The 57,671-nt window shown below is 39.8% G+C and carries 53 protein-coding genes, 1 pseudogene and 1 other annotated feature (1 of these 55 running past the window's edge); of the genes and pseudogenes, 16 read left to right on the forward strand and 38 right to left on the reverse strand.

Annotated features, from left to right (window positions below):
- Nucleotides 1–399 precede the first annotated feature (399 nt).
- Complete coding sequence (locus ACXAF2_RS17100; protein WP_475140444.1) at nt 400–1,281, reverse strand: TetR/AcrR family transcriptional regulator; 882 nt, start codon at nt 1,279–1,281, stop codon at nt 400–402.
- Between the two features lie 212 nt (nt 1,282–1,493).
- On the opposite strand from ACXAF2_RS17100, the gene ACXAF2_RS17105 reads away from it, so the two are divergent.
- From ACXAF2_RS17105 to ACXAF2_RS17115, 3 genes are all read left to right on the forward strand, one after another.
- Nucleotides 1,494–4,553, forward strand: a complete 3,060-nt coding sequence (locus ACXAF2_RS17105; protein ID WP_475140446.1) for an efflux RND transporter permease subunit — start codon at nt 1,494–1,496, stop codon at nt 4,551–4,553.
- A 130-nt stretch (nt 4,554–4,683) separates the two neighbouring features.
- Nucleotides 4,684–6,135: an MDR family MFS transporter gene (locus ACXAF2_RS17110; RefSeq protein ID WP_475140448.1), complete on the forward strand. Its 1,452-nt coding sequence runs from the start codon at nt 4,684–4,686 to the stop codon at nt 6,133–6,135.
- A 128-nt stretch (nt 6,136–6,263) separates the two neighbouring features.
- Nucleotides 6,264–6,758 carry a DinB family protein gene (locus ACXAF2_RS17115; RefSeq protein ID WP_475140449.1) on the forward strand — a complete coding sequence of 165 codons (495 nt, stop codon included), beginning with the start codon at nt 6,264–6,266 and terminating at the stop codon, nt 6,756–6,758.
- Between the two features lie 81 nt (nt 6,759–6,839).
- Here ACXAF2_RS17115 and ACXAF2_RS17120 read toward each other — a convergent pair whose 3' ends face one another.
- The 6 genes and pseudogenes from ACXAF2_RS17120 to ACXAF2_RS17145 form a co-directional block, all read right to left on the reverse strand.
- A complete protein-coding gene (locus tag ACXAF2_RS17120; RefSeq protein WP_475140451.1) occupies nt 6,840–7,634 on the reverse strand; it encodes an ABC transporter permease subunit in 795 nt (264 codons plus the stop codon).
- 15 nt (nt 7,635–7,649) lie between these two features.
- Entirely contained in the window at nt 7,650–8,441 is a 792-nt protein-coding gene (locus tag ACXAF2_RS17125) for an ABC transporter permease subunit (RefSeq protein ID WP_475140453.1), read from the reverse strand.
- A 6-nt stretch (nt 8,442–8,447) separates the two neighbouring features.
- Nucleotides 8,448–9,332: pseudogene (locus ACXAF2_RS17130) on the reverse strand (ABC transporter ATP-binding protein).
- A 27-nt stretch (nt 9,333–9,359) separates the two neighbouring features.
- Entirely contained in the window at nt 9,360–9,980 is a 621-nt protein-coding gene (locus ACXAF2_RS17135) for a TetR/AcrR family transcriptional regulator (RefSeq protein ID WP_475140455.1), read from the reverse strand.
- A 305-nt stretch (nt 9,981–10,285) separates the two neighbouring features.
- The gene (locus ACXAF2_RS17140; RefSeq protein ID WP_475140457.1) at nt 10,286–13,498 is read right to left on the reverse strand and encodes an SNF2 helicase associated domain-containing protein; all 3,213 of its coding nucleotides are present in this window, start codon (nt 13,496–13,498) and stop codon (nt 10,286–10,288) included.
- A 191-nt stretch (nt 13,499–13,689) separates the two neighbouring features.
- The gene (locus ACXAF2_RS17145; protein ID WP_475140459.1) at nt 13,690–13,779 is read right to left on the reverse strand and encodes a putative holin-like toxin; all 90 of its coding nucleotides are present in this window, start codon (nt 13,777–13,779) and stop codon (nt 13,690–13,692) included.
- 427 nt (nt 13,780–14,206) lie between these two features.
- Between ACXAF2_RS17145 and ACXAF2_RS17150 the strand changes: the two genes are divergently transcribed.
- On the forward strand, nt 14,207–14,824 hold the full coding sequence (locus ACXAF2_RS17150) for an acetate uptake transporter (RefSeq protein WP_475140461.1): 618 nt from the start codon (nt 14,207–14,209) through the stop codon (nt 14,822–14,824).
- A 184-nt stretch (nt 14,825–15,008) separates the two neighbouring features.
- Here ACXAF2_RS17150 and ACXAF2_RS17155 read toward each other — a convergent pair whose 3' ends face one another.
- From ACXAF2_RS17155 to ACXAF2_RS17175, 5 genes are all read right to left on the reverse strand, one after another.
- Nucleotides 15,009–15,971 carry a GNAT family N-acetyltransferase gene (locus ACXAF2_RS17155; protein ID WP_475140463.1) on the reverse strand — a complete coding sequence of 321 codons (963 nt, stop codon included), beginning with the start codon at nt 15,969–15,971 and terminating at the stop codon, nt 15,009–15,011.
- Nucleotides 15,972–16,460: 489 nt separating this feature from the next.
- Nucleotides 16,461–17,321 (reverse strand): permease, encoded by an 861-nt coding sequence (locus tag ACXAF2_RS17160; protein WP_475140465.1) that lies wholly within the window; start codon nt 17,319–17,321, stop codon nt 16,461–16,463.
- Nucleotides 17,322–17,433: 112 nt separating this feature from the next.
- Nucleotides 17,434–17,754, reverse strand: coding sequence for an ArsR/SmtB family transcription factor (locus tag ACXAF2_RS17165; protein WP_475140467.1), 321 nt, complete (start codon nt 17,752–17,754; stop codon nt 17,434–17,436).
- A gap of 151 nt (nt 17,755–17,905) precedes the next feature.
- The gene (gene tyrS / locus ACXAF2_RS17170) at nt 17,906–19,153 is read right to left on the reverse strand and encodes a tyrosine--tRNA ligase (RefSeq protein WP_475140469.1); all 1,248 of its coding nucleotides are present in this window, start codon (nt 19,151–19,153) and stop codon (nt 17,906–17,908) included.
- A 230-nt stretch (nt 19,154–19,383) separates the two neighbouring features.
- Nucleotides 19,384–19,595: a binding site (T-box leader), on the reverse strand.
- A gap of 57 nt (nt 19,596–19,652) precedes the next feature.
- Nucleotides 19,653–20,312, reverse strand: a complete 660-nt coding sequence (locus tag ACXAF2_RS17175; protein ID WP_475140471.1) for an O-methyltransferase — start codon at nt 20,310–20,312, stop codon at nt 19,653–19,655.
- A gap of 231 nt (nt 20,313–20,543) precedes the next feature.
- On the opposite strand from ACXAF2_RS17175, the gene ACXAF2_RS17180 reads away from it, so the two are divergent.
- Complete coding sequence (locus tag ACXAF2_RS17180; protein WP_475141269.1) at nt 20,544–22,151, forward strand: ribonuclease J; 1,608 nt, start codon at nt 20,544–20,546, stop codon at nt 22,149–22,151.
- 84 nt (nt 22,152–22,235) lie between these two features.
- On the opposite strand, the gene ACXAF2_RS17185 is transcribed toward ACXAF2_RS17180, so the two are convergent.
- From ACXAF2_RS17185 to ACXAF2_RS17255, 15 genes are all read right to left on the reverse strand, one after another.
- Nucleotides 22,236–22,532 carry a putative quinol monooxygenase gene (locus ACXAF2_RS17185; protein ID WP_475140472.1) on the reverse strand — a complete coding sequence of 99 codons (297 nt, stop codon included), beginning with the start codon at nt 22,530–22,532 and terminating at the stop codon, nt 22,236–22,238.
- Nucleotides 22,533–22,556: 24 nt separating this feature from the next.
- Nucleotides 22,557–23,192: a nitroreductase family protein gene (locus tag ACXAF2_RS17190; RefSeq protein ID WP_475140474.1), complete on the reverse strand. Its 636-nt coding sequence runs from the start codon at nt 23,190–23,192 to the stop codon at nt 22,557–22,559.
- A 26-nt stretch (nt 23,193–23,218) separates the two neighbouring features.
- Nucleotides 23,219–23,653 carry a MarR family winged helix-turn-helix transcriptional regulator gene (locus ACXAF2_RS17195; RefSeq protein WP_475140476.1) on the reverse strand — a complete coding sequence of 145 codons (435 nt, stop codon included), beginning with the start codon at nt 23,651–23,653 and terminating at the stop codon, nt 23,219–23,221.
- A 303-nt stretch (nt 23,654–23,956) separates the two neighbouring features.
- A complete protein-coding gene (locus tag ACXAF2_RS17200; RefSeq protein ID WP_475140478.1) occupies nt 23,957–24,148 on the reverse strand; it encodes a hypothetical protein in 192 nt (63 codons plus the stop codon).
- A gap of 63 nt (nt 24,149–24,211) precedes the next feature.
- Complete coding sequence (locus ACXAF2_RS17205) at nt 24,212–24,946, reverse strand: hypothetical protein (RefSeq protein ID WP_475140480.1); 735 nt, start codon at nt 24,944–24,946, stop codon at nt 24,212–24,214.
- A 159-nt stretch (nt 24,947–25,105) separates the two neighbouring features.
- Nucleotides 25,106–25,567: a DinB family protein gene (locus tag ACXAF2_RS17210; protein WP_475140482.1), complete on the reverse strand. Its 462-nt coding sequence runs from the start codon at nt 25,565–25,567 to the stop codon at nt 25,106–25,108.
- A 49-nt stretch (nt 25,568–25,616) separates the two neighbouring features.
- On the reverse strand, nt 25,617–25,901 hold the full coding sequence (locus tag ACXAF2_RS17215) for a hypothetical protein (protein ID WP_475140484.1): 285 nt from the start codon (nt 25,899–25,901) through the stop codon (nt 25,617–25,619).
- A gap of 21 nt (nt 25,902–25,922) precedes the next feature.
- A complete protein-coding gene (locus ACXAF2_RS17220; RefSeq protein ID WP_475140486.1) occupies nt 25,923–26,357 on the reverse strand; it encodes a hypothetical protein in 435 nt (144 codons plus the stop codon).
- 514 nt (nt 26,358–26,871) lie between these two features.
- Entirely contained in the window at nt 26,872–28,221 is a 1,350-nt protein-coding gene (locus ACXAF2_RS17225) for an NAD(FAD)-utilizing dehydrogenase (RefSeq protein ID WP_475140487.1), read from the reverse strand.
- Nucleotides 28,222–28,237: 16 nt separating this feature from the next.
- Nucleotides 28,238–29,086 carry a DUF2785 domain-containing protein gene (locus ACXAF2_RS17230; protein WP_475140489.1) on the reverse strand — a complete coding sequence of 283 codons (849 nt, stop codon included), beginning with the start codon at nt 29,084–29,086 and terminating at the stop codon, nt 28,238–28,240.
- Nucleotides 29,087–29,160: 74 nt separating this feature from the next.
- Nucleotides 29,161–30,366: an MFS transporter gene (locus ACXAF2_RS17235; protein WP_475140491.1), complete on the reverse strand. Its 1,206-nt coding sequence runs from the start codon at nt 30,364–30,366 to the stop codon at nt 29,161–29,163.
- A 29-nt stretch (nt 30,367–30,395) separates the two neighbouring features.
- Nucleotides 30,396–31,442: an ArsR/SmtB family transcription factor gene (locus ACXAF2_RS17240; RefSeq protein ID WP_475140493.1), complete on the reverse strand. Its 1,047-nt coding sequence runs from the start codon at nt 31,440–31,442 to the stop codon at nt 30,396–30,398.
- Nucleotides 31,443–31,608: 166 nt separating this feature from the next.
- Nucleotides 31,609–32,679, reverse strand: coding sequence for a dual-specificity RNA methyltransferase RlmN (gene rlmN / locus ACXAF2_RS17245; protein ID WP_475140495.1), 1,071 nt, complete (start codon nt 32,677–32,679; stop codon nt 31,609–31,611).
- Nucleotides 32,680–32,840: 161 nt separating this feature from the next.
- Nucleotides 32,841–33,479, reverse strand: coding sequence for a FusB/FusC family EF-G-binding protein (locus ACXAF2_RS17250; protein ID WP_475140497.1), 639 nt, complete (start codon nt 33,477–33,479; stop codon nt 32,841–32,843).
- 181 nt (nt 33,480–33,660) lie between these two features.
- Nucleotides 33,661–33,927: a CD3324 family protein gene (locus ACXAF2_RS17255; RefSeq protein WP_475140500.1), complete on the reverse strand. Its 267-nt coding sequence runs from the start codon at nt 33,925–33,927 to the stop codon at nt 33,661–33,663.
- A 325-nt stretch (nt 33,928–34,252) separates the two neighbouring features.
- On the opposite strand from ACXAF2_RS17255, the gene ACXAF2_RS17260 reads away from it, so the two are divergent.
- A complete protein-coding gene (locus ACXAF2_RS17260) occupies nt 34,253–34,792 on the forward strand; it encodes a GNAT family N-acetyltransferase (protein ID WP_475140502.1) in 540 nt (179 codons plus the stop codon).
- A 127-nt stretch (nt 34,793–34,919) separates the two neighbouring features.
- Here the strand turns inward: ACXAF2_RS17260 and ACXAF2_RS17265 are convergent, their stop codons facing one another.
- Nucleotides 34,920–36,170, reverse strand: a complete 1,251-nt coding sequence (locus ACXAF2_RS17265; protein WP_475140503.1) for a helix-turn-helix domain-containing protein — start codon at nt 36,168–36,170, stop codon at nt 34,920–34,922.
- A gap of 214 nt (nt 36,171–36,384) precedes the next feature.
- Here ACXAF2_RS17265 and ACXAF2_RS17270 point away from each other — a divergent pair, with 214 nt between their 5' ends.
- Together ACXAF2_RS17270 and ACXAF2_RS17275 are read left to right on the forward strand one after the other, a co-directional pair.
- Nucleotides 36,385–36,753, forward strand: coding sequence for a hypothetical protein (locus ACXAF2_RS17270; RefSeq protein ID WP_475140505.1), 369 nt, complete (start codon nt 36,385–36,387; stop codon nt 36,751–36,753).
- On the forward strand, nt 36,750–38,318 hold the full coding sequence (locus tag ACXAF2_RS17275; RefSeq protein ID WP_475140508.1) for a sodium/solute symporter: 1,569 nt from the start codon (nt 36,750–36,752) through the stop codon (nt 38,316–38,318). The genes ACXAF2_RS17270 and ACXAF2_RS17275 overlap by 4 nt, the downstream gene beginning before the upstream one ends.
- Nucleotides 38,319–38,390: 72 nt before the next feature.
- Here the strand turns inward: ACXAF2_RS17275 and ACXAF2_RS17280 are convergent, their stop codons facing one another.
- A complete protein-coding gene (locus ACXAF2_RS17280; RefSeq protein WP_475140510.1) occupies nt 38,391–38,948 on the reverse strand; it encodes a GNAT family N-acetyltransferase in 558 nt (185 codons plus the stop codon).
- A gap of 444 nt (nt 38,949–39,392) precedes the next feature.
- Here ACXAF2_RS17280 and ACXAF2_RS17285 point away from each other — a divergent pair, with 444 nt between their 5' ends.
- From ACXAF2_RS17285 to ACXAF2_RS17295, 3 genes are all read left to right on the forward strand, one after another.
- Nucleotides 39,393–40,208, forward strand: coding sequence for an STAS domain-containing protein (locus tag ACXAF2_RS17285; protein ID WP_475140512.1), 816 nt, complete (start codon nt 39,393–39,395; stop codon nt 40,206–40,208).
- 528 nt (nt 40,209–40,736) lie between these two features.
- The gene (locus ACXAF2_RS17290) at nt 40,737–41,951 is read left to right on the forward strand and encodes a S8 family peptidase (protein WP_475140514.1); all 1,215 of its coding nucleotides are present in this window, start codon (nt 40,737–40,739) and stop codon (nt 41,949–41,951) included.
- A 360-nt stretch (nt 41,952–42,311) separates the two neighbouring features.
- Nucleotides 42,312–43,889 carry a M4 family metallopeptidase gene (locus ACXAF2_RS17295; RefSeq protein WP_475141270.1) on the forward strand — a complete coding sequence of 526 codons (1,578 nt, stop codon included), beginning with the start codon at nt 42,312–42,314 and terminating at the stop codon, nt 43,887–43,889.
- 130 nt (nt 43,890–44,019) lie between these two features.
- Here ACXAF2_RS17295 and ACXAF2_RS17300 read toward each other — a convergent pair whose 3' ends face one another.
- The 8 genes from ACXAF2_RS17300 to ACXAF2_RS17335 form a co-directional block, all read right to left on the reverse strand.
- Nucleotides 44,020–44,295, reverse strand: coding sequence for an adhesin (locus ACXAF2_RS17300; RefSeq protein ID WP_475140516.1), 276 nt, complete (start codon nt 44,293–44,295; stop codon nt 44,020–44,022).
- Nucleotides 44,296–44,331: 36 nt separating this feature from the next.
- On the reverse strand, nt 44,332–44,748 hold the full coding sequence (locus tag ACXAF2_RS17305; protein WP_475140518.1) for a protein-tyrosine phosphatase family protein: 417 nt from the start codon (nt 44,746–44,748) through the stop codon (nt 44,332–44,334).
- A gap of 12 nt (nt 44,749–44,760) precedes the next feature.
- Entirely contained in the window at nt 44,761–46,533 is a 1,773-nt protein-coding gene (arsA, locus tag ACXAF2_RS17310) for an arsenical pump-driving ATPase (protein WP_475140520.1), read from the reverse strand.
- 15 nt (nt 46,534–46,548) lie between these two features.
- Entirely contained in the window at nt 46,549–46,911 is a 363-nt protein-coding gene (gene arsD / locus ACXAF2_RS17315; protein WP_475140522.1) for an arsenite efflux transporter metallochaperone ArsD, read from the reverse strand.
- 130 nt (nt 46,912–47,041) lie between these two features.
- Nucleotides 47,042–47,461, reverse strand: coding sequence for an arsenate reductase (thioredoxin) (gene arsC / locus ACXAF2_RS17320; protein ID WP_475140524.1), 420 nt, complete (start codon nt 47,459–47,461; stop codon nt 47,042–47,044).
- A 28-nt stretch (nt 47,462–47,489) separates the two neighbouring features.
- Nucleotides 47,490–48,788 carry an arsenic transporter gene (locus ACXAF2_RS17325; protein ID WP_475140526.1) on the reverse strand — a complete coding sequence of 433 codons (1,299 nt, stop codon included), beginning with the start codon at nt 48,786–48,788 and terminating at the stop codon, nt 47,490–47,492.
- Nucleotides 48,789–48,802: 14 nt separating this feature from the next.
- Nucleotides 48,803–49,147 (reverse strand): ArsR/SmtB family transcription factor, encoded by a 345-nt coding sequence (locus tag ACXAF2_RS17330; RefSeq protein WP_475140527.1) that lies wholly within the window; start codon nt 49,145–49,147, stop codon nt 48,803–48,805.
- Between the two features lie 233 nt (nt 49,148–49,380).
- Complete coding sequence (locus ACXAF2_RS17335) at nt 49,381–50,862, reverse strand: SulP family inorganic anion transporter (RefSeq protein WP_475140529.1); 1,482 nt, start codon at nt 50,860–50,862, stop codon at nt 49,381–49,383.
- A 270-nt stretch (nt 50,863–51,132) separates the two neighbouring features.
- Here ACXAF2_RS17335 and ACXAF2_RS17340 point away from each other — a divergent pair, with 270 nt between their 5' ends.
- The gene (locus ACXAF2_RS17340; RefSeq protein WP_475140531.1) at nt 51,133–51,549 is read left to right on the forward strand and encodes a universal stress protein; all 417 of its coding nucleotides are present in this window, start codon (nt 51,133–51,135) and stop codon (nt 51,547–51,549) included.
- Between the two features lie 100 nt (nt 51,550–51,649).
- The gene (locus ACXAF2_RS17345; protein ID WP_475140533.1) at nt 51,650–52,330 is read left to right on the forward strand and encodes an SGNH/GDSL hydrolase family protein; all 681 of its coding nucleotides are present in this window, start codon (nt 51,650–51,652) and stop codon (nt 52,328–52,330) included.
- Between the two features lie 105 nt (nt 52,331–52,435).
- On the opposite strand, the gene ACXAF2_RS17350 is transcribed toward ACXAF2_RS17345, so the two are convergent.
- Nucleotides 52,436–53,917, reverse strand: a complete 1,482-nt coding sequence (locus ACXAF2_RS17350) for an esterase/lipase family protein (RefSeq protein ID WP_475140535.1) — start codon at nt 53,915–53,917, stop codon at nt 52,436–52,438.
- 307 nt (nt 53,918–54,224) lie between these two features.
- Between ACXAF2_RS17350 and ACXAF2_RS17355 the strand changes: the two genes are divergently transcribed.
- From ACXAF2_RS17355 to ACXAF2_RS17365, 3 genes are all read left to right on the forward strand, one after another.
- On the forward strand, nt 54,225–56,003 hold the full coding sequence (locus ACXAF2_RS17355; RefSeq protein ID WP_475140538.1) for a dihydroorotate dehydrogenase: 1,779 nt from the start codon (nt 54,225–54,227) through the stop codon (nt 56,001–56,003).
- 200 nt (nt 56,004–56,203) lie between these two features.
- A complete protein-coding gene (locus ACXAF2_RS17360; RefSeq protein ID WP_475140541.1) occupies nt 56,204–56,512 on the forward strand; it encodes a PadR family transcriptional regulator in 309 nt (102 codons plus the stop codon).
- Nucleotides 56,484–57,671 carry the 5' portion of a chromate transporter gene (locus ACXAF2_RS17365; protein WP_475140543.1) on the forward strand. The gene runs 45 nt beyond the window's last position, so 1,188 of the gene's 1,233 nt are visible here — the first part of the coding sequence; its start codon is at nt 56,484–56,486; the stop codon falls past the right edge of the window. Before ACXAF2_RS17360 ends, ACXAF2_RS17365 begins: the two co-directional genes overlap by 29 nt.

The following is a 57,671-nucleotide window of genomic DNA, read 5'->3' on the forward strand; positions in this document are numbered from 1 at the left end:
TCTCACTCTTCACCTTCCCATCTTTCGTATCTGCTAATAGAATTTATAGCCACACCCGATCTTCTCTTTTACAGTTTTTCAATAATTGTGCAATTTCAGCCTCAATTTTTGGAACGCTATAAACGTTTATAAATAGTACCTTCTCCCCGATTACTATTTCAAGGGTGAATTTTTTCGCATACTTGCTTGTGATATATAGCTATATCTTATCATGAGCTTTTTCAAGTAACCTCGCGGCATCATCTTCCAAATATTCTGTTAAAAAAACACTACATAACAAAAATAGCAGACCAAAAGTTTCACCATTTGGTCTGCTATTTTTTGTGATAGTTGATGTGTTAATAAGCATTCTATTTTAGTTGTGAATTGTATCTTTCTCCTTATCAACCGAACGGGTCACTATTTATCAGGAAGGAGCTGCAACTCTAACTCTTCAGCTTCTATTTTCAATTTCTTTTCATCCATCAACAATCGAAATAACCCTTTGATGATCAACTCGTCCGGCTCCGCTTGGCGGCATTCCTCTGAAATCCGATTGGCGATATTCATGTAATACTTGACATGTTCTCCACTCAACCCGTTTATTTTCTCATACAAACCCTTCCAGGCATTCTCCCTTTTTTCAAATGAAATGAAGGCACCTTCCCGATCCATGCTTACAGAAAATGATTTCATCATCTCATCATTTAACAATGGCTTGCTCTTACCTTCGAAAAAGTCTTCAGCAAGAAGGAAAATCTGTCGAACTAAATGTTTTCCGAGAACAGAAGGATCCAAGGCATCCTCGGTAGAGATCAAAAGCATCATATACGATGAATAGATGGATTGGGTCATCCACATGAGGTCCCATTTGTAAGGCTTGATCTTATCACCAAATACTTCTAATAGATTATGCTCGAGCCAGCTAAATAACCTTCCTCTCATGCGGTGTTCCATTGCAGCCAGTTTCTCACTGTTCTTCGCTGACTCTCCCCGCATGTGCATCTTCATATACGACTTATATTCAAGTATCCCTTCAAATTGGACTTGAAACTGTTTTGCGAACCGTTCAAGAGGTCGTAAGTTCCCTTCAAGTCCGACGACAAAAGCCCGTTCGAAGACAAGTTGCTGATAATGTTCATAAATCGATATGATTAAATCTTCTTTTGATTGAAAAAATGAATATAGGGAGCCCTTTGAAATGCCGACACTTTCGGCGATTTGCTGCATGGACGTTTGATTATATCCGTGTTCTGCAAAGAGCTCTACGGCTGATTCGAGAATTGATTTACGTTTATCCAATTTCTACACCTCTAAATCCAGAAAAAATTCACTCTATCATTTTAACCGTACTCTCCCAAAAATAGAAGAGCATTATTTCTTGACTACAGAAAAATTACATGTAAAATGACTAGTGAGTCAACCGATTAATGACTGATATATAAGTAAATATTAAAGTTTTCGCAAAACTTATGACCCACGAGTCAAAACATTATCAAAGGAGGATAACATTCATGTTGAAAGCTATTTTAAACCGTTCCAAAATCACACTGATTTTTGTATTGTTGTTTGTGATTATCGGTATTTTTACTTTTTTACAATTACCACAGCGAGAAATACCAGAAACAAGTGTGAACATTGGAACGGTCAGCACCGTTTATCCAGGTGCAACCGTTGACTCTGTCGAGAGGACGGTAACCAATCCCATCGAATCGTCTCTACAGTCGATTGATGGAATTAAGGAAATCAGCTCCTCCTCTTCAGCCGGATTCTCTACTATTATTGTAGAGGTTGAAGATGGAGAAAACAAAAAAGAAGTGTTTGGAGATGTGCGGCAAGCGGTTTCCGATGCAACCACCTCTTTTCCTGATGACGTATTCGATCCGGAAATTAACGAATCCACGGTGAAAATGCCGATTGTTTCCTACCACATCACAAGTGATAACAAGGAATCCCTACTCACTCTTCGTGAAGAAATGAACCGTTGGCAGGAAGAAGTCGAGGAAATTTCGGGTGTCTCCAGTGTAACGGTAAAAGGATTACCCGAAGAAGAAATTGTCATCGAATTAGAACAGGATAAATTAAAAGCGTCAGGACTCAATCCTTCCAATGTTATGAATGCGATTAATGATGAATACTATCCGACACCTCTAGGAAAGCAGGAAGTTGATAACGAAGTCGTTCAATTAACGGTTGATCATTACTCAACTATTGATGAGATGAATGAGCTTTTTGTTGGCAAGAACCCTCAAGGAGAAACGATCTTGTTACAAGATATAGCAAACGTTGAAATTGCTCCTAAAGAGGTTAAAGATATTGTTACATTTGAAGGGAAGCCTTCCCTCTCCTTTACAGCATTTGTTCAGGCAGGGGAAGATATCCCCTCTGTGGATGAGAATGTAAGCAACAAAGTGGATGAACTGGCAAAATCTCTCCCTTCAGATGTGAACCTTAAAGCTTATTACTCTCAGGCTTCGATTGTAACAGACATCTTTGATGGATTATTTACGTCCCTTGCGATTTCCGTTGTAGCGGTTATTTTAACAACGGCATTGGGACTAACCGTTTCTGGAGCATTCGTAGTAGCATTAGCGGTTCCGATTTCCGTCTTAATGGGGTTGATTCCACTGCCATTTTCCGGTGTGGATCTTAATCAGATCTCCGTCATCGGTGCCATTATCGCTCTCGGTATCCTTGTGGATGACTCGATTGTTGTGAATGACAATATTCAACGTCGCTACAAGCTTGGTGATCGTGCGCTTATGGGGGCCGTAAATGGTGTCAAAGAGATCTGGGTTTCGATTGTGACCTCCTCTCTTGCCATTGTATTCACGTTCCTTCCTCTTATATTTTTATCAGGCGGAAACGGAGCGTTCATAAGAGCATTGCCGACTGTGCTGATAACGACGATCATCGCATCGACACTTGTTGCACTGATCTTTGTTCCAATCATGAGATACATGCTTTATAGTAGAACAACGAAAAAAGTACCAGATGCACCCGGTTTACTAGGAAAACCATTGAATAAGCTGGCTGACTTTTATGCTGATACTATTTTAAAGAAGTTTTCAAAACGACCTGTCCTGGTATCTGCTATCGGTCTCATCTTCACAACCGCCATCTTCGGACTGATTGCTCTTACACCATTTGAATTCTTCCCGTCAGCTGACCGTGAAGAAGTAACGATTGATGTAACGTTACCAATCGGTACCACGATTGATGAAACTGCGAGCACTTTAGCAGACATGGAACAACTATTAAAATCTGATGAGGGTGTCTATGAAACCTCTGCTTTTGCTGGTTCAGGACTACCTAACTTATTTAACAGCTCTCTTTCAAATTCCGGTCAGAATACAGGTCAATTGGTCGCGAGAGTCGATCGTGAGAACCAAACGGCTCAAGGACTGATTGACAAATGGACTGACAAACTGAGAGAAGAATATCCCGATGCTTTGATCTTCATGGAAACGATCCAGCAAGGTCCTCCGGCAGGGGCTCCTGTCACAGTAACGGTTTCTGGTCCTGAAATGGAGCGATTAATTGAACTTCGAGATACGATCTCTACTGAAATTGAGAAACTGGATACTGATCTAGTCGTTGATAATGTTGGGGAAATGGAGCCCACGATTGAATATGTTCCAAACCGCGAGCTTCTCGAGGAAAATGGTATTACAATCAATCAGATCAGCCAACAACTTCGATTGGCTACAGAAGGCATTCCGATGAAAGCCTTTGATAATGGTGTCACGAAACGTGATATGACACTGGTATTTGAAGGAAATGATGATGAAGTGAATCTGTCTTCTCTAGAGGTTCCCGCTCAAACAGCTAATCCTGCGGGACCACCGAAGCTGATTCCCCTTGGTGAGCTGGTGACTCCTGAAAAGAAAGATGAACTTCAACTCATCCCTCATAAAGACGGTGAGCGTGCAATCACGATTCGTGCTTTTCCTGAGAATGAGGAAAACTATAAAGAAAATGTCCAGGATATCGTGAAAGATGTACGAGAAAACCTAGACGACAACAATTATTCCATTACATTAGGCGGGGAAAATGAAGCTCAGAATGACTTCTTCGCGGAGATCACAGTGCTATTTACTATTGTCATTTTCCTAGTGTATTTAGTCATTGCTCTTCAATTCAATTCTTTATCACTTCCGTTCTTAGTTCTTGTCGCTGTTTATCTTGCCATTGCAGGTGCAATTCTGGGGTTATTCGTTACTCAAACCCCGATCAGCTTCCTGGCTGTCATGGGGATGGTGTCATTAACCGGTATCGTTGTGAGGAACTCTGTCGTGTTAATTGAGTTTATTGAACAGGGATTGAAGAATGGTATGGGCGCAAAAGAAGCAGTTGTGGAATCAGGGCGTACCCGTATTCGTCCAATTCTACTGACAGCGCTAACGTCGATTGTGGCACTTATTCCTGTTGCAGTCAGCGGAGATGCCCTTTTCACACCACTTGCTGTTACCATTATTTCAGGTATCCTGTTCTCGGCTGTATTAACTCTTATCATAGTTCCGATGATGTATCTTGTCTTCCACCGCTTTAGAAGAAGAAAGCGCGAAGCATAAGAATGATTTAGAGGGGTGTCCATGTGACACTCCTCTTTTCCTTGGTAAACGGAACAATTCTCTTGAGAAATCATTCAAAATCAAGCATTATAGAAAAGTATTTTATTTTAATCTTTAATGGAGGAACAACATGTCATCAAAAATCAATACAAAAGCGATCCTCATAACTTTTATGATCGGTGCTTTTTTTGCCATATTAAATGAAACGTTGTTAAATATCGCCCTAACTGAATTAATGGAAGTATTTAACGTTGATGCTCCCACAGTTCAATGGTTAGCAACAGGATTCATGCTCGTCATGGGTGTGCTGATGCCTATCTCCGCCCTGCTTATCCAATGGTTCACGACTCGTCAAATGTTTATCGGTGTGATGAGTGTGTTTCTACTTGGCACTGTGATTGCTGCATGTGCCATGAATTTCCCGATGTTGCTTGCTGGTCGGATGATTCAGGCGGTTGGGACCGGTTTGCTTATTCCAGTCATCATGAATGCCTTGTTATTGATTTACCGACCGGAAGTACGTGGTAAAATCATGGGTACGTTCGGACTGGTCATTATGTTTGCACCTGCGATCGGACCTACTCTATCTGGTGTGATTGTTGACTTATTAGGGTGGAGATGGTTATTCATTACAGTCATTCCCTTCGCCGTGTTCTCAATTCTATTCGCTTTAAAATATTTACAAAATGTCGGCGAAATCACTCGTCCCAGTGTGGATATCTTGTCCATTATCCTTTCTTCAGTTGGTATTGGAGGAATTGTTTACGGATTTAGTTCGGCGGGGGAAGAATCTGCAGGGTTTACGTCTCTGAAAATTATCGTAATTATTTCAATTGCGGTTATAAGCTTGATATTATTCGTCTTACGTCAGCTAAAGCTTGATGAACCACTTCTCGATGTTCGTGTTTTCCGATATAAAAGCTATACGAGAGGAGTATCGATCTTCGTCATTGTCATCATGGCTATGTTTGCATCTGAAATCGTCATGCCTATGTATTTACAAGGACCACTCGGATATTCTGCAAAAGCAGCCGGATTATTATTACTTCCTGGGGCTCTCTTAAATGGTCTGATGTCTCCGACAATGGGATCGTTATTTGATAAATACGGTCCAAGAAAACTGATCATTCCAGGAACCTTAACCTTAGTAGGGGTAATGATTTTCTTTAGCACAATTAATCCATCTACTCCCATCTGGTTATTCGTTCTTTTCTATATGGTTCTGATGCTATCCATTTCAGCCATCATGATGCCTGCACAAACGAATGGTTTGAATGAACTACCAAAGCATCTATATCCACATGGAACCGCCATTGCAAACACACTGCAGCCAGTCGCAGGAGCTCTTGGGGTTTCAATCTTTGTCAGCATCATGACTCAAAGTCAGGCTGGGTATATTGAAGAGCGATCGGGTGAGTTAACAGAAGGACTCTTAAACAATGCCATGACCTATGGTGTACACCACGCTTATTGGTTCGCTCTTGCCTTGGCTTCTGTCGCTTTCCTTATTTCGTTATTCATCCGGAAAGCTGTTGCTCCTGATTTTGATGGAGAAGGAGAACAGGCTGGAAGTGAAAGTTAAAAATATAAATATTCCCTATTATCTGAAAAGCTCAGATTCCTGAGCTTTTTTCAAAAGTGCTATTACTGTACGTCCATCTTCCTCAAGAGTAAAATGGATCTTGAAACCACCCATGAGGAGGAACTTATATGGACAAAGAGATCAAACTAATTGAGAACATCCGTTCTAACCTATTGAATAGCGTGAGCGATTTAACCAATGATGATTTAAACAGAAGAGTTGAAAAAGGCCGATGGACAATCATGCAAGTGCTGGACCATCTGTACCTTATGGAGAGGTCGTTGACGAAAGCGATTCAAACAACGTTAGCTAAAGGTGAAGAACAGAAAGTGCCATCTAAGCCGATCCACTATACGGTAGACCGAACGACGAAAGTAGATGCACCTCCATTTGTCGTTCCTACTGAAGAAAGCCTTACCTTTCAAGAAATGAAGAACAAACTTAATGCTTCCCGTAAAGATCTTCTCACCTTTCTTCATACAACAAGCAAAGAAGAATTACAGGAAAAAGCGTATCCTCATCCTATATTCGGACTTATCCGATTAGATGAATGGGTACCGTTTATTGGGTATCATGAGAAGAGACATTTAGAGCAGATTGAAGAACTAAAAGCAAAATTATAAACCCATCAATAAAGGAGCTTCCCTTAGTGGAGAAGCTCCTTTGATTTTTGTACCTAATATTTATCACTAGATTATTTACTTCTATATATTTAAATCCCGCTTTTCATAAAGAACAAAGGTAGCTACCGCCAGAACCCCTATCAAAACAACTGAAATCCCAACAAATATCAATTCCAAACCAACATCCATCACATTCTTTGCTTCAAAGTATTTGAATGGGGTGAGGTATTTCAAGCCTTCGATTTTTTCGCTCAGGTCTATGGCAAAGGAAAGGATGTAGGTGGCTAATACTACACCTGTTGCAAATGTAGCTGCTTTTCCAGGCTTTTTGGTCAAACCTGCAATCGCTGTTCCAAACACTAAAAAGAGAACTTGTAGCATAAACATTCCTACCATAGTGATTCCTATATCACTGAAGATGGACTCTCCATCACTATACCTTCCTACTATGAAGAAAGAAGCTGCCCATGTGATGATCAACAGAATCCCAACTTGCGTGAGAGCTGCCAACAATTTTATCCCTATGATTCTCTTTCTGTGCATGGGTTTTACGAACAGAAACTCAACGGTTTTATCCCTTTCTTCCTTTGAGATGATTGTTGCACCAATCATTGCCGCATGAATCGTAGAGAGCAACACTATATACAGAAAGAGCACTCCATAATATCCACTGGCCGTCGACATATCGAGACTGCCTACCCCTAGAAATACTTGGAGTGATTTAGGCATTTCAGCCATTAGCTCATTCATGGATTGACCTGAAGAAGAGAATCCTGCAAACTTTCCCATCCCCGAACCGATCAAGGCAATCATCCCTATACACCAAATGATGAGGGATTTGCGGTGAGCTTTCATTTCTTTTAAATATACATTCATCTTGTTCCCCTCCCCTTATACCGTATGAATATCTTTTTTGTTGTAAATAACAAAACTTCCGATTAGTGAAAGGACAATCAGGAACAGCCCTAAGATCAGGAATGATAATTCATATCCCTCATGGTTCATAATATAGCTATAGTCAAAGTACTTAAATGGAGAAAAATAGCGAGTGGCCTCCTCAGAAGCTGCTACCATACCAATTAGAAAAAAGGAAAACACGACGCCGAGTGATAAGGTGATTACCGATTTCACCTTCGGAAATACAACGGCAATGATGATTCCAATGGCAAACATAATCAATTGGGTGAATAAGAGTGTTAGAGAAATCAGTAAGAAAACATACAGACTAAATTCCTCCACTTTTACCACGTTTGCCACAATAATTGCTGCACTCAAATAAACGATATTCGTAAAAAGGAGCGATGTTAAAGCTGCGAGTATTTTAGAAGAAAGGATCTTCGTTCGGGTTACTGGTTTAGTCAATAGAAAATCAGCTGTTTTTTCACGAATTTCCTTCGAGCTAATGGAGATACCAAGATTCATGGCTTGAATCGAACCGCATAAAGTGATGTACAAGAATACATACGAATAATAACCATTTAGAGAGCCGATACTGTCCACCTGAATACCTAACGCTCTTCTCACTCCCTCTGGGAATCCTTCCAGGAGCTTCTTGAATTCGTCAATTTCTTTCGATATAGAAGGAAACATCGACATGAACAGGATCACTAACACAACGAGTGCACCTGTCCAGATAAACGTTGACTTTCGATAAGCCTTTAATTCATATAATAAGATATTCATAGAGGATCAAGCCTCCTTTTCGTAATAGTGCATGAAGATTTCCTCTAAATCCGGCTCCTCGATCCAAAGATTCGCAATTTGGATATCGGCAACCTTTTTCATGACCGAGTTGATATCCCCTCTGAACAAGAAGCTGACATGATTTTGATTCACTTCAAGATTGCTCACACCTTCCATCTCGAAGTATGATTGATCTACATCACTTTTCAATTCAAGTTTGAATTTTTTATGATTGTTTTCTTTTAACGTACTGATTTTTTCAACTTGAACGATTCTTCCTTCTTTAATGATCCCTACTCGATCACAAAGTCTCTGAACTTCACTTAATATATGAGAAGAAAATAGAATGGTCGCTCCCTTCTTATTTTCAGCTTGAAGCAGTTAAAAGAATTTTTGCTGCATTAGAGGATCCAAGCCTGATGTTGGTTCATCCAGGATAATGAGCTTTGGTTCATGAAGCAGCCCTTGAATGATCCCCACTTTCTTTTTGTTTCCAAGTGAGAGAACGTCAATCTTCTTCGATAAATCCAAGTTTAGCACTTCAGCTAATTCTTTCATCCTCTTCGTGCAGTCCTTCTTGTAGAAGCTTGCTGAATACTTAAGAAGATCCATGACCTTCATATTGTCGTAATAGAACACTTCAGATGGTAGATACCCTACTACCTTCGCAATCTCTGGAGCGGACTCAATACAATCCTTACCGAATATTCTAGCCCTCCCGCTTGTCGGATGAATCAGCGAAAGAAGGGTTCTGATCGTCGTTGATTTCCCAGCCCCATTAGGCCCGATAAAGCCAAAGATTTCCCCTTCTTTCACTTGGAAACTGATGTCGATTATCCCTCTCGACTTTCCGTACGTTTTCGTTAATTCATTAATTTCAATTACATTCATGGATTTCATCCTCCCTTTTCCTATATCTTATTTATAGAATGATACCTTCAATAATTCGATGTAGGAATCGATTTCAGTCAGCACTTCTTCTTGATCAATTTCGTCTACAGAAAGTTTCTTAACTTTTTGTTGTTGTTGATTGGCTATTCCTTCAAAGGTCCAATAAATAATTTGAATCGACTTTTTCACATCGACACCTTCTTTGAATTTCGATGTATCCAAATTGGTGAATAATTTAGCAAAGCTATTTTCCACCATTTTGGATTTGATCTGCTCAATAGCATCCTTCACTTCAGGTGCTTCTTCAAGAAATGCACTAGTAAGAAAATTGATCAGATGAGGATAAACGGAAAAAAGCTCAAACTTTATCAACGTTACTGCTCGAATCGTAACGAAAATATCGCGCTCGTTCCAGTCAATACGCTCATATATCTTCTCAGTGAATAAGTCGGATAGATGTTCATACAGTGAAACATATAAATCCTTTTTGCTATTAAAATAATGAAATAAAATGCCCTTTGAGATTTTTGCTTCCTTCACGATTGCGTTTGTTGAGGCATTTTGATAACCATTCTTCGCAAAAATTAGAGTTGCTGCATTTATGATCCTTTCTTCTTTATCAGGATCTATGTTTAATGTTTTAAACAATATTTTCTCATCCTCCTTCTTACGGACAGGCGTTTGACCAAGTTGGTCAATCTAATTATAACCACTTTTGACCAGTGTGGTCAATGTTATTCTAGAATAATACACTAAGTGTGCCGAGTAAAAAAATAGGAGAGATCCCAAAATGTTTGTTGAAGAGTTTGTTTTAAAGATTTATTCTGTAACCTCCAGTCTTAGCCTTATAGAATGTAATTAAATGCTCCACAAACGGTAATATACCTTAGCTGATTGTAAAAAATAAAAGGTGGGGCTTCATTATAGAAGTCCCACCTTTACAATTCTAAATCTTAAATTGATAATATATTCCTAATCTCATCTTCCGTGATGGAAGAAACAATATTCTCGTCTGGGTCGATCACCTCTTGAATGAGGTTTCTCTTTTTCTCTTGCAGTTCATTCATTTTTTCTTCAATGGTACCGCGGGAAATGAGCTTGATGACTTGTACTTCATTTTTTTGCCCCATGCGGTGGGCTCGATCCGCTGCTTGCTCTTCGACAGCAGGATTCCACCATGTATCGTAGAGGATGACGGTATCAGCACTTGTTAAGTTGAGTCCCGTACCTCCCGTTTTTAATGAAATAAGAAACAGGTCGCGTTCTCCTTCATTGAATCTTTTGCACATGCCTACCCGCTCTTCAGAAGGTGTTGAGCCATTGAGGTAAAAGAAGGTCTTTCCCTTTGCCGAAAGCTCACTTCCAATGAACTCAAGCATTTTAGTAAACTGTGAAAAAATCAGCACCCTTCTTCCTGAAAGCCTTGATTCTTCCAAAATCTCCATAAGCTGAATGAATTTTGCCGATGTTCCCTGGTAGCCCTCTACAAATAAACCTGGATGACAGCATATTTGTCGAAGTCTGGTTAAACCAGCCAGAATTTTGATTCTGTTTTTCCTCAAAGTATTTTTATCCAGATGCTTAAGCGTATCGTGACGAAGCTTGGCTAAATAAGCAGCGTACAATTCCTTTTGAGGCGGCAGCAATTCCGCCGATTCCATGATCTCCCGTTTTTCAGGAAGTTCTGATAAAACATCTTTCTTCATCCTTCGCAGGACAAACGGGCGAATTCTTTTAGCGATATCTTTCTTTGTCAGACGACTGTAATCCTTAAGTCCTAGAAATAATCCCGGAAATACTACGTGAAAAATTGACCACAGCTCTTCAAGTGAGTTCTCAACAGGGGTACCGGTTAATGCGAAACGGTGATTGGCTTCGATTTTCTTTACGCTTCTTGCCGTTTGCGTTATTGGATTTTTGAACGCCTGAGCCTCATCATAAAACACCGTGTGAAATTTCTGATGCTCGTACCACTTGATGTCACTTCGAAGTAATGGATAGGAAATAATGATCACATCGATATCCTTTAATCCATTCTGCTTCTTCCTTCGTTCTGATTTATTTCCATCCAGTATCACTGCTTGTATTTCAGGAGCAAACTTCGTAAATTCACTCTGCCAGTTATACATGAGGGACGAAGGACATACAATCAGAGCCGGAAGTTTCTGTGTTCTAATTTCTTCTAACTCCGAAACGATAAAAGAAATGCTTTGGATGGTTTTCCCTAATCCCATATCGTCGGCTAAGATTCCGCCCAGATTATAAAAGGCCAGAGCTTTCATCCATCGAAAGCCGTTTTTTTGATATTCTCTCAGCAATGTGCTCAGTGTTGGTGGTATGGAAAAATCCATACTGCCAGGGTTCATGATATGTTGTAGGAACTCTTTATACGAATCACCAAATTTGAACGTATGGCTCGCATCAACTGAATCCAGGAGTTGGAGGCTTTGATGCAACGGCAGCTCGAGCCCCTTGATTAAATCATTTTTCTCCGCTTGAGATGTATGAAGAAATCGCTGAATGTCTTGAAATTCGTTGGATTCAAGGGACAGAAGTGATCCGTTTCTCATCCGGTAATATTTACGTTTTTCATCCAATGCTTCAAGGATTTCCATGATCTGTCGGTCAGGTATCCCATCCATTTCAAACTTGAATTCCAGCCAGTTCATTCGTTCTTTCTTCACCTTGACCCGGATTTTCGCACCATTACTCCCTTTAAAGACACGGTTTCTCACAGCTGTAGTTGCATAGATTTGGACAAGCTTCTGAATTTTCGTTACACCATAGGTTAAAAACTCATACTCTAAATCCTCATTATGCAAAAAGTAACCGCCTTCTGTTTTTCCAAAAGAGAACTCTTCCATCAATTCAAGGATGGCATCTTCTTTCTCCACCTCTCTAATTAGTAAGGATCCCGAAGGTGGTTCGCGATTTTCTAATGGGTGAATGATCACATGCTCGTAATGAAATTCAAGACCCGCCAGCAAGCGATTCTTCACCCGGTCAAGATACAGCTTTGCAACAAGCGGCGCCATTCCCAACCTTCTGGAAATTTCGTCCGAGATTGTGACCTTCCCCAATTTCTTTAAACCAATCGCCACTTTCTCTAGAAAGAAGCCTATTTGGGCTTGAGGAATGGGAATCGAGTCTGTTCCTGATTTGGTGAGAAGTCGCTTTAATTCAGAAAGACGCTCGCAATCCCTGGTGGACAGGTGGGTCAATGTTCCTTCATGAAGAACGATTTGATATTCATCGAGGACGACCATATTGTTCAAACCGGTTATGTGTAATCGGTAGCTTCCATTCTCATTTTGACCAAATTGGAACTTTAATGGAAGCGGGGTCTTCAATTGCTTGATCCCCTCTACGGTGTGCTGGCTTTGCTCTACTTTAACCCTTGGGGCTTTTATAAGAAATGGTACAATCCGCTCCCATGAAGAGGGTGGAATGAGCATCTGTTCATTATTGTTCACTTCAGTTGAAGAATATATTTTTTCTTCCTGGGCCACTTTTATTAGCTTTTGCATTACAGTATCGGTATTGATTTCAAAGCAATGAAGTTGTTGATTGAAAATGAATGATGCTGAAAGATGGAAGGGAACTCCTTCTTTGATGCTCTGGAGAAACCTTCTAAGCTGTTGAACCTTGATAGAGTGAATCGTTAATTCAATCCCGATCATAGCTCCACCTGTTTTTAAGGATACAGGCTTAATCAATATTTCACATTGCAGGACTTGTCTGTTTTCAAAATGCCTCTGGTGACCAGTGGAGCGTATGGATTCATCTTGAAACAAGGTGAAAAATTCTTCTGTTACTTCCCTTCCCTCGCTATTTCCATTACGCTGCTCATAATGAATGGCGATTAGAACAGCAGCGATATGTTGACACTCTTTATCAAACGATGCCAGTTTGGGACAACTGCACTTTGCGTGGAGTTCTCCACCAGCCCCCCCAGTAACGGTTACGTGGAAATCTTCCTCCCCACTAATCGTCGCTTCACAATAATTTGAACAGAACTCGTTCATTTTCACTTTATTTGAACGGTAATATGCCTCTCCTCTTTTGAAAGAAACCGTACCGCATCGTTCTTTAATAAGTTTTTGATGTATGACCTTCAAGTTTCTGGTTCCTTCCTGGAAATGTTTGAATGTTAGCGAAAGTTCCATAATTGGTTTTCTTCAATAATCCTATGATAACAACAATAAGCAAATTTAGAAACAGTACGGCATCTATTACTATATTAATAGAAACGTATATTCGCGAGGTGATCTACATAGACTAAAAGGGAAGCGATCAGACAGAAAAAAAACCGAACTATGAGGCCAGTCATAGTCCGGAAAAACCTTTAAGGAGCCCTCTACTTTTCAATATGATTCAACAAAGAAATGATGAAACTTCCTGCTTGAAACATCAGCATGAAAATTAAGTAGTTCTCCACCACCCTCACCTCCTTCTAGAGGATCGCTCGAGTAAAATATTTGTCCCCTGTTGATATGTATGTAGGATAGACTCAATTCATGCGCTTTTTTGTTGTGAATTGGCTGTACGGACAGAATAAAGAACTCCCGGATTATCTTTTTGCGGATAATCCGGGAGTTTATTTATTTGTAAGGAGGTTTTTGATGATTTTTCATTTGATGAGTCGTAACCTTGGTCAAGTCGACCCTTTTGGTGTGGTTTTTTAGAGTTGGATTTGCGTATGAGAAAGTTATATCTGCGAAAATTTACTTTTATCAGCGAAATACAGTTTTCCACCTAACTACATCTAAAATAACGCCCATATGTATGAAAGTTATGCTTACATAATATTTTCTATTGCATACTGACACTTTTTTATGTAAATTAGTCAAGTATGTTTAATAGGAGGTATCATCATGAATCAAACACAAAACACTCAGCGCGTTCAAATCGCGACAGCGGATCCATCTGCTCTTGGACTTTTTGGATTGGCTATGGTTACCCTTGTGGCTTCTTCAGCGAAACTTGGATGGACGGATGGAGTTTCTTTTGTATTACCATGGGCGATTTTCCTTGGTGGAATTGCGCAGCTGATCGCATGCTTTGGAGATGCAAAACATAATAATACATTCGGATCCACTGCATTTGGAGCATTCGGCTTATTTTGGCTTGGAGTCGGGACATCTTGGTTAATTTCATTCGGTGTGTTTGGAGAAGCAGCGGCTGCTGCAGTTGATCCACACCAACTGGGGATAGCGTATATCGGCTATCTGATTTTCAGTATTTTCATGACCATTGGCGCAATGGAAACTCATAAGGTCTTATTCATTATTTTTGTACTGATTGATTTCTTATTTATTGGCCTTTCCCTCTCTACACTTGGGATTGCACCTGAAGCCATGCATAAATTAGCGGCCATTTCCGAGTTGTTTATTGCACTGTTCAGCTTCTACGGCTCTGCTGCAAGTGTATTGAACATTCACTTTGGAAAAGAAACACTTCCTGTTGGAAAGCCATTCGGGATATTTAAGTAAGCGAAGAAAGAGAGTGATGGGTGCCCATCTCTCTCTTTTTCATTATTTCTTCAAAAAGGGAATCAAAATGTCAAAATGAGGATCCTTTAAATCTCGGTCACTGGGGTATCTTTCATGCTTGATGGGAAGACCATCGAAGTATTTATACATGTAATTGATCATTGCTCCCAGAATATTCAAAGTTTTATTTGTTCCCTCTTACTACTTCATAAGCATCCAAGAGATCCTTCACCAAAATACTGTTGATCATCATTCCTTCCGTCTCACAATCTATTAATTCAACATTTTTCAGATTGCAACTTTTAAACTGGCTCCCTTTAAGGTCACAGCGCTCAAATCTTACAGGTTCCTCCTCTTCTCCAAGAGTCGTGTCATGAACATACACGCCCCCGAGAGTCACATGGGCGAATTCACTATGTGAAAGATTCAAATCAGCCATCAGGGATTTTTTGAAATTAATATTTTGAAAGCGGGATTCACTTAGATTGCAATTATTAAAATGAGCTCTCGTTAAGTTACTGTTGCTAAATGTGGAGTGACTCCCGTTAATACCATAGAAATCCGTCTCCGTCATGTTGCTCTGCTCCACTTGCAGCCGGGAAAGGTCAAATTGTCTCAAGGTATCACCTTGAATGTGAATCTCCCTCGTCTCAACCTCTTCTGTCCCATCATGTTGTAATCTTTTCTCATAACAGAATTCATCTTCTGATTCAAAGACTTTCTTGTATCCCATCTTCTCGTAAAAGGCATGATTATTCAGCTGCCTGCTGGATGTCTCAAGCTCCCACGATTTCACCTGTGGAAACTTCCCTTCTATTAATCTTATGGCATCAGAACCAATTCCATTTCCCTGATAATCTGGATCAACAAAGATACGGTCGACTCTTCCATGGCGCTTTCCCTCTAACGTGACAATAACACCTCCGACAAGCACTTCGTCATCAAGGATTTTGAAATAATTCAATTCATGGATCATATACTTCCCCATCTCAATGGAGTCGTAGCCTGGTGGCTGGATATTGTAATCGACTACATTCTCTGAATACGAAAGCCATTTTTCTTTTTCAGCATCAAACACTTTCTTTTTTATTTCTGTAAGGATTTCTGCATCTTGTATTCTTGCTTTTTCTATTGTGATTGTACTCATTTTAACCCTCCACTTCATCTCTAATAAATTACTCATTAGACAACAGATCTGCTTTGAAATGATATTTAATTTTTACTATGTTTCAAAATTACGGATTGAAACCTCATTACTTCTCTTCGGTTTTCATTATATGGGAAATTATAACTTATTTAAAATATAAAGGAATGTCTACCCTCTTTATAATCTGAATTTAATTGAATTATAGATCTCTTATCAGACATTCATCCCCATCATCTAGCTACATGAACTGTATTATTATTATGAGATTCATAAGATAAATTTTATTACCGATAGTCGCAAACGCCCTTAACTTAACATACTAACAAAAAAATGAAGCCCTACGTTAGAAAACGAGGGCTTCATTTTTCATTTTTGACAACATTCTTTTTTGCAATCTCTTCTTTAACTTCAACCAATTTCACTTTACAGCAATCCTTCTTTTCTTTCTGACCAATCAAAGTCTTTAACCAATTCAATTTGTCCACCTCCTTATATAAAGTAAAATAAGAAACCCGACATAGTAGACATGATAAGGACAGAGCCAATAAAAGCTATCACAAGCTTCTTCTTAAAAATGCTATGGAGTAATGTCATCTCCGGAAGGCTAGCTCCTGCTGATGCAATCATCAGAGCCATTACTGGTCCCAAGGCCATTCCTTTAGCGATAAGAATTTGAGAGATCGGAATCATTGTAGATAGTCGAATATATAATGGAATTCCTATAATCGCAGCTATCGGAACCAGCCACCAATTCTCTCCTCCTAAATAGGTTGTAATCCATTCGGTTGGAACAGAACCATGAATAACCGAACCAATCCCTGCCCCGATAATAAGAAATGGATAGACATTTCTCATAAGTGTAAGTGTTTCTCTTATCGCTCTCTTAATGTCGATACCATTCTCAGGTGCTGAGAAATTTTCTAACATGACATTTTTTAGTTGTTTTTCAAATCCAAATGCACTCAACGCAAATCCGATGATAATAGAAAAAGAAGTGGTTAAAAATGTATATGCAATTGCTACTTTCCATCCCAGTAAGTAGGTCATCAAGGACAAAATCGTTAAATCCAGTACAGGTGAGGCAAATAGGAAAATCATCACAATGGGAAAACGAACTTTGTTTCGCAATAGATTTACGACAATAGGGATGGTTGAACAAGAGCAAAATGGTGTGACGAATGCGAAACCAACAGCAATCAGAGCACTCAACAGAGGATGGCTTCTATCCATCAGCTCCTCCATCCTTTTATAAGGAATAAACCCTTGAAGTAAATGAATCACAAAGGATATTCCAACAAACAGTACAGTTAGTTCAAGTGCAATACTGATAAAATCTTTCAATATAGTCATTTTGACTGCCTCCATTTTGTTTGATCAAATTCATTTGATTAATTATCGAAAATTATATATCAATTTTTTTTGATTAATAAATCATAAGATGTCACCATGCAAATTAATCACTTTATTCACGCCTAAACAAGCAGCAAAGTTCCTCTGATAACAAGTGATTCAATTCAGTGTGATTTAATGTATAATAACTCCATGTGCCCCGCGTTTCTTTCAGGATCAACTCAGCGTCCATTAAAATCTTCAGATGGTAAGAAAGTTTAGATTGGGGTAAGTCTAATTTATCCGATAAGTCACATACACACACTTCTCCCATTTCAGTAATTTGGTGTAGGATAAATAACCTTTTTTGATCTGCTAGTGCCTTGAATTTTTTTTCATATTTACTGAAGGTTGAATCCAGTGATATATCTTTTAATGGAATTTGTTTATTCATGCTATCTGCTCCTCTTAAATCAAATTAATTTGATGTACCCTTAATATATGAAATATCTTCCATTAAGTCAACTAATAAATCAAAAATAATTAATTTAATAAAAATTAAGAAAGTCATCTATCCATACTGATTAAACGACTTTCTTACTGAGTTACAGAGTTCTCAGTTTTTTATACTTCCTCTTCCCTACCTGAACAATCAGTCCATCTTCAATCTCTACTTCTAATTGCATATCCAGAACCTTTTCTGAATTGATTCTGATTCCTCCATTATGAATCATCCGCCGCGCTTCACTTTTTGAGCCTTGCATATTTAACTCAACAAGTAAGTCAATAATGGGTACTCTGCTTTCACCTGCCCACTGTATCTCTGGAATGTCATCAGGCAGTGCACCTTTTTGAAATATTTCCTTAAAATTGTTCTCGGCTAGCTCTGCTGCTTCTACACCGTGATACATAGACACGATGGTTTTTCCTAAACGTATTTTGGCGTCTCTAGGGTGGAGTGTCCCCTGGATTAATTCCTTCTCTATGTTCGTTTTCTCATCCAGAGATAAGTCAGTTAACAGGTTGAAGTATTTGATGATCAATTCATCTGGAATCGACATCGTCTTCCCAAACATTTGGTTAGGATCTTCATCAATTCCAATGTAATTATGTTTTGATTTTGACATTTTATCCACGCCGTCAAGTCCTTCAAGTAAAGGAAGTAATATAACCACTTGTTTCTCCTGGTTGTAATGCTCCTGAAGATGCCTTCCCATCAACACATTGAACTGCTGATCCGTCCCACCAAGCTCCACATCACTTTCTAATGCGACGGAATCGTATCCTTGCATTAACGGGTAGAAGAACTCATGAAGCGAGACTGGTTTCCCTGTTGACAACCGGTTAGAAAAATCGTTTCTTTCAATTAATCGAGCAACCGTGATCTTCGATGATAAATGAATCACATCTTCAAGATTCAACGATGACAGCCATTTGGAATTATAATGAAGTTCCACCTTCTCTTTGTCGAGGACTTTCCCAAATTGTTCAAAGTATGTTTGGGCATTTCTCTTCACCTCTTCATCAGTCAGCTGTTTCCTTGCAACAGACTTCCCAGTCGGATCACCGATTTTACCGGTGAAATCCCCAATAATAAGCTGAATGATATGACCGTTTTCTTGAAACTGCCTTAATTTGTTCAGGACAACCGAATGACCCAGGTGAACATCGGGAGCGGTTGGGTCTAGACCAAGCTTGATTTTCAAAGGTACTCCTGTAGCAATTGACTTGACGAGTTTCTGCCTTAATTCTGCTTCTGGGATGATTTCATGAACTCCATTTTTGTATACGGTTAACTGCCTTTTTACTTCTGACTGTTGTTCTTGTGAAAGTGACTCCCATTTGTGTTGCATGCTGATTCCTCCTTGATTGATATGTTTCGTTTAAGTATTCGTCAGATTGGACGAGTTCTTATAGATCATTTGAATTTCGATGATAAATAGTGGATTTCGCTGATATATTCTGATTTGAGACGACGAATTAGTGATTTCACCTTTATATTTGGAATTTCGCCGTTAAATAGAACATTTCGCTGTTATCCACTCTCTCAACCAAAAATCACATTAAAAAACCACGCCCCTAAAAAAGGGACGTGGTTAACGCGGTACCACCCTCATTGAAGATTTCTCTTCCACTTCATACGGATAACGGATCGGCCGTTCTCTGCTACTAAGAAGGGTTCACAGAGAATGTTTAAGGAGGTAATTCGCGCTTATCTTTGTACTGATTCCCACCAGCCATCAGCTCTCTTCACCAGGGAGATAAGTCACTACTCATTCCTATCATGACATGTATGTTTATGAATTTTTATTTATTTTACAGAAAAATGCCATAAAATACAATAATAATTTTTTATCCCTTCACGATCCCCATTACAAACCCGTCGTAACCTTTAGACCCGACGGTTTGAACAACCGTAGAGTCAATACGGGGCTCCTTAGACAGCATATCAACAAAATGGCGGACACCTTGAACGCTTTCATCTCCGCTGTTTTCATCGATTACTCTTCCACCGCGTACCACATTATCTGTAATGATGACAGCTCCAGGTTGAGAAAGCTCGAGTGCCCATTTTAAATAATTTGCATTGTTTTGTTTGTCTGCATCGATGAAAATAAAATCAAATTCACCCTCAATAGTCGGCAACGTATCCAAGGCAGCACCTACCTTAATTTCCACCTTTCGATCCATTCCAGCGATTTGTATGTTTTTTGCAGCGACTTTTGCATGTTTTTCACTGTATTCTAAGGTTACAAGGTGGCCGTCCTCGGGTAGTGCACGGGCAAGCCAGATCGTGCTATAGCCTCCTAGGGTCCCGATTTCCAATATGCGTTTCGCTCCTTTAAGCTGTGCAAGCAATGAGAGAAACTTCCCTTGATTCGGAGATACATCAATTGCAGGCAATTCTGCTTCACTATTTGCTTTCAATACAGAATCCATAATCGGATCTGATACTTGAAGTTTACTCGTAAAATATTGATCTACTTCTGTCCATACAGTTTTTGAAGTCATCATCTTCACTCCTTAGTATGTATCATTCATATACAATAGTAGCATAATTTTCCATATAAATATCGATTTCACGTAACTTTTTATCTCTCAAACAAAAGGTTACCTTAATGAAATCAACCTATTCGGGCATAATAACCAAAACAATTTGTCTTGGAGGGTTCATTCTTGCATACCAATGAGCAGGCATTATCCATTTTTTCACTTGGCGGAATCAATGAAATCGGAAAAAATATGTATGTCATTCAACATCGTGATGATATTGTCATCATTGATTGTGGAGGTAAGTTTCCTGATGAAAGTCTTTTGGGAATCGACTTAATCATTCCTGATGTTACTTATCTTGAAAAAAACAAAGATAAAATTCGGGGATTAATTGTCACTCATGGACACGAGGATCACATAGGTGGTATTCCTTATCTTCTGAAAAAAATTAACATGCCCATTTATGCAACACATTTCACCTTGGGATTAATCGAACTAAAAATAGAAGAGCACAAGCTTATAAGAGAGACAAAACTTGTAACCATCGACTCAAATTCCAACCTGAATTTCGGAACGATCGATGTTTCGTTCTTCAAAGTAAGTCACAGCATTCCGGATTGTTTAGGTATCGTATTTCATACGCCGGAAGGTAATGTCGTACATACCGGAGACTTTAAATTCGACTTGACACCTGCCAATCATCAATACTCAGACATTCATAAAATGGCCAGGATCGGTGAAAAAGGGGTATTGGTCTTACTTTCTGAAAGCACGAATGCGGAGCGGGGCGGCTTGACCCCTTCTGAACAAATGGTGGGGAATCATATGGATGAAGCGTTCTTGAAAGCCACTGGAAAAATCTTTGTTTCAACCTTTGCTTCGAATGTCAATCGGGTCCAACAGGTAGTCGATGCTTCCATAAAAACAAACAGGAGGCTGGCATTATTAGGAAGAAGTATGATCAATGTAGTTTCAGTCGCCATGGAACGGGGATATTTAACCGTGCCTGACGGGATGCTGATCGATGCCCGTGAAATTGATGCATTACCTCCCGAAAAGGTTGCGATTTTATGTACGGGAAGTCAAGGGGAACCCAGGGCTGCACTTGGTCGCCTATCGACTGGAAGCTTCCGGGACGTATACGTTTATCCAGGTGATACTGTCATTTTGGCTGCTTCACCTATACCAGGAAACGAAAAGGACGTATCACGTATTCTGGATCATTTATTTCAACTTGGTGCCCACGTGATTTACGGAAGTGGAAGTACAACAGGCATGCATGTGTCTGGACACGGGTATCAAGAAGACTTAAAGCTTATGCTAACATTAATGAAGCCGACTTATTTTATTCCTATACATGGTGAATACCGAATGCTGCATCATCACCGAATCCTGGCTGAATCGGTAGGAGTAGAAGCAGGAAATACTTTTATAATAAAAAACGGTGAAGTTGTCGATATCGAGAATTCCGTAGCCCGCCAAACCCGTGCCATTCCTGCAGGAGACACCTTTGTAGATGGATTGAGCGTCGGAGATATCGGATCGATTGTGTTACGTGATCGAAAACAACTTTCTGAAGATGGGATGCTTATCATTGTCATTACCCTTAGTAAGTCGGAGCATTCGATTATTTCTGGGCCTGATACCATATCACGGGGATTCGTTTTTGTACGAAACTCAGAAGACCTGTTAAAGGACGTCAACCATCTCGTTAAAAAAGTCGTTGATGAATTGTCTGCAGAAAATATTCGCGACTGGAAAGAAATGAAACAGGCGATCAAAAAAGACGTTGGCCAATACCTATTCAAGCATTTGAAAAGGAAACCTATGATTTTACCGATTATTATTGAAGTGTAGTTGGAAATGTCGGGTGCTTATGCGCCTGGCATTTTTTACATAAGAAAAAGCACCCAACCAAAAGTCAGGTGCACATAAAATTAATTATTTCTCTATCTTGTTTCCTTCATAAATCTTCACATCTAAAGGAGCGGCTAAATACTCAGGCGCTCTCCCAACAAATGAAGAAAAATGCTCACTCCCATTGTGATTCTCAACGGCAGCAGCATCCCTCCACACCTCTACCATTGTATAGACACTTTCTCTTTCAGTATCTTTCATTAAGTCATATGAGATGTTTCCCTCTTCTGCTCTGGATGCTGCTACAAGTGGGAGAATCTCTTCTAAAAATGCTTGTTCTTTGGTTGGATTAATATGAAATTCTGCATGAATAATAATCATTTACTTTCTCCTCTTTTCTTATTTTTATTTCCATTCTGTGATGGACTCTACTGGCAGGCGAACAGATTTATAGCCAGCATCTGCTGCTTTTCCGATCGAAATCAGCATGACTGGATAGTAACGGTCTTTTTCCATACCGTAAGCTTCAGCAATTTGATCTTTTTCATATCCACCGATCGGATTTGTATCAAATCCGTGAGCACGTGCAACAAGCATGAGTTGCATGGATACTAACCCTGCGTCGATGAGGTTCATTTCCCTGAACTGTTCAGTTGTCATCATTTTTAGTAATCCTTTAATAGATGGTAGCTGTCTGTCTCTTACTTCTGCAGGCATATACCCTTCTTCAACTGCTTTATTGTAAATCTCATCCGCATAGTCAAGGCTGTTCATATCTACAAATACCGCAATCACTGCAGATGAAGTTTTGACTTGCGTCTGATTGAATTTCGCAAGGGGTGCAAGTTTTTCTTTCCCTTCTGGACTATCGATGACAACAAAACGCCATGGCTGCAAGTTTACAGATGATGGTGCAAGAGTGGCTTCGGTTAGTATCTCTGTCATTTCTTCTTTACTGATTTTCACAGACGGGTCATAATTACGGATGGAACGACGACCAGTGATGATTTGGTTAAAGTCATTGATTTTTGTTTGATTCATGATGCATTCTCCTTTATGAGTAAAATCTAGTATTCAATATCCTGAACATTATCCTGAATGCGATTAAGCATGTCGGATAAAACCGAACGTTCTTCTTTTGTAAAGCTTTTAAAGACTTTAGAGATAAAGATCTCTTTCTCTTCACGATAAGCTTCTATTTTCTGACGGCCTTCCTGTGTCAACCGGACAAATGTAAACCTGTTATCATCAGGATTTTTACGGCGGGAGACCATCCCTTTTCCTTCAAGCTGCTTTAAGTGTCTCGTCACGGCTGCACTATCAATATTCACTTCTCTTTGTAGAGCCGTTTGACTGATTTCTTCCACTTCGAATAACTTGTGCAAAAGATCCAACCGAGACTGACTAATTCCGGTACAGCGCTCAAACTTAGGACTCATTTGCTTATATATATCATTTAGTTGAACAATTATCTTCTCTTCTTCACGACACGAGATGGACAAAGCATCCTCCTCCTTCACTTTAATTGAGGGGTCAATCATTGACCTGTCAATTAATATAATACATATGGTTTTATTAGTCAAACATATAGATCTTGGGAGAAAAACCTTATGATTTTGAAGGGAGCCTTCTTACAAATGAGGAGAGTCTGAAATGAGTAAAACAGGAGATTTCCTATGAGTGAAAAAGGAAAAGGCAAGGTAATGAGGGAATGTCCTCTCTTACCTTGCCGTCTATATGCACGATAAAAACACTAATTATGTCATTTCTATGAAAGACTATACGGAATTTCATAGAAAAAAGATTTACTTCTTTGGTTGATCTAACGCTTGATAGGCAGCCTGATATTTTCCGCCTTCAGCTACCTCTGAATGATATAATGCTTTAAGGGCAAACGTACGCTCTAAATTCATCTCATCCATCAATACTTTCAGGCGGGCTTGCAATTCTTTATTATCTTTCATTAACAATTTCATTTGTGATTTCATATATTTCATAAGGCGTTAACTCCCCTTTTCTAGTGAAACAATTCATCAAGTATACCATTGCTTGTCACAGTACTAAAGGGATTTCTTAAGGAAGACCCTGTTCACATCCTTCACTTCACACCCATTGGCAATAAATGTTTGGATCATCGGAGCGTTATGTTTACTCGTCCCCCCAATATATTTTTTTGCATCAAACACACTAGCTAACAGACTAAGTGCCAGTTTATGTAGATTCTTGCTCTTTCCCTTGCTTCTTTCACCAGGAATCAATCCGAAATAAAACAACCTTCCCTCATCTGCCGTGCCTGGTTCTATATGTGGCATTATGACGCCGATCGGTTGATCTCCTTCATAAATCGCAATACAGGAATCCTTATAGCTGTCACCCAGTTCGACCTTGACACTTTTCATATGTTCTTCCATGGTTAAGGAAGATGGGACATTAAGGGAGCCCTTCATCGATTGCATCCAGATATGAGCAAACTCATTTTCTGAAATCATATGTAAATTCTTCAATGTATAAGAGTGTTCGATTTCCGACTTCTCAAGCTTTTTATACACTGTAACAAATTCATCAATCATTTCAAATCCTTTTCCAACTAAATATTCATCTACTTCCCGGGAGAATATTTGATTCACAAGAATCTTTAAGGTAGACAAGGAATGATAGGCTCGAGTCTGTTCCAGAAATCTGACGAGCTCTTTCATTTCTTCTGTGGATAATTCCTTTGTATCCTCAATGGTTGCATAATTGTCACCATGAATGATTTTCACTTTTTCGACCAGTAAATTCCGTTGATTTCCCACTGTATATCCTCCTTTTTTCTATATGTGAAATTATTGGAAAGCAAGTTTAATTCTTTTTTTCAGCAGTGATTGGTACAGCAATACTTACCGGTAATACTGTGAAAATAGCAACCTATGACCAAAAACTCATAAGCCACCCTCACTCTCGAAATCACTTATTCATCTAAAAATCAAATCACTCGACACCGGTTTCATACCAATCTCCCTTGCCCACACGGATAATTGACCAATATGATGAATCTCATGGGTGACTATATGTTGCATAACTTTTTTATATGTAAAGAGGTATGTTTTACCTGACCTTGATGTCATAGGGAGTTCTTTCTTTCCGTAGGCAGGAGTCCATAATGACAAAAAGTATTCCGTTTGCTGCCTGGTCATATCTGAAAACTCAATGACTTCGTCAAGTGTTGAAATAATATGTAAATCCTTTTTTATCACGGGTTTCCCTTGTAATTGATTCATCCAAATTTGCTCACAGTCCGCTACATGAAAGAGATTCTTCAGAATGCTCCCCATCTCGCCTGTACGCTCTTTCGTCAGTTCATCCGGATCAATTTCCCTGCACCAATTAAACCATTCTTCCCGTATTTCCCAATTATAAGAAAAAAGTTCTAACATGCTCTCAACCTCTCCTTTGTATTGTAAGAATTCTTAAAGCCCCACTTCCTTATTCAGTGAACAATCCAACCACAATGATTCCTATGGCATTCAATGCGAAAAAAGTTCCATATATCATCGTGACCATGCCTGTTCCAAAACCAGATGGATCAAATGGACTTACGGATAAACCAGTCAAGATAAAAACCACAGGTGTAAGGAGTAAACATATGACTCCCGCCCAAATCCTCCTTTTTTTATTCTGTCCGGTAACTTTCATAATCGTAAAATCAGTTAAAGCCAGGACTGTTATAATGATCATGAATAATAGAAACAAGACACCCCAATCAGACAAAAAACATTCCTCCTCATCCAATTAACTGTAAGCCATCCAAAATGAAATTCCCCAACTCATAATGAGAAAAAGCAGACTCGCAATAAAATATGGACTCTTATTAGTAGAACTCGTTGATTCATATTCATATTTAAATTGATTATTTGTAATGAATTTAGCGGCCGATGATGCCTGATTAATTCCAGCTCGTTTTGAAATACTGGTGAGCCATCCCAGTGCAAAAAAGCAAAGGCTGGATATGAAAGCCGTATCCATTATGCTCCACCCTCCCATTGAACTGGTCATTACCGTAGCGCCCATCATTAGTGTGAAGAGGATCACGATGATCGCAAAGGATAAATACTTCGAAGGAATGAACTTTTCTAATTGTTTACTGAATTGGTCAATGAAGAATGCCGTACCGATTCCAATTATGAGAATGACGATCGTTAATAAAACGTTTAAATAATAGTACAATTCGGGTTGCCTCCATTCACAACATATTCCTCACGCTTTTCAAACTAGAAGGATCAAAAAGAATTAATAAAAAAGAAGCCATTGATTACTCCCAAACATAATAAAGTGACCAGTAAAAAATTTTTTCCCCACATTTTATTAAAATATAAATATAGCAATCCAAAATATATAAATCCAACTGTGATTAGACAAAGAAAGAATTCTTTCATCATTTCCCCATCTGCATGGATGCCCTTCACATGAACCCATTCAAATTTATGGTTGAGATCCAGGTCGATAGTGAAGAACATGAATCCCCACCCAACGAAAATAAAAATACCCATTAAACGGAGGAGCGAGTACATACTCATCTCCTTTTTTGGATGAGCATCTACAATCGTTTCATATTCCAAAACGTTTTCTTCTACTCGTAATCCCATAAAAAAATCCTTTCTGCCTGTTCTTTTCTACTAATACGAAAAAACAATCAGAAAGGTTTCAAATTATTCCAGTTTTATAATTAACTGGTAAAAAACTATTTCCCCAGATGTTTCCCCAAATAAATACCACTTGCAGCTGCCTGCGATAAGGAATGGGTTTCCCCTGAGCAGTCACCAATGAGATACAGATTTGAAACATCTGTTTCAAAGTTCTTATCCGTCGGTAATTTCGGTTCATAATACTTCGCATCCAACCCGTAAAGAAGCGTATCATCGTGTATCGGTTCCCCAATAAGCCTTTCCAAAGAAGCAAAAAATTCCTTAAGGGCAACACAATATAATTCCGGAACCTCTTCCCGAAGATTCCCACATTCCGCTTTAAGGGACGGACCTACCAGATTCTCCTCTAGTGATTCTGTATTCCGATGAAATTTGAAATCTTCCAATCTCTGAACGACAATCCGCTCTCTTCCTTGGTTAATCCCTCCTATAGTGCTCACTGCGTAATCCATTGCCTCACCATGGGAGTCAAAATAACGTGGAACGAACAAGCTGAAGTTCAGATTTGCACTTGGTGTATCTTCTTCACGGGCATTTTGTCCGTCGGGCATCACGACTCCATGTTGGTGTTTCCGTATGATCCTCCCTTGCGGATTCATACAATAGGTCGTCGCGCTGAATGTATCCCTTTCGATTTTCAGCTTCGTTTCAAACGTATCTTCTAATATCGATTGAAGCTGATCCCCTTTCATTTCCACCCGTATTCCCATATCCAGACGTGTCTTTCCTGGAAAAAGCCCAAGTGATGCTGCTTGTTCTTTCAGCCACGTACTGCCGCTCATTCCTGTACCGATCACTAATTTCTCCGTCGTAAATTCACCGCTATTTGATTTCAAGTGAAAGCCCGCATCATGTTTTGAAATCGTCTCAACATGAGTTTCGAAACTAACCTTAATGCGATTTTTCAGGACTTCATACATTCTTTGAAAAACATCACCCGCTAAACGCGTTCCTAAATGACGGACCTCAGTTGAAAGAACCTTCAAGTCCACCATACTGGCTCGTTTTGAAAGTATATCATTATTCGTGCTATAAGACGGGATGATGTCACCGCCAAACTCACAGAGAATAGCGTCTACTTCCTTCATCAAATCAAGTGAGGTTTGGTCTCCTATTTTCCTGCCAAGCTCTCCACCGAAATCATTCGTATAATTAAATTTCCCCTCTGATTTCCCAAGACCCGCAAAACCAATGTATTTACTGCACACTCCTTCACACGTACAAACGCCCCCATCATCTAGACCACATGTACGTTCACTCAGTTTTTTGCCGAGATCAATCATGTGAATGGAAACATGTTCATTGTGTTTCATCAAGGTGTAGGCGAGAAACACACTGCTCACTCCTGCTCCGATGATCGTGATGTCATAATGAATCGATTGCATCCTCTGCTCCCCTTTCTTAGTTGTAATCGTGCTTATGCCACTTTGCCAGCACAGAGCTGATATGATTTCCTGATTTGCTTCCTGGCTCTTTCCATTTCAGTCTGAAATAACATGTTTTGAAGAAATTTTCGATATTCATTTTCATTCTATAGAAAGAGTAGGAATAGCCTTCTTCCTTATATCGATCATTTAACGTACTAGACAAACCCATTAGCCACATTAAAAGATCTTCATCCGTCATTCCCTTTTCCAGCAATGCTTCAATGGCAAAGAATAATCGTCCATCCTCATCATCCACATAGGCAGCATCTTTCAATACGCAGTCTTTGATCGTCTGCAGACTGCGTTGATTAAAAACAGCTGGAAATGCAGGGTGACGGATCGCTTCCACCAAGTAATCCGCTCCGTGTGCGATGCTATGTGCCCATCCCTTTCCTTCAACATATCCACGGGTATCTTCTTCAGCCTCTAAATAAACAAAGCTAGCCTCAATTGCTTTCTGAACCTTCTCAGCAGACAAAAATGACTTGGCACGGTCTTTATCCAGAAGCAATGCCAGGACTAATGATGAAAATGACCGGGTGAAAACCGAATCATCTTCCTTCTTTCCGATCCCATAAAACAAATGATTTCCGTCTATACAAGTATCAAGCAAAAATGACATTTGATCAGATGATAGATAGTTTTCTTCCATCAGTATATAAAAACTGGTATAAATCAATTTATCTCTAAGTTCTCCGTCAATCGAACCAATATGTTTGGTCATCTCATCCAAAAGTGGGTCCAAGTCACATTGGTTCATTGTATCAGGACGGTTAAAATCGATTATTATTAATTTCTCTTTCAATTGACTTTCAGTAATCATATCTGAATTCTCCTCACCCAAATGGTTTCCATTTCCATCCTACCATAAAACAGAGTTGTGGAAGGTCCGTCCCTCTATTTATCCTTCAAACTGTGATGGAGATAGGGAATGGAAGCTAGTGTAGAGATGGCTCCAGCAAGCATGATGGTAAGGTCTGTACCTATTGATTCAGCCAATATTCCAGCAAGAAATGCGGCCACGGGCATGAATACCCATGTCATAAGGCGGCTAGTGGCCTGGACCCTTCCTAATAAGTGATCGGGTGTCAGCGTTTGCCGAATCGTAATGATGCACGGGCTCATCATCGAAGCACAGAAGGTCCCGACTGCATTCATGATCACAAGCCAAACATAAGTTTCTATCCAGCCGAAACAGAGGATCGAAAGGCCTCCAATGACAGAGGCCGTAAATAAAATGCTCCGATACGAAAACAGCCTCCGAAAAAGGTTTGATGTAACCGCGCCAAGAATCGCACCCACTCCACCCATTGATAATAGCCAGCCAATCATGACCGCATTTACATTCAGGAAATCTAGGTGAAATACCAATAATGTGAGAAATAGTGTAGTTCCGAACACAGAACATATCATGGCAAGATTGGTATACAAGATGGGCTTGGTCTTTGCGACGAATACGAATCCCTCCCTTATATCTCCCCATATGGAACCAGATGAAACTCTCTCCTTCATCTTCATGCGAAGACTCGCAATGGCAAGAAAAGATACCAAAAAGCTTCCGCTATTCACCAACAGGGCATATCCGGGATTAAAAAAGGAAATGAGCAACCCTCCTAAACCTGGTGCTAAAAAAACCGCTAAATTAAATATCCCGGTGTTCAGTGAATTTACAACCTGTAGGTCTTCTCTTCTCACCAGGCTTGGTACTGAAGCAAATTGAGATGTATTGTAGATTTGACTTAATAAGCCTATACCGAATACCACCGGATATACCATCCACATCTCAAGTATCTCCATGATATATAAAACTCCTATAACACCAACAAGTATGCATCGTCCTAAATCGCATAAAAGGAGCATGTGCTTCCGGTTGAATTTATCGGACATGATACCTGCGAAGGGCTGCAATAGAATCGGCAGCCGTTCAAGAGCCGCCACAATCCCCATAGTCACGGGTGATCCAGTAATAGCTAATACCATAAGTGGAATCGCGATTAAATATATTTGATCCCCGAAAAACGAAATAAGGTTCCCACCCATAAATCTGAAGACAGAATAGTTTTTCTTTAAAGGCGGGAAATCTTCCACTTGATTTAGTCTCACAGCACGCTCTCCCATACGGGACACCCCTTTTAATCTTCAATTAAATACTGCTTTAATTCATTCGATAATGTTTGAACCGCATTCTCTTTCAAGCGATACTTGCCATCCTGAGTTTCAACGAGTCTTGCGGACCTGAGAATTTTCAAATGGTGGTGGACCGTCGATTTCCCCATGTTCAGTTCATTCGTGATTTCCTGGAGAGTACGATTTGAACCCTTCAGCAATTTCACCATTCGGAGGCGCGCTTCATCACCAAGTGCTTTATGCTTCTGAACCAGAAAATAGCTTGGCATATCCTTATCATCCGGATAGATGCTTTCATTGGCTACGGGGTAATAAAACACCTTTACTCCTTCAACATCCCCTTCTACGTTCCAAGGGCGATAAATCGCCTGGGGGATCAACAGAACTGTATGAACACTCGGCTCTGGAAGATAGGTAATTCCTCCGGTTGTCCATTCCACCATGGCCTCGGGATTCAGCTCCCCATTCATCTTTTCTTTGGCTTGCTTATCTCTTCTGAGTATGTGAGTTAATGTTTCTCTCTGTGGAAAAATCACTTCTTCATACCACTTCGTCATGACGCTCTTCAGGTGTTCCCTAAGGGTATATACTTGGGTTGTGCAGACAAACTCAATATAATCAGGAAAAAAAGGGTTCCCTTCTGTCTGCTTTTTAAATCTGCTTCGTGATGGCTCATCCCCTTTGGAAGCAAGCGTTCGAAGATCTTCAAATTTGATCCCTATGTATGGAATGCAGATGAATCTCAGTTTTTCATCATCCACCTCATCCAGAAACATATGAAATTCTGATAAATTCCGAAACTCTTTTTGATGCAATAAAAGGAGTAGTGATTTCCACGTATTATTCTCTTCAACAAATTTCAAGTCCTCAATCAATGGTACAGATAAAGATTTCTTTAACCTGTCCCATGATTCCTTTGGTTTTTCTAACGTGTCAATAAGCCTTTTATTTGTGACGGCAGCAATCCCCAAAGCGCATTCCCAAAGAAGAGAAGCCTCGATTCTTACCTCATACGTCTCTCTTTTCCGACTGGTCAAATGGAGCACATCCATATAGAAACACCTCATTTCCAAAAATTTGTACCTCACAAATAATTCTATACTTTCAGAATTAATTATTCAATAATTTTAGAATTAATAATTCGATAAATTTAGAATATTGTAATCAAAAAAAGCACATAAATCCCACTTTGGAATTTATGTGCTTCATAAAAAAGTATTAAGATTTAACCTTATCCTTCTTGATCTGCTTACTTCTCAATTGACCGCAAGCTGCATCAATGTCTGTTCCTTGTTCCACACGGACTCCACAATTGATTCCATGCTCAAGTAATGTACCATAGAATTCAACAATCGCTTCTTTCGAACTTCTTTGATATTGGTTGTGTTCGTCAACTGGATTATAAGGAATTAGATTCACATAAGATAGATGTCGCTTGTTCTTTAATAATTTGGCCAGTTGTATAGCCTCTTCTTTATGATCGTTCACATCGCTCAATAAAATATACTCAAAGGTGATGCGTCGGTTGGTTTTTTCTAAATAGTAATCAATGGCCGGCATTAACTTCTCTAAAGGATACGCGCGGTTGATCTTCATGATCTTCGTACGCAATTCGTTGTTTGGTGCATGCAAGGAAACAGCCAGATTGATTTGGATGTTTTCGTCGGCAAACTTATAAATCTTATCTGCCAGACCACTTGTTGAGACGGTGATATGACGAGCTCCGATAGAAAGACCTTTTTGGTCATTAACCACTCGGAAGAAGTCCATCATGTTATCGTAGTTATCGAATGGCTCACCTATCCCCATCACGACGATATGACTGACACGTTCTCCATTTCCTGCTTCATCCAAGTGATGTTGAACGTTCATGATCTGTTCTACGATTTCTCCGCTTGAAAGATCACGGTTCTTCTTCAGCAGTCCACTTGCACAGAATGTACAACCGATGTTGCACCCGACCTGCGTCGTCACACAAACACTTAGTCCATAATTGAATCGCATTAAAACCGTTTCAATTAAGTTACCATCTTCAAGCTTGAACAGGAATTTAATTGTGCCGTCCTTGGATTCCTGTTTAACTTCTTGAGTGAGTGTATGAAGATAGAAGTGTTCGTCCAGCAATTGTACACAATCCGCGTTCAGATTCTTCATATCCGTAAAGTTTGTCACTCTCTTTTTATATAACCAATCCCACACCTGGGCGGCACGGAATTTCTTTTGACCATGCTCGACCAACCATGTTGTCAGTTGATCTAATGTTAATCCATATATGGATTTCTTTTCCATTTAAAACCCTCATTTCGAAACTCTACAATTTTCTACTTATCTATACTACTTAAAGTATGGTAATGTTTCAAGGGATTTATAAGTGTTGAGAAGAATTGGAATTCCGTAATATAGTATAAATACAAAGAAAATACGCCGAGATTCTTGCTCGGCGCAGCTTTCTAATGATTGATTCTTTGAATAAAATCATCTAATTTCTCTTTGTCCTTAAGCTTTTCATTACACTCATGACTATCCTGGCAGATGTAATTCCCTTTCTTCACAAAGGTTCCTTTAGATGACGTTTTCGATTCTGACATGTATAACCCGATGCTTCCAAAGCTGTTGCAAATCGTGCAAATTCCTTTTTTGCTGCTGCTTTTGAAGGTACCCTTAAATCCTTTCAATTTACCCTCATACTCAGCGACGATATATTTTCGCTCTTGTCCATAATCATTCCAGCCAAGATAGGAGAGATCCCTGAATTCAAGATTTCCCCAATCCGGTGTCTTTAGCTTTTTCACTTTCGGGAATAGCTTTTTCAATATGGCATCAGAAACTGTTGGAAATGGAATGACATAAGCTTTTAATCCAATTAAATAGTCTTCCGCTTGGTCAGAATCTCGAATGTCCAAGATTGGATCGAGTATGCTTTGTTGAGATTGAGACAGCCCATCGAATAAATTTGTCACCTTATCTTTCACAAGTCCTTTCAACGCTTGAAGTACACCTAGATCATTCACTGTTGAATATCCATTGATCAGCACTTGAGTCTGATACATTATGAAATTATATTGATCATTTCGAATAAATGGTTCCATGTTAATCGCTCCCAGAAACATTTGTCATTATTTTCATCTTAAATGGTCAGATCAAGATGAGTCAAGGAGCACAGGCATTTCGTGCAACCTCATTTATACTATATACCGATACAAAATAGAAATATATGTAGAGTTTGGTTCAGAATCAATCTATACACGATAAAAAGCACTGACATAATCATCAGCGCTTTCTATACACTATTGTCTTAATTGTTTCTGTTGAAAGATGATAATGTTCGGCTAATTCTTGAATCGTCTTTCCCTTCAAAAAAGCCTCTTTGATCTCAACATTTCGTTCATCAATTTCTTTTCTACTTCCAGAACGGCTACCCCATTTTCGGTATTTCACCTTAGGTTTAGGAATATAAAGGGTTTCCCCCTGTACATATTTCTGGACTTCAACAAGAAGCGATGGTGGTAAAACACTCTCAGCTTTCACATATTTCAATTCAGTCAGCCCCTTATTTTCTGATTAATAAAGTAAATAAGGTGCAAAGCCGACTTACTAGAAATGAACTTTAAGGGCGATCAGTCAGTCTCCCCCATGCAAAGTATCGCCTTTCTAATAATAGGCTTTGCATGAGACGCTGCGGACTCTGGTAAGATTGATTTCATTACCATGTCACCACCTCCTTTAAGCTGTTGTTCATTTTCTTCTATTATAAATTAAATAAGGTTGAATCACATAATGATAAACTGCCTTACTTTGACTCCTCCCAAAAAAGATGGAGCATATGGTATAATCTTCTAAATATCATAAAGGAGATGTACCCATGTTTTCATTCACAGTTGATCAAGAAATCTCACTCGAGTTATTTCAACAGCACCACAAAGAGGAGTTATACGAACTGATTGATTCTAACCGGGATCACCTTCGCCAGTGGCTTCTTTGGGTCGATAAACGGAAGTCCCCACAGGATTTGGAGTCGATCATCCCCATCTGGATCCGGAATTACGCGGATAACAACGGATTCGATGCCGGAATACGGTATCAAGGGAAATTAGTCGGTATGATCGGGCTCCATTATATTGATTGGAAAAGCAAGAGCACCAGTATTGGATACCTTCTTTCTGAAAAAGCTGAAGGAAAAGGAATCATTACACGAGCCGTTTCCTCTCTATTAACCTATCTATTTAGTGAAATGGACCTTAACAGGGTAGAAATTCAATGTGCCATCAACAATAAGAAAAGCATTGGCATCCCGGAACGATTGGGGTTTAAGAAAGAAGGTATCACGCGGGATGGTCAATGGTTATATGATCATTATGAAGATCTGGTAACATATAGCTTGTTGAGGAAAGATTGGGTTTAGCCTTAGGGAGTCAAACTTACCAAGGGCGATCCTCATTGAATATCGCCCTTTTCTTATTTAAATATCCGTTAGGATAAGCGCTGTACATATTGAAGGTTTATAGGAATGAATCGTATACCTCTGTACATTATATAAAAATAATTTCTTCTGTTCCCCTGTATTCTCTTGGAGAAAGTCCAACATATTTTTTAAAGGTACCACTAAAGTAATTGGGTGTATTGAAACCAAGCTCTTCAGCAATGTACTCGATTGTATGGTTGGTATGACGCAAAAGCCACACAGCACGCTGAAGACGAACAAAGGTGACATATTCAACAAAGTTCCGGCCTGTTTCTTGTTTAAAAATCCTGCTGAAATACGGTACACTAAAATTAATCTGTTCAGCTACTTGTTTTATTGAAAGATTATCTGTGCAGCAATGAGCGATATAGTCCGTACATTTCTGAATCTGCTGATCCTTTGTGATTTCTTCGTAATAACGGAGGGATAATCTCTCATATGGTGACGTACGCCTGGCTTTATATGCTTCCCGGTATGATTGATGAAGGAGAAGTGGTTCTCGATAGATGGAGCCTACACCAAAATAAAGATGGATCCCATACTCCGTTTCTAATTCCCCAATCGCATCAAGTATACCGGCTTCCCCTTGTTTCCAGTGTTTTAAGGAACCGTACTTTGAAGGAATCCGAATGAGCATTAGTAAGTGTTTGCGATAGGATAGAAAAGAAACCCCATCTTCATGAAAACGCTTTCTCAAATGTACTTGAATAATCATAGATGCTTGCCACTCCTGCTCTTCTTTCCAGGATGAGTATCTGGTGAACCCCTGTATAAAACACACCACATTTGGCAGCCCATCAATTGGAAAGAGAGATCGGGATTGAATCAATTCCTCTTCAGAATTTATCTCCCCAGAAAGTAATCTTCGTAAAAATGCTTCTTGAAAAGGAAACGTGTGGTTTCCTTTCTTTGGATCCTGATGAAGCCCAATGACATTGTCACTAGTCCATACAAGACCCTCACTTGAAATACACCCTATAACCTGTTTTAACATTCGAATAAATTTATGTTTTTTTACAGCCTTTACTAGTAAACTGCTTAACTTCAATTCAACTGCAAGGGGTGAAGTATATAATAATGATGGTTCCAGCAAAGGAATGATTTTGCATTCTTTATTACGTTTATGAAATCGGAGTATTTTCACCCAATCATGCCATGTGCTTACTTCAAAAATTGCTATATGTATATGAGGCGGTTTCACTTCCTCCTCCACCAGTGAGATGTTTCCCATAAATTCTTCAGTAATCCAGTCTTCAAGCTTTTCATATTCCATTTGATCTCTTACGACTAGTTTCAATGAATACACTTTTTCGTCCATCCTGCCTTCCTATGATATACATAATGATGTCTAATTCTTACCTAAATTATAGAATATAAAATAGATTATATTAAATTTTTGTATATTTCTGATAATTTATTGTAAGGTATATATTCTACATATAACGTAAAATCAATTTTATACTATCTTAGCATTTGTAAAGGAGGACAGTAATCAAATCATCAATAGCACAAACCTTAAGGAGGGGTCTTTTATGGCTGGAGAGTATTCAGAATATGATTATGTGGCTGCAGACACTATAGATGTCAGCGAACTTGAGCCACTCGATCCGGAAACGAGAAAAATCATGAAGGGTGAATTCAGCACTGGAATTAAACTTACGCTTTTTTATTATGTTTTTATCTTATCAATCCCGGTATTGAATTGGTATGCTGATGGTTTTATGTTCTCACGTATGTGGGGTGGTATGACGTATAGCTGGTTTTTCACAAGTATCGTGGCCATGGGGATGGCCTTCATCATTGCCTATGTACATACTACTCTTTATGAGAAACGATTAAAGAAAGATCGCCATATTCCCAACCACTCCAGTACATCTTCTGAGGAAAGGAGAATCAATTGATGGGTGCTTTACTAGAACCAAAGTTCCTATTGACGCTCCTCTTAATGGGGACGATCGTTTATATCACCTATTTATCAAAAAGAAATGCCACTGCTTCTGATTATTTTGTTGGTGGTAGAAGCTTTGGCTGGTTTACTAACGGTTCAGCTATAGGAGGAGACTACTTAAGCGCAGCAACTTTTCTTGGTATTGCAGGCTTAACCTATCAGCTTGGGTATGATGGGGCTTACTATGCATTTTGCTTTTCTATTGGTCTGACACTTTTAGCTATTTTCGTAGCAGGTCCCCTTCGTCGATTCGGAGCCTATACAGTTGCAGACTTTTTAGCGTATCGTTTTCACAGCAAACGCGCACGCCTCGCAGCTGTTGCTGTGGTTTTAGCCATTTCCGGCTTCTATGCAGCCCCTCAGTTACTTGGTGCTGCTCAAATTTTAAGTATGTTCTTTGGGACAAGCTATGAATTTGGAATTATTTTCACCTGTTCTGTCATGATTTTTTACGTTGGAATCGGTGGTATGAAGGGAACTACACTTAACCAGGCTCTCGAACTATGGATTCGTCTGGGTGCCTTCCTTCTTATGGTTGGTGCGGCTATCTATGGTGGACTCCATTACCATGAAATCCTGGCTTCGATTAATGAATTTAAAGGCGTTATTTCAGGAACTGCTGGTTTTACTACTGATGGAAAGGATATTCCTTTCGATGGTGCAGCTTGGACAGGTACCGGCAATTACTTCCCATCATTCTGGCAAACCATATCAATGACAATCGGACTTTCACTCGGTACAATTGGACTTCCGCATATTTTGCTTCGTTTCTACACAAATCCTAGTGCTAAAGCAGCTCGTAGGTCCGCTCTTATGGCAATAGGTATTGCCAGTGTATTCTTTTTCTTTGCCGTATACCTTGGAGTGGTCGGGCGCTCGATTTTTCTAAGCGGAGACACAGATCCAGGTGTTATGAAAGACCTGATAGCCGGAGGAAACAATATGGTTGTTCCTTCTACTGCGCAGGCCCTTGGTGGAGAGTGGCTGCTTGGTCTTGTAATTGCGGGCGCATTTGCTGCCGTCTTTTCAAACCTATCCGGTTTATTCATTGCAAGTTCCGGTGCTTTGGCTCATGATTTATATGCAACATTCTTCCGGAAAAACATCACAGAAAAAGAACGTGTATTAGCAGGAAAGGTTTCGATTATCGTTCTTGGTATTCTATATGGTGTTCTTGGTCTAATGGTAAAAGAAGCTTCCATCGGTCATCTGGTTGCACTGGCATTTACGGTTGCAGCGAGTACGTTTACACCAATCTTCATCCTGGGTATATGGTGGAGGGGAATGACAGAGAAAGGTGCTATTGCCGGACTTGTAATCGGTCTAATTGCTTCTATGTACATGATTTTCTTTAAATCTACCCTACCTGATTTCCTACAGTTTAATGTACCCGGGTTAATCACGGTTCCGATTGGATTCCTTTCTGTGTATATCGTTTCAAAAATTGACCGCAGAGTCCCTGGAGATGTAAACGAATTCATGAAAAAAGTTCATTCTAAAGAGTCAGAAGCAGCTTAATAATAAACAGTCATTTAAATGACGGTTACAATAGATGAAGGAGCTGCTTCATTTAAACCCTCCTTCATCCATTTATATTTTTCCATACACACACGTATCGGTTAACCGTTTCCCATCAACTGAAAGGTCCTCATTGCGCAGAATTCCTTCAAGCACATAGCCAAGCCTTTCAGGAATGGCCCTGCTCCTCCCATTTGTGGATTCACACCTGATTTCCACTCTTTTTCCTTTCAATTCAGTTAAGGCAAAATCGGTCAATTCCCCAACGGCTTCCAACATGTAACCATGCCCACTCATTCTTGTATCAATCCAATAACCGATTTCGAATTTTGGAACACTCCAATCAATGTTGTGAAATCCTGTTGAACCGACGAATTCATTTGTATCTTTTCGGAAGATTAGATACCTCAAACTTTCCCTTGTTAGAAATTTTGCGTGAGCTTCACGGGTGTTCGTTTCCGTATCTTCTACTGAAGGGTCATTTTGCGCAAATCCTAACCACGGTTTTAATTCGGATAGAGAAGCCTTAATGGCTGTATTCACTGATCTGCCATCACCTGGCTGAGGCATTCTCAGTATTAACCTTTCCGTTTCTAACACTGGTGGAACTTCAAGTAATACAGGGTTCATACCAAACACTCCTTTTAATAAAATAAAAAACCCCCACTCTCAAGAAATAATTCTTGAGGACGAGAGTTTATTTTTCGCGGTACCACCTCAGTTTGTTGGCATGTCACCATACCAACCTCTTTGGATACATTGTATATCCTATCTCTATAACGGGAGAAACCGATGTATTCACTGCAGAAAAGAGCTTTATACATAACTCCAAGTCTTTTACCATTATGAACATGATGGCTCTTTTTCAGCTAATAGAGCTCTCTGTACATCAATTACTTCATTATGATCTTCTCTTCATCGTTAATTGGAAATATTTTAAATTATATGAAATTATAAGGTAATGACATCCTATTGTCAATATACCTGGTATACTATTATTCTAGTCTTTCCAGCCTATACTAAAAATTAATAATACTTTATAATAAAGGAAAATCATACACTTGGAGGAGAAAAATGACTCACCATACAATCATTACTTCTATTGGGGATCAATTGATTGAGAGAAAGCATGAAATCGCCAATAACATTTTCTCTGCGCTTTTAGCTGCTTATCCAACACTTTACGTGGAAGCACGAAGAATTGAAAGCCTTCCTTATTTTGAGCAGCTTATCGAACTTATAGGGGAGGGCTTACTAAGGGGAGAAAGTAACTTAGACAAATCAAGTCAGTGGGGAAAAGAAGTTGGAAGACTTGCATCTGGCCAAGGAGTCCCTTTGCATATGTCCATAAGTAAATCCTCTTTATATAAAAAAGTGATACTAGAAGATATCGTTTTGCACAATGCTGCAACCATATCTAAAGAAATCCTACTGCAAATCACAAACGATATTGATCACACATTCACCACTATGATTTCTGCTTTCTGTGAAGCATATAGTGAGTATGCAGAAGAACAGCTGAAAATATCTGAAGAAAAGTATTTGTCCTTATCCACTCCAGTCGTTCCCATCTTCTCCGACTTGGCTGTATTGCCTCTCATTGGACAAGTGGATGAAGTACGTGGAGAAATGATGGCAGAGCATGTCCTTCTTGAGTGTAAAAAGCTGTCCATTCATAAATTGATCATCGATCTTTCCGGTGTGTATGAAGTGAACCCGCTGTTCCAACAAGGAATCATGAAACTGATCGATAGCCTTAAATTATTGGGAATCGAACCGATTTTATCAGGTATGCGCCCAGAAATGAGTATCGAATTTGTACAGATGGGTATAAACATTTCAAGCATGAAAATCTATCAATCATTAAATAAAGCAGTAGAAAATCATTAAAATGAAATAGCATAACCTAAAGGACTTCATTGACAGAAGTCCTTTTTCTTATTAATGATGATGCCCCCCCATTCTCCCCTTCCTAGAGGGACGGACCTCTAAATCATCTTCCTAATGATGCAAATTATTGAATTCAAGCATGATTACCGTTCTATATTCATTAAAAATAGAGGTCCGTCCCTCAAAAGTTTTTAAAATGATGTTGGGAAAATACGGGACTGTTTTCCTATGTTTATTTTTGTTTTTGAGAGAGTTTGGAGGAAAGTTTTCTTGATTCTCGGTGATTTTTGCATTTGGCTACCCACAAACTTCCAATAACTTACAAATTCTGAATTGTTGACCTATTCAGTTTTTTAGAAGGGTCTGCTAGAATCCTAGTTAGCAAGAATCATATACATAGTTTTTCATACACACTCTCAATTATTCTTGTGAATTTTCATATGAGGGGGTAATTCCACAAGCAAACGTTTTACTATTCAATTCATTTGTCGTTGAGCCAAAAAAAAGAAAAAACGGAGGAATACTATTATGAAGTTTAAAAAAATTGCTGCTTTATCTCTAGCTGCATCACTTGCTCTCGTACCTAGTTTCGGAGGAAGTGCCTTTGCACAAGATCAAAACCCTCTTGAGAAAGCCCCGAAAAAGACAGATGTCAGTAAAAGCCTCGAAAAAGGAAGTTATGCAAAAGGTGAGGTTATTGTAAAATTTAAAGAAGGTGTGGCAGAGTCTGAAAAAGGAAACACCCTCAAAAAAGTGAATGTCTCTTCAGTAAAAGAAAAAGCTAGTAAAAAGAAGCCCTTCGAAGTGTTAAAAGTAGGAAATGTAGAAGCGACCGTAAAAGCATTAAGCAAGAATCCTAACGTAGAATATGCTGAACCTAACTATACTTTCTCAGCCACCTGGACCCCAAATGATTATTACTACCAAGGATATCAATATGGACCACAAAACACGTATACACCTAGTGCATGGGATCTTGCACGTGGTAGCAGCGGTCAGGAAATCGCCGTGCTTGATACAGGTGTAGATTATAACCACCCTGACTTAGATGGCAAAACGATTCGTGGATATGACTTCGTCGACAATGATTATTATCCGATGGATTTAAATGGACATGGTACTCATGTAGCTGGTACTGCTGCGGCTGAAACGAACAACGGCACCGGGGTTGCCGGTATGGCTCCTAATACAAAGATTCTTGCCGTTCGTGTATTGGACGCCAACGGAAGTGGATCACTTGATGATATCGCGGCAGGTATTCGTTACGCTGCAGATCAAGGCGCAGAAGTTCTAAATCTTTCTCTTGGTTGCGACTGTAATACAACAACGTTAAAAAGTGCAGTTGATTATGCGTGGAACAAAGGATCTGTCGTCATTGCCGCTGCTGGAAATGACGGAGTATCAACAACGTTTGAACCAGCTTCTTACCCTAACGCGATTGCCGTCGGAGCAGTTGATTCCAGAGACCGTAGAGCATCTTTCTCAAACTATGGAACGTGGGTCGATGTAACCGCTCCAGGAGTTGACATTGCTTCAACCGTACCTAACAACGGCTACTCATACATGTCAGGTACATCGATGGCTTCCCCTCACGTTGCAGGATTAGCAGGATTACTTGCAGGGCAGGGAAGAAACAATGTTCAAATCCGTCAAGCGATCGAACAAACAGCTGATCCTATCAGCGGTACAGGCTCTTACTTCCAACATGGAAGAATTAACTCTTACGATGCTGTAAGATACTAAATAGTATCCCCCCTCAACCAATCGGTTGAGGGGGGTTTTGCGATTATTGAATCTACTTCGCCAACAACAAATAAGGAAAAATCACTCGCATTTCACACCCCACCCCGCTTCTATTATCACTAAAAAATATTAACAAAAGATATAAATCTAATAAAAAGAGTCGTATTCATGAAAATTTTCCTGAATACTACCATTAATGTCCTACTCTATATCCTCAAAAAGTCCTCCATTTTCTCAATACCTTCTTCTTCCTTCCTATGATAATCTATTTTTGACAGAATTTTTAGAAAAAGAGGAGGAATTGATTTGAAAAATAATAAAATCATTAGCGTTGGGTTATCCATTGGATTACTGTCTGGAATGATGGCTACTGGGAGTTTAGCTGCACCATCGGACAATGCTCTCTTTCAAATGAATAAAAAGGAAGGAACACCCGAATTTGTTTCAGGATTACTATCTGCCCCATCCGGGAAAAAAGCGGAGACAATCGTCCTTTCCTTTTTAGAGAAGAACAAGACGAAATTCAAACTTTCTAATAAGAAATCGGACGAGCAGTTCAAGGTGTTATCTGTCGAAAAAGACGAACTTGGAAATAAAGTCGTTCGTATTCAGCAAACCTACCATGGAGTACCTGTCTGGGGTTCCACACAGTCAGCAGTTGTAAAGGAAGATGGCACACTCCAAGCTTTTTCCGGTACTGTCGTAGCTGACTTGGATCAAAAGATAACCTCATCAAATAAGAAAGTGAACGCGAAAAAATCCTTAAAGATCGCTAAGAAAGACCTTGGACTCCACCCGAAATTAGAAAAAGAAGCAAAACCGGAATTAGTGATCTATACAGATGGGGATACTGCTTCCTTTGCATATTTTGTAAACTTGAATTATTTAGAACCGTCTCCTGGTAACTGGAACTATTTTATTGATGCGAAATCAGGAAAGATATTAAATAAATACAATGACATGCATGAAGTCACTGGAACGAATCAAGTAGGTACCGGTAAAGGCGTATTGGGTGACACGAAACCGTTGAACACAACACTTTCAAGTGGAAAGTACTATTTGCAGGATAATACTCGGGGAAATGGTGTGTATACATACAACATGAACAATCGTACCTTCTTCCCACAATTTTTCTTACCAGGCACTTTATGGTCAGATAGCGATAATGTGCTACATGCTGCATATGATGCTCCTGCAGTTGATGCTCATCATTTCGCAGGTGTCACGTATGACTTCTACAAGGATAACTACAATCGTAATTCTTATGATAATCAAGGCGCACGCTTGGTGTCTTCTGTTCACTACAGCAGCGGATACAATAACGCCTTTTGGAACGGGTCTCAAATGGTGTATGGGGATGGAGATGGCACAACGTTTGCCCCACTTTCAGGCGGCATTGACGTTGTGGCCCATGAATTAACTCATGCGGTGACAGATTTTACTTCTGACCTTGTGTATCAGAATGAATCGGGAGCCTTAAACGAAGCGATTTCAGATATTTTTGGAACATTGGTAGAGTATGAGAATGGAGCGAATCCAGATTTCGAGATTGGAGAAGATATTTATACTCCTGGCACATCCGGCGATGCCCTTCGTTCTATGAGCAACCCCGCTAAATACGGTGACCCTGACCACTACTCTAAACGTTATACTGGTACAGGAGATAACGGCGGTGTTCATACAAACAGTGGGATCATTAATAAGCAGGCTTACCTTTTAAGTGAAGGTGGTAGTCATTATGGAATAACCGTTCCCGGAATTGGCCGCGAAAAGCTTGGGGATATTTATTATCGTATGAATACAGTGTATCTGACAGCTTCCTCCACCTTCAGTCAGGCAAGAGCTGCAGCTGTCCAGGCTGCAACCGATTTATACGGAAGCACTTCAGCAGAAGTCAATGCTGTTAAACTATCATTTGATGCAGTTGGAATTAACTAAAGAGTTTGCCGGACCAGCAGGGATTATGTCCTTTGCTGGTCTTTTCGTTTGAGATCCTTCCATCATCAAAATAAGCCTGTTTCTAAGTACCAAAAATACCCAGAACAGGCTTATTCTATTTAGGATGACCTTAACAGCAGTCGCTATCCTGTACACCCACTAATACTAAACCCCCTTCTTGCACATCTAATGTGATTTCTTCAGTCATAGAAATCACATTCGTATCAAAGGCAACCGAAACCCCATTAATTTCTTCCACTTTATCCGTTGCTTGAGCTGAATCTAAAGAAACCCCAATTTGTGGCCCACAGCAACCACCTTGATTAAGAAAAAATCTGATACCTTCCGAGTTGTTCTCTGCCATTGCATTCAACAGTACTTCTTTTGCTTCATTCGTAATATTCATTGTATACAATCCCCTTTCCTTTTTGAGGTCCGTCCCTCAATTGTTTGAAAATAGTACTTTTAATACATTTTTCAGTTCTGGTTTGATGTTAATTTTTGGTCGGACGTTTTTAGCTTTTGTTTCGGCTTCTTCGAGTGTGGAGGCTTCTCCCAGTGATAGGAGAGTTCCTGCTGCGACCGTGCCTGTTCGGTTACTTCCTCCGTTACAGTGGAAGTAGACGTTTTTGCCATTTTGATAGGCTGTTACCACTTCATTGATTGCACGTCTTACGGACGCTTCTTGTTGATCAGCCTCCTCTACGATCGGGCGATGCATGCGAGTTACATCATCAAATTCCACTCCAGGTGCTTCAGCTCGTAAGTCGACGATTATATCCACTTTATCACGAACAGAATCTGCATCTTCGAAACCTCCGATATAAATTCTGTCCTTCACTAATTCATTATATTTCATTGTTATCCACCTTTACTTAGAGAAATCCATTAGCTTTTTGTACCCTATCTTTTCTTCACTCATCCATGGAATTAGAGCGGTTTTGTTTGCATAGTCGTTTTTCACTTTTTGTATCCATTCCCGTTCTGAGACAGACCTGCCTCTTAACACGGAATCTGTTGTGTTCGTCACCGCTAAGCTTTGATTGATGACCCACCATTTTGGGTGGATCTCAGCTCGTTGCAAATCTTCCTGAAGTCTTTTCGCTTCGAAAACAGGGGTAGCCTCAGGCAATGTCACTATCACTACGCTCGTTTCGTTGGGATTACGAAGACGTGGCAGGAGATTTTTCACATGGTCTTCTACCTCTCCTTTTGAACGCGCCACTTCTTTTGTATATGATTCAGTTGCATCCAGTAATAGCAGAGTATGTCCCGTTGGAGCAGTATCAATCACGACTATTTCTTCATCCGCTTTCCCTACTATCTCTGCAAATGATTGGAAGATGGCGATTTCTTCCGTACAAGGGGAGTTTAAATCTTCCTCCAGATACGCCATTCCTTTTTCATCGAGACTCTCTGAAGCTTTTGAAAGAACGGACTTTTTATACGACTCAACCGTTACTTTCGGGTCGATCCGACTGATTTTCAAGTCGACCTTCCCTGGTTCTTCTTGAAACATATGAGTTAAGTGGGCTGCGGGATCTGTTGTAGTTAAATGTACCTTATGTCCCCTCTCAATCAAGCCAACAGCAATAGCTGAAGCGACTGTCGTTTTCCCTACTCCACCTTTTCCCATCGTAAAAATGACACGTGAATTGTTCATGGAGAAGTCGTCTATCACTTCTTTTAATCCGGAAAATTCAATGGATTCATCGTCAATTTCAGTTACAGCATTCGGGTTAACCTGTACATGAGAGAATAATTGTCTCAATGAATTTGTTCCTGTTAAGGAGTACGCTACATAAGGTAGTGAATAAGTTTGAATTTCCTTAAGAGAAATCGGCATTGTTTGTAACGCTTCTTGCTGGCGACTGTAAAAGGCCGTTGCAATCGGGTCATCCCATTGGTGCTTACCCATTAATCCATTTACAATCAACATTTGATTTTTTATTCCAATGTCCTGGAGTTCCTTTGATGCCCTGTCAGCTTCCGTTAACGAGGAAGTATCCGGTCGTGCAACAAGAACAAGTGTCGTTTTTTTCTTATCGGATAATACGCTTACAGTTGAAGAATACAGATCCTTCTTGTCCCCAAGCCCTGAAAGAGGTCCTAAACAAGATGCTCCATGTGTACTCTCTTCCAAGAACCCCGTCCAAGCTGTTGGAAGCTGCAACAAACGTAGCGTATGACCTGTCGGTGCTGTATCGAATACAATATGATCAAACTGATCTACTATGGCAAAGTCTGCAAGCAAACTTGTAAACTCATCAAAAGCAGCAAGTTCAACTGTACATGCACCAGACAACTGTTCCTCCATATTGCTTACTACTGCGTCAGGAAGTTTCCCTCTATATGGTCCAATAACTTTTTCACGGTATGATGCAGCTGCTTCTTCCGGGTCAAGATTACAGGCGGATAATGTCGGTAAACCTGGAACTTGTTTAGGTTGATTGGTAAGTTCGGTTTCTAATACATCCTGTAAATTGGAAGCTGGATCTGTACTGACGATCAGCACCCTTTTTCCTTCATCAGCAAGGGCAATGGCTGTTGCACTTGCCGTAGACGTTTTCCCCACTCCCCCTTTACCCGTAAAAAAGATGAAGGGTGTTTGATTGACATCATCTAATTGAAAAGATGTGAACATTGTACCCCAACTTTCTCATTTCTTATTAATTTCCAATTTTTGTCGTACTTTTCTTTTCTCATTCAATTCTTCAGCCGGTACTTCAAACCATTTTGAAAACTCTTCATTTGAAGGATATTTTCCAAAAGCGGCTTGTTTTCCATCAACAAGTGTGACAGGTAAAGCATCCGGACCTTCATCGTGTAAAATACGGTTGATCACCTCATGGTCGGCAAATGCCCCTGGATCATTCGCTAAATTGTATCGGCTAATATCAAACCCTCGTTTTTCAAGTGAATATACAGCATTCGCGACACGAGTAAGTTCAGGATCGATACTGGGGCCACAAACCCCCGTCGAACAGCACATTGCCGGATCAAAAATTTCAACCTTCACCATCAACATTTCACTCCCACTCATAAATTTATATAAAAAATAGCCGAGAAGATCTCTCGGCTTTATAAAAGAGGGACGGACCTATTGGACAGGACTATAAAAATTCCCATGAGGTCCGTCCCTCTATCTTTTCTTACTTCCCGGTTTCAGCGAATGTTTTGATGCGATCGCTGATTTCATCACGAACGCGTTGGAAGAATGCCCATTTCTCTTCATCGGTTCCTTCGGCTTTTGCCGGGTCATCAAAGCCCCAATGCTCACGCTTGACATGTGGAGGGGTCATAGGGCATTTATCAGCTGCATCACCACAAAGTGTAACAACTAAATCTGCATTGTTCAAAATGACAGGATCGATGATGTCAGAAGTTTGGCCTGAAATATCAATTCCCGCTTCTTTCATTGCTTTTACTGCGTTAGGATTTAATCCGTGCGCTTCAATACCTGCACTTTTCACATCCCAATCTTCTCCTAAATGATGCTTCGCCCAACCTTCTGCCATTTGGCTGCGGCATGAGTTACCCGTACATAAGAAGTATAGTGTTTTTTTAGACATAGTAATCGAGCTCCTTTTGTTGTAAGTTTTAAGATATGATCATTAACCAGATATATAAACCAATAAGGGTAATGAGTAATGTTGGTACAGTTAAAATAATTCCCGTTTTAAAATATTGCCCCCATGAGATTTTCACGCCTTTCAATGATAAAACGTGTAACCATAAGAGAGTTGCCAGTGAACCAATGGGGGTGATTTTCGGACCAAGATCAGAACCAATGACATTGGAATAAATAAGGGACTCCCGAATAACCCCAGTAGTGTTCGTATCCATTATCGCAATCGCATCGATCATAACGGTAGGCATATTGTTCATCACCGATGACAGAATCGCTGCAATGAATCCCATGGAAATCGTAGCGACGAACAGTCCTTGATCAGCTGCCACTTGAATAACATCCGTTAACACATTCGTCAGTCCTACATTACGCAAACCATACACTACCACGTACATTCCAATCGAGAAGAATACAATCGCCCATGGAGCACCCTTAATGACCGTTTTCGTGTTGACAGCTGAGCTTCTCCTAGCCATTAATAAGAAGAAAATCGACACAATACCCGCGATAATCGATACAGGTATGTGCAGTGATTCACTGATAAAGTAACCAACCAGCAAGATGCCAAGAACGATCCAGGATAGCTTAAACATACGCTGATCTTTAATCGCTTCAACCGGTTTCTTCAGCTGGCTGGCATCGTAATTCTTTGGAATGCTTTTTCTAAAGAACAGATACAGTACCAAGATGCTTGCAAACAATGAGAAGAAGTTTGGAATGATCATTCTTGATGCATATTCCACAAACCCGATATCAAAGAAATCGGCGGACACGATGTTCACAAGGTTACTGACGACAAGCGGCAATGAAGTCGTGTCGGCAATGAATCCACTTGCCATGATAAATGGAAACACCATTTTTTCTTCAAAATTCAAGTTTCTCACCATTGCCAGAACAATCGGAGTCAATATTAAAGCAGCTCCATCATTCGCAAAAAATGCTGCGACAACCGCTCCTAAAAGGGAAACGTACACAAACATTTTGACGCCATTCCCTTTTGCTGCCCTCGCCATATGTAGAGCAGACCATTCAAAGAATCCAATTTCATCCAAAATTAGTGAAATAATGATAATGGCAATGAATGCTAAAGTCGCATTCCAGACTATTCCTGTCACAGCCACAACATCCTGGAAGTCAACGACCCCTACAATCAAGGCAAGGATCGCTCCTCCACAAGCAGACCAGCCAATGGACAATCCTTTAGGCTGCCAAATCACAAGGACCAATGTGGCCACAAAAATCATGGTAGCTAAAAATACTGATAACACAGGAAACCCTCCTCCTAATGACAAGAAATGCGTAATCCTTGTTTTTCTAATGCTGTTAATCGATCATCCTGATTAGGCAAGTGTTCCAACAGGCTTTGAACAAACGGGTACGCATCACTTTCTTTGTTAAGAGAGTAAAAGACCCATTGACCCCTTCTTAATTCCTTCACAAGTCCAGCATCTTTCAATTTACGAATATGCTGTGATATGGCAGGTTGACTCATTTTGAAAATCTCGACAAATTCACACACACAGCAGTCATTGGATTCTAATAATTTCACCATCGTAAGACGGGTTTTATCCCCTAGAAGCTTTAACATTGTTGCAGCCCTTTCAATATCAACTTTTGATTTAAGCATGTAAACACCTCCACAATCACTTATATTATCAGCATATTATTATTTACTTATATAATAAGAATAAATAAGAACCTTTCTAAAGGCCCCTATATAAGCTCTCGCTTATATAATAAAATACTTATATGCTTATTTCAACCTTTTTTCATCATTCTTTGGTTTTTGGGGCAAATTGTGCAACGAAGAATAAATAGAAAAGTCCTTGATCACTTGACCAAGGACTTTTCAAATCTTAATTAATGGTTAACGGCTTTATCTAATCCACCGGGCTTATTATGCACGGCCAATTTGTCAATTAATTTATTACTTTCGGTATTCAGACCAATCAGATTTACTTTTACGCCATTCTGATGGTATTTGATAACGATTTTATCAATCGCTCCAACAGCAGAATCATCCCATAAATGTGTGTGAGTTAAATCCAGCGTTACTTCCTTCACATCTTCATTGAAATTAAAGCTTTCAACAAATTCTGTAACAGAAGCAAAGAACAATTGACCTGACACACGGTATACCTTCTTGTGAGTTTCTTCAGACGCCATCGTGGTAATCTTCACTTTTGATATTTTGGAAGCGAAGAATATAGCGCTTAAGATAATCCCGACAAGAACACCTTTTGATAAATCATGAGTAAACAATACAGTGACAACTGTTGCAATCATAACAAGAGAGTCTGTAATCGGTGTTTTGTGTAAGTTCTTCACTGAAGCCCAATCAAATGTCCCAACGGACACCATGATCATGACTCCAACCAAAGCAGCCATTGGAATTTGAACCAAGAAATCATTAAGCAATAGAATTAAAATCATTAAGAATGTACCAGCCACAAATGCTGATAAACGTCCCCGTCCACCTGACTTGACATTAATAACTGATTGTCCGATCATTGCACAACCAGCCATTCCACCGAAAAGACCGGATACGATGTTTGCAATCCCTTGACCTTTTGCTTCTTTATTCTTATCACTTGTGGTATCTGTCATATCATCAACAATAGAAGCAGTTAACAGAGACTCAACCAACCCTACAATGGCAATGGATAAAGAATATGGAAAAATGATTTGCAATGTCTCGAAGTTAAATGGAATATCAGGAATCAAGAAGACTGGTAAAGCTTGAGTAAGCTCACCCATATCTCCAACTGTACGTACTCCACTTCCTGTCATCACCGCGAAAATTGTCACAGCGATAATGGCCACTAATGGGGAAGGAACTGCTTTTGTAAAGCGCGGTAAAATATATATGATCCCTAAAGCACCAGCCACCATAGCATACATGATCCACGTTTCACCAACAAAGTGTGGTAACTGTGAAGTAAAAATCAAGATGGCAAGTGCGTTTACAAATCCAACCATAACGGAACGTGGTACAAATTTCATTAAGCGGCCTAGTTTAAGGACACCCATGATAATTTGAATCACACCTGTTAAGATGGTCGCTGCTAACAGATATTGTAAGCCATGATCTGCAACCAACGTCACCATGACCAGGGCCGTAGCACCCGTTGCGGCAGAAATCATTCCCGGACGACCGCCAACAAACGCAATCACTACTGCAATACAGAAGGAAGCATATAACCCGATCATTGGATCGACACCTGCGATGATAGAAAACGCAATTGCTTCCGGGACCAATGCCATAGCCACGACTAAACCGGCTAACACATCTCCACGGATATTACCAAACCACTCATATTTAATTTTTTGACTTAAATTCATAACACACCTCTTCCTATTTTATTGATGACTTTCAACTCTCATGAAAGTCGGGGCCGTTTAACACAAGGGACATTATATAATGGATGATTCAATTTGTGAAACAGTTATGAAAGCGCAAACATAACAATTTATCTTTCATTTACTCTAAATTCCACTGATAATCTGCATCATTTCAAATACATGTAAAAAAATCATTAAGTTCCGAAGAGGGAATTGAATAAAAATATAGAACTAAATACTAAGCGCTTTCATCGGATGGAGGAAAAGCAAATGTTCAAACACATTCTTCTCGCAACAGACGGATCTGAACACTCTCTAAGGGCAGGAGAAAAAGCGATCTCTCTCGCAAAATGCCATGAAGGCTCAAAAATAGATATTGTATATGTAATAGACGGGAAGCAATCCAAGGAAGATGTTCTGCACCACTGGGGACAGGATGCGACAGATAAACGGAAGCAGAAACTGCAAATGATAGAACAAAAAGCCAAGCAGGAAGGCATCGACTATGAGATTATCTTTTTACACGGAGATCCTGGGCCGACCATTGTTGAGCATGCAAACAAAAACAACTTCGATGCAGTAGTCATTGGAAGCCGGGGATTAAATCTATTTCAGGAAATGGTCTTGGGAAGTGTAAGCCATAAAGTTGCAAAAAGGGCTAAATGTCCCGTGATGATCGTGAAGTAGAGAAAGACTTCCAAATAGGAAGTCTTTCTCTACTTCATCCTTATACAAATAATCAAAAATCATCGGTACCCGCTCTAATATTAACAAAGGAGGGCATCCCATGAAAATTGGTCTTATTGGAGATAGTTTAACGGAAGGTAGACCGGGGGTATCGTTCGTTTCCTTTCTACAAAAAAAGTTTCCACATTATGTTTTTGACAATTTTGGAAAACCTGGTGAAACAGTTAAGAGTTTACATACCCGTCTCACCAATACCCCTTTACAAACAAACTATGACCTTACATTCCTCTGGATCGGCGTGAACGATGTATACTCAAAGCTGTTAAAAGTTCAGCCACAGCCAGTTGTAAAAGATCATGATGAGTTCAAAGAATATTATCGAAACATATTAAAGAACATTTCTTCCTCATCCCGATACACCATTGCAGTTTCTCCAGCTATAATCGGTGAGCGTCTCGATAACGAATTCAACCTGGAATTAAGGGAGCTTTCTTTCATTATCCAATTCACCACGGGCAAGAATCCCTCCATCCACTTTCTTAATATGCAAGAAGTTTTCCATCAACTTTTATCCACTGGCAACAGCTGCGATTTTATTAACACCAGCATTTTAAGCATCATGAAAGATGCTCTTTTTTATAAAAGTTCTCTCCGAATTGACCACCTTTCTTCTAAACGGGGATTGAAGTATACTGTAGATGGTGTTCATTTAAATAGTCATGGCGCCATAATTGTGGCTGATAAATACGGAGAGTATATTGAAGAATTGCTCCAACCATAAAAGGGCCATTCCGTCAAGGATTGGCCCTTTACCATTTTTATTCACTTTCAAAATATGAGAAACTAATAAAACATTCTCTCCTCTCCCAATGAATTTCAACCTATCCTATTGTCCAAAAACCTTCCCTGAAGCATCAACATAAATGGTTTTAATGATCGTTCTTTGGAACATCGTTTTGTCCTTGCTTCCTTCTACATCAATGGTCACATTATAAACTCCTTCTCCAAGCTTCGGGAGTTTTAATGAGTCATTCTTTGTTTTCACCTTACTCTTCTTCAACTTACCATTCTTGTAATATTCAATGGTCATAGCTGGTTTAAGCTGTACCTTTCTGTCAACTGATTTCAAGCTGATTTCATCCTGTGCTAATTGGATACTCAATGCATCGTTCGTTGCGCTTTCAAAAGACACATGTAAGAGATAGTTTTCTTCTGAAGACGACGATGCTTCAACCGTCCACTGCCCTGGTGCCGGGTCTTGAACGGAAACGGTATGGTGATACGCACCGTGAAAATATTCACTTTCATCCTTTTTTACCTTGAAGATTGAATTTGCTTTTTGACCAGGATCTTTAAGTATCAACTGTGAAGAAGGGCTATTGCTGATCCAATCAAATGTTACGGACTGAACCCCATGTTCTACTAATACCTTTTCTTGTTTCTTTCCACTAAATTCTCCTCCTCTAACAAAAGAGGCTGCGTTCTCTGCAACATTCGACTCGACCATACTTTGAGAGCTAAATTCAGACGTATTGGTCACTTCATTCAAATAATTTCTGAATATATTAAATGTAGATGAACCTTCTTTGATGGTCGAGTGATTCCAATCCCCCACTCTCAGTTCTGTCCCATAGGGGAGTCGTGAGCTATTAACCGTAACGGCTCCATCGTTGCTGCCATAAGCCCTGAGGTACAATCCTCCCCAATATAATGAGCTTCCGAAGCTTCCCCATTTCGTCCCGCCAAACGTATAGATTGGATTTCTATTTACATTCGGATGATGGTCCGTTTCAGATCGGAAATAGCTCATATATCCTGTTTGCAGTGAATAAGTGGCATCATTCTTACTTCCTAAAATGCCTGTCAACCACCCCGCCCAGCTGCTATAAGCGAGATCTGCCAGCTGTGAACCATAATGGGGCGTGGAAAGGGTGATCACCCTTGCGACATATGGATAAGCTCCATGGTGTACAAGAGCCGATTGCGTATCAATTCCCCCTTTACTATGGGCTACGACCACTACCTTTTCTCCGTAGTAACTGTATATGTCACTAATTTTCTGGGCCAGGAGGGCACCGTTATCCCACATATTCTTTGTTGGATAAAGATCAATAAAAGCGGTTTCATAACCATTTTGATAGGCTGTGTCATACATATTATTTTCATTCCACCATGTGTTAGAAGAGCTATTTAGTCCATGAACAAAGAGAATTGGGTGTTTGGAAGGGGCTACATACGAGGGAGTTGTACCTACATACCACTGCCCGGGAACTCCAGAAGGATCATCCTTACCAAATGAACCTGCCTGGCTCCAGGACGGCAGTAATAAAAAAAGTGCCAAAACTGTCATAGAAATCTTTTTAATCATACACTCTCTCCTTTTCCATTGAAATAAACCTGTAAAGTATATCGACGGAAATCAGAAGATATAACCGACCAAACGGAATTAAGGAAAAAAGAACTAAAAAATGTTCTGGTCTTGAACATAAACTATCATTATGAGGATTCAGATTCTCGGTCTTATCTATATCACGTTCTTTCCTCACAATCGTTTCATAGAAGTAATTCATTTGTTCGCTTGTTCACGTAACTGACTTCTTCTTTAAATTCCCCACCCACGCTATCAAAATCCCTGATAGAATGATGGTATTACAATAAATTGCGAGGAATGTGCTATGCCTGATTGGTCCTACCACGGAATATTCAAACCCGCTTTATCCAAACTCCCTGCTTACATCTCGAGAGAGTTTATACACAGAGGAATGAGTACAATCGCTTCTCTCCCTCTTGGTCCTAACATCATCCATTTTCTAGGTAGAGAAGAGTGCTCCCCTAAACTGAATAAACAAATCAAAGGGATAGAATTTTCCAATCCTGTTGGGCTCTCCGGTAAAATTGATCCCTTGCTAACAGGAACATCTGCCTTTGTTCATTTAGGCTTTGGCTTTATTGAAATTGGCCCTGTAACTTTACAGGCTTCAACAGAACATTCTTACCCTGTTGCAGATCATAGGATGGAGCGTATTCGATTTCCGGATCCCCTTGAATCCATCGGAATAGACAGGACTCTGAAGAAATTAAGTAAGGTTAGAAAGAAACAACCCCTCCTTATACGTCTGTCTGGGACACCAACAGAATTATCTATAATGATGAATAGATTAGATGTATTTGCAGATGGATATATTGTTGAAGGTGATGAAATTCATCCTACTTTCCATAGTGCCAAACCGATTTTCATCTCAAATCCAACGTTAGAACTCCTCTATAAATTGAATATTGAAAATATTTCAGGAATCGTTGTGGAAGGGGATGAATTCAACACCCTCCTTTCAACCGTTCGTACTTACAAAAAGGCTATCCCGTTTCTACCAATCATCATATCAGGGGGAGTTCATGAACCAAGTCAGGCACTATCTCTACTAAGTGCGGGTGCAGACCTCCTCCTCCTCTCAGATGGTTATGTCTTTTCAGGTCCTGGTTTAACCAAACGCATTAATGAAGCATTAGTGGATGATATGAGCGAACAGCTACCTCATCAAAAGGGATGGCTATCTTACTGGTATTTTGGTTTATTTATTTTTTTAGGGGGACTATTAGCCTTCCTTTTTAGTTTAACTTCGGTGATTCTGCCGTATGATGAACATTACTTGGGGATGAAGAAGGAATCGATTGCTGGATTCAACGACCGGATTGTAAAATTTATGGCTCATGATCGGATGACGTTAGCAGGTACTATGATTTCTGGAGGGATTGTGTATATGCAGCTCTCCTTTCATGGTGTCAGGAGAGGGCTCCTATGGGCCAAACAGTCCATAGATATTGCCGCCATTACAGGATTTCTGGGAATTTTCTTATTTATTGGGTATGGCTATTTTGACTGGCTTCATCTTTTATTTTGGCTCATTTTGCTTCCTTTTTACGTTTATGGCTGGATTCATACAAGGTGGATAAAAGGAACTCCCTCATCTCGAAATCGAAGAAATCATACTATATGGATGCAATCCCTGTATGGTCAGCTTGCATTTGTCGTACTGGGATTTTCTTTTGTTCTTGGTGGTCTTGTCATTTCTTACTTTGGGGTTACTTCTGTTTTTGTTCCGACGGATCTTCTTTACCTATGTATGCCACCGGAGATTCTTCATGAGTTCAATCAGAACCTCATTCCCGTAATTGCACATGATCGAGCGGGATTCGGAAGTGCTTTATTAAGTGTGGGATTACTAGTCTTAACTCTCTCACTTTGGGGCTTTCAGCAAGGAAATAAGTGGGTTTGGCGGACCCTTCTGATAGGAGGGCTCCCTGCCTTTATTTCGGGGATATATATTCATTTTGCTATCGGGTACACCTCGTTAACCCATCTTCTGCCCGCCTATTTTTCCATTTGCTTATTTTTGATTGGCTTAGTCAAAACCTATTCATTTTTTTATAAAGATAGGGATGACGATGAACTTTAGCTGTATCCATAGCGGATATGGCTTTTTTGTTAAGATATTAACTACTAAAAATACCATATGTAATTACCTTCATGTTAAGAGTTTGTAAATTTACCGAAAGTTCATTGAATCATTTCATTTTACATGTTACATTCTTTGTATGGATTTTCGATATCGAATTTCGATATTGATTTTCGCTTTGAATAAAAGGAGGTGTTTCATTGGAAGATAAAGTATTACGGAAACTCTTTCTTGGGTTTATTCAGATCCACATACTCCATCATGCTAAAGAAGAGCCTATTTATGGTACATGGATGTTAGAAGAATTAAGAGAACATGGATATAGCATAAGCTCCGGTACACTGTACCCTATTCTTCACTCAATGGAGACTGACGGATTATTAACAAAAGAAGAGAAAAACGTGGACGGGAAGATCAGGAAGTATTATTCGACTACAGATAAAGGCAATAAAGTACTCAGTGAAGCACGAGATAAAGCCTATGAGCTATTTAAAGAAATCAAAGACTAACAAAGAAGGTGAAAAAATATTGAAAACATCAAGAAATTTTAAGTCCCTGATTGAAATACTTTTTATATCAACAAGATTGGGGCTGACATCGTTCGGTGGGCCGGTTGCCCATTTAGGATACTTTCATGAAGAATATGTTCGCAGAAGAAAATGGATGGATGAGAAAAGTTACGCAGATCTGGTCGCTCTTTGCCAATTTCTCCCGGGTCCTGCAAGCTCTCAAGTTGGAATGGGCATTGGCATCATGCGGGCAGGAGTACTTGGAGGAATTGTTTCATTTATAGGCTTTACACTCCCTTCTGTCGTTGCATTGATTCTTTTCGCCATCATTCTTCAGGGATTGGATGTGGCAGATGCCGGGTGGATACACGGGTTAAAAATTGTCGCAGTTGCAGTCGTTGCTCATGCTATTTTAGGAATGGCCAAAAAGTTGACGCCTGATTTAAAACGAAAAGCGATTGCATTGTTTGCTTTAGTGGTCATTTTATTATGGCAAACAGCGTTTTCACAAATTGGGGTCATCCTTCTTTCAGCTTTTATTGGATTTTTACTCTTTAAACAACATAAACCCGACGATGAAGCACGAATTGACTTTCCGATTTCTCGTAGATTCGCAGTGATTTGTTTAGTTATATTCTTCGGATTACTATTTCTTCTTCCGTTCTTAAGGGAATTGACCTCCCTTGAATGGATCACTTTATTCGATAGCTTCTATCGTTCCGGGTCATTGGTTTTCGGTGGAGGTCATGTTGTCTTACCTCTCCTTGAACGGGAGTTTGTTCCTACGGGATGGTTAACGGAAGAAGCGTTTTTGGCAGGGTATGGTGCAGCCCAGGCGGTTCCAGGTCCTCTCTTCACATTTGCAGCGTATATTGGTGCTGTGATTAATGGGTGGCAGGGCGGATTGCTTGCAACTTTCGCGATTTTCCTTCCAGCCTTTCTACTCATTTTAGGGACGCTTCCATTTTGGGATTCCCTCCGCAGGAATCCTAAGATAAAAGGCGCGCTGATGGGAGTCAATGCTGCTGTGGTTGGAATTTTGATTGCGGCGTTTTACCACCCGATATGGACTTCATCCATTCTTGCTCCAATCGATTTTGCCTTTGCTGCGGTTTTGTTTAGCATGCTGGTCTTTTGGAAACTTCCACCTTGGATCGTC

The sequence above is a fragment of the Rossellomorea sp. ABR4_004 genome (assembly GCF_056159585.1).

Excerpts from the sequence above, each read along its gene's own strand:
- ACXAF2_RS17105 (WP_475140446.1), top strand. The coding sequence starts at position 1,494 with ATGTTGAAAGCTATTTTAAACCGTTCCAAAATCACACTGATTTTTGTA.
- ACXAF2_RS17110 (WP_475140448.1), top strand. The coding sequence starts at position 4,684 with ATGTCATCAAAAATCAATACAAAAGCGATCCTCATAACTTTTATGATC.
- ACXAF2_RS17115 (WP_475140449.1), top strand. The coding sequence starts at position 6,264 with ATGGACAAAGAGATCAAACTAATTGAGAACATCCGTTCTAACCTATTG.
- ACXAF2_RS17120 (WP_475140451.1), bottom strand. The coding sequence starts at position 7,634 with ATGAATGTATATTTAAAAGAAATGAAAGCTCACCGCAAATCCCTCATC.
- ACXAF2_RS17125 (WP_475140453.1), bottom strand. The coding sequence starts at position 8,441 with ATGAATATCTTATTATATGAATTAAAGGCTTATCGAAAGTCAACGTTT.
- ACXAF2_RS17140 (WP_475140457.1), bottom strand. The coding sequence starts at position 13,498 with ATGGAACTTTCGCTAACATTCAAACATTTCCAGGAAGGAACCAGAAAC.
- ACXAF2_RS17150 (WP_475140461.1), top strand. The coding sequence starts at position 14,207 with ATGAATCAAACACAAAACACTCAGCGCGTTCAAATCGCGACAGCGGAT.
- ACXAF2_RS17155 (WP_475140463.1), bottom strand. The coding sequence starts at position 15,971 with ATGAGTACAATCACAATAGAAAAAGCAAGAATACAAGATGCAGAAATC.
- ACXAF2_RS17160 (WP_475140465.1), bottom strand. The coding sequence starts at position 17,321 with ATGACTATATTGAAAGATTTTATCAGTATTGCACTTGAACTAACTGTA.
- ACXAF2_RS17165 (WP_475140467.1), bottom strand. The coding sequence starts at position 17,754 with ATGAATAAACAAATTCCATTAAAAGATATATCACTGGATTCAACCTTC.
- tyrS (WP_475140469.1), bottom strand. The coding sequence starts at position 19,153 with ATGCAACACAAATGGGAGTCACTTTCACAAGAACAACAGTCAGAAGTA.
- ACXAF2_RS17175 (WP_475140471.1), bottom strand. The coding sequence starts at position 20,312 with ATGACTTCAAAAACTGTATGGACAGAAGTAGATCAATATTTTACGAGT.
- ACXAF2_RS17180 (WP_475141269.1), top strand. The coding sequence starts at position 20,544 with ATGTATGTCATTCAACATCGTGATGATATTGTCATCATTGATTGTGGA.
- ACXAF2_RS17185 (WP_475140472.1), bottom strand. The coding sequence starts at position 22,532 with ATGATTATTATTCATGCAGAATTTCATATTAATCCAACCAAAGAACAA.
- ACXAF2_RS17190 (WP_475140474.1), bottom strand. The coding sequence starts at position 23,192 with ATGAATCAAACAAAAATCAATGACTTTAACCAAATCATCACTGGTCGT.
- ACXAF2_RS17200 (WP_475140478.1), bottom strand. The coding sequence starts at position 24,148 with ATGAAATATATGAAATCACAAATGAAATTGTTAATGAAAGATAATAAA.
- ACXAF2_RS17210 (WP_475140482.1), bottom strand. The coding sequence starts at position 25,567 with ATGTTAGAACTTTTTTCTTATAATTGGGAAATACGGGAAGAATGGTTT.
- ACXAF2_RS17225 (WP_475140487.1), bottom strand. The coding sequence starts at position 28,221 with ATGCAATCGATTCATTATGACATCACGATCATCGGAGCAGGAGTGAGC.
- ACXAF2_RS17230 (WP_475140489.1), bottom strand. The coding sequence starts at position 29,086 with ATGATTACTGAAAGTCAATTGAAAGAGAAATTAATAATAATCGATTTT.
- ACXAF2_RS17240 (WP_475140493.1), bottom strand. The coding sequence starts at position 31,442 with ATGGATGTGCTCCATTTGACCAGTCGGAAAAGAGAGACGTATGAGGTA.
- rlmN (WP_475140495.1), bottom strand. The coding sequence starts at position 32,679 with ATGGAAAAGAAATCCATATATGGATTAACATTAGATCAACTGACAACA.
- ACXAF2_RS17250 (WP_475140497.1), bottom strand. The coding sequence starts at position 33,479 with ATGGAACCATTTATTCGAAATGATCAATATAATTTCATAATGTATCAG.
- ACXAF2_RS17260 (WP_475140502.1), top strand. The coding sequence starts at position 34,253 with ATGTTTTCATTCACAGTTGATCAAGAAATCTCACTCGAGTTATTTCAA.
- ACXAF2_RS17265 (WP_475140503.1), bottom strand. The coding sequence starts at position 36,170 with ATGGACGAAAAAGTGTATTCATTGAAACTAGTCGTAAGAGATCAAATG.
- ACXAF2_RS17270 (WP_475140505.1), top strand. The coding sequence starts at position 36,385 with ATGGCTGGAGAGTATTCAGAATATGATTATGTGGCTGCAGACACTATA.
- ACXAF2_RS17280 (WP_475140510.1), bottom strand. The coding sequence starts at position 38,948 with ATGAACCCTGTATTACTTGAAGTTCCACCAGTGTTAGAAACGGAAAGG.
- ACXAF2_RS17285 (WP_475140512.1), top strand. The coding sequence starts at position 39,393 with ATGACTCACCATACAATCATTACTTCTATTGGGGATCAATTGATTGAG.
- ACXAF2_RS17290 (WP_475140514.1), top strand. The coding sequence starts at position 40,737 with ATGAAGTTTAAAAAAATTGCTGCTTTATCTCTAGCTGCATCACTTGCT.
- ACXAF2_RS17295 (WP_475141270.1), top strand. The coding sequence starts at position 42,312 with ATGATGGCTACTGGGAGTTTAGCTGCACCATCGGACAATGCTCTCTTT.
- ACXAF2_RS17300 (WP_475140516.1), bottom strand. The coding sequence starts at position 44,295 with ATGAATATTACGAATGAAGCAAAAGAAGTACTGTTGAATGCAATGGCA.
- ACXAF2_RS17305 (WP_475140518.1), bottom strand. The coding sequence starts at position 44,748 with ATGAAATATAATGAATTAGTGAAGGACAGAATTTATATCGGAGGTTTC.
- arsA (WP_475140520.1), bottom strand. The coding sequence starts at position 46,533 with ATGTTCACATCTTTTCAATTAGATGATGTCAATCAAACACCCTTCATC.
- arsD (WP_475140522.1), bottom strand. The coding sequence starts at position 46,911 with ATGGTGAAGGTTGAAATTTTTGATCCGGCAATGTGCTGTTCGACGGGG.
- arsC (WP_475140524.1), bottom strand. The coding sequence starts at position 47,461 with ATGTCTAAAAAAACACTATACTTCTTATGTACGGGTAACTCATGCCGC.
- ACXAF2_RS17330 (WP_475140527.1), bottom strand. The coding sequence starts at position 49,147 with ATGCTTAAATCAAAAGTTGATATTGAAAGGGCTGCAACAATGTTAAAG.
- ACXAF2_RS17335 (WP_475140529.1), bottom strand. The coding sequence starts at position 50,862 with ATGAATTTAAGTCAAAAAATTAAATATGAGTGGTTTGGTAATATCCGT.
- ACXAF2_RS17340 (WP_475140531.1), top strand. The coding sequence starts at position 51,133 with ATGTTCAAACACATTCTTCTCGCAACAGACGGATCTGAACACTCTCTA.
- ACXAF2_RS17345 (WP_475140533.1), top strand. The coding sequence starts at position 51,650 with ATGAAAATTGGTCTTATTGGAGATAGTTTAACGGAAGGTAGACCGGGG.
- ACXAF2_RS17350 (WP_475140535.1), bottom strand. The coding sequence starts at position 53,917 with ATGATTAAAAAGATTTCTATGACAGTTTTGGCACTTTTTTTATTACTG.
- ACXAF2_RS17355 (WP_475140538.1), top strand. The coding sequence starts at position 54,225 with ATGCCTGATTGGTCCTACCACGGAATATTCAAACCCGCTTTATCCAAA.